This window comes from Magnetospirillum moscoviense (assembly GCF_001650635.1).
In the GTDB taxonomy this organism is placed as follows: Bacteria; Pseudomonadota; Alphaproteobacteria; order Rhodospirillales; family Magnetospirillaceae; genus Magnetospirillum; species Magnetospirillum moscoviense.
In genome coordinates, this window is the sequence record NZ_LWQU01000128.1 from 1 (window position 1) to 49492 (window position 49492).

A 49492-nucleotide genomic window follows, 5' to 3' on the forward strand; every position below is an offset into this window, starting at 1 on the left:
AGGGGGGCATGATGGATGAGTCATTCCATCTTGAATCACGCTCACGCCCGCCTGTCCAGGCTATGTTAACGCCTATGAGGCGCACCCGGCCGCCGCCCGCGGCTGAACCACCCTTCCACCTTGCGGCGCATCTGGGTGACCCGGCCGACATCGGCCAGCCGGCGGCGCAGGAAGGCCAAGGTGTCGGCCCCGTCGTCCGACGAATCGTCCAGCCAGTACAGCATGGTCGCCGTATAGACCGCCGTCAGGGTCGCCCGCTTGGTGTACCACGAGAAATCGTGCGAATTGTCGCCGGCCGCCCGCCAGATCGCATCGATGGTGCGGCAGGTGACGCGGGTGGCGGCCAGCGCGTTGCCCGGCAGCGCCAGCACGGCCAGGGCGCGGCGGATCGCCTCGCGGTGGGGCTGCCAGCGTTCCAGCCGCACGGCGACGGCCTTGAACACCCGCTCGGGCACCTTCAGCGCCGCCATGTCGGTGCTGGACAGATCCTCGACCATCAGCTGGTCGGCCAGGGCGACGAAATGCTCAACCGCCGCGACCGGGCCGGCCAGGAAGGCGCGCTCAGACACACTGGAATCCAGGCCCAGATCGGCGGCGGCGGCCTGCAAGGCGGTCATCGACCAGCCCTCGAACACCGCATGGGGCAGGACGGCCAACACCAGTTGGTCCCTGATCTTGTCGAACTCGGCATCACTCATCACGCCAACTCCTCTTGTGCCCGGCGGACCTCGTCGGCGAAGCCGAAGCTGGCCAGGCCGTCCATCCGCATCGGGTACAGCACCCCGTCCAGATGGTCGCATTCGTGCTGGACCACGCGGGCGTGGAAGCCCTGGGCCTCGCGCTCGAGCCACGCCCCCGACGGCTGATAGCCGCCATAGCGGATATGGGTAAAGCGCGGCACCTTACCCGTAAGGCCGGGCAGCGACAGACACCCTTCGTAGCCGAGATGGCGTTCCGCGTCGAGCGGTTCAACCATGGGGTTGATCAGCACCGTCAGCGGCACCGCCACCCCTTCGTTGCGATAGGCCGGGGCGTGGAACACCACTACCCGCAACGGCACATGGACCTGCGGCGCCGCCAGCCCGGCACCCCCGGCATCTTCCATGGTTTCGATCATGTCACCAATCAGGCGCAGGACCTCGGGATCAGTGGGATCGGCGACCGGATCGGCGATGCGCGACAAGACGGGGTGGCCCATGCGGGCGATCTTCAAAATGGCCATGGCTTTTTTTGAATCAATCCCTTCACAAGGCGGCAAGCCTGTGGTATCAACCCGCTTCCCGGACGGCATGTCGCCGTGCGTCGGGACGAAATTCAGCGTAGAGGAGCGGTGACGTAACGTGCAAGTTCTCGTTCGTGACAACAACGTCGATCAGGCCCTTAAGGCGCTCAAGAAAAAGATGCAGCGCGAGGGTGTCTTCCGCGAGATGAAGCTTCGCCGCAACTACGAGAAGCCCTCGGAGCGCCGCGCCCGTGAAAAGGCCGAGGCCGTGCGCCGCGCCCGCAAGCTGGAGCGTAAGCGCCTGGAGCGTGAGGGCTTTTAAACAGCCCTTCCTCCCGATATTTTTATCGGGCCAGGTTATCAGCTGACCAAAGTCAAATGCCTAAGAGCGCCGCGATGCAACACTCGCGGCGCTCTTGGTGTTTGCGGCACCGTTTGCCTCGGGCTTCTCCCCCCTGTCCCCGTCCCCCGACATCCGGTCCGCAGCACCAAGAGCACGCTTCGCGACTGCGTATTTTTTGATCAAATTGCTGCCGCCGTCGGTATGCCTAAAATGCATGCATGTGCGCATTCTGCGCATTGGCCTTCCCCCGCGTCCCTGCATACTCTGCCCCCTGGGGTCAAATCACAGGGAAGGCGCCGCGCATGTCGTCGATTGCACAGCTGTTGGAAATCACCGATTCGGTCGCGGCCGTCACCGATCAGAAGATCGACCGCATTCACGGCATCACCCGGCGCTCGCGCATGCTGGCCCTGAACGCCTCGATCGAGGCCCAGCGGGTCGGCCAGATGGGCCGTGGCTTCGCAGTCGTCGCCGACGAGGTCAAGGCGGTGTCTGGCGAGATCGCCCAGTTGACCGATTCCTCACGCGGCAAATTGAAGGGCCAGCTCGAGACCCTGTCCGAATTCGGCCGCCACCTGGCGGCAGAAGTCGATCGCGTCCGTGGCGAGCGCCTGGCCGACCTGGCCCACAATGCCGTCAAGATCGCCGACCGCAATCTCTATGAACGCTCGTGCGATGTCCGCTGGTGGGCCACCGACCCGGCACTGGTCGAGTGCGCCGCCGCCCCCGATCAACTGGACCTGGCCCGCCATGCCGCCAAGCGGCTAGGCATCATCCTGGATTCCTACACCGTCTATCTGGATCTGTGGATCGCCGATGCCAGCGGCCGGGTCATCGCCAACGGCCGCTCGGGGCGCTATGCCAAGGTGGTCGGCACCGACGTCTCGGGCCAACAATGGTTCAAGGACGCCATGGCCACCGCCAATGGCGGCGAATTCGCCGTCGCCGACATCAGCCGCATCCCCTGCCTGGGCGGGGCGATCGCCGCCACCTATGCCACCGCCATCCGCGCAGGCGGCGAGGCCGACGGCCAGCCGATCGGCGCCATGGGCATCTTCTTCGACTGGGAGGCCCGGGGCCAGGCCATCATCGATGGCGTCCGCTTAGGCGCCGAGGAAAAAAGCCGCTCACGTTGCCTGTTGCTGGACCGCGACCACCGTATCATCGCCGATTCCGACCGCCACGGCTTGCTGTCCGAGCACTTCCCGCTCGAGACCAAGGGCCAGACCCAGGGCTATTACCAGGATGGCGACAGCCTGGTCGGCTTCGCGCTGACGCCCGGCTACGAGACCTATGAAGGCCTGGGCTGTTACGGGGTGATCATCCAGGGGGCTTAACGAGCCCTGCTCGTCTGTGCCGCCATCAATCGCGGCAGGACCGGCTTTGGTAGAATCCGAGGCTCCTGTCGATTTGGCGTTGTGGTTAGGATTTGGCCATGTCCGGATGCGAGTTTTTCGCGTCCCCAGCCAAATCCAGCCACGGTGAAAGCGCATGGATGCGAGCGTCATTCTCGGTATCGTTGGAAGCCTTCGCAGGACATCCTACAACCATTATGCGCTTAAGGCCGCTTGCGAGCTGGCGCCGGATGGGGTGGAGCTGAAGCTGATCGAGCTTCATGACATCCCGGTCTACAACCAGGATGATGAATTGGCGCCACCGGCCGCCGTGGTCGAGTTCAAACGCCAAATTCGCGCCGCCGACGCCGTCTTGTTCTGCTCGCCGGAATACAATTATTCGGTTCCGGGCGGCCTCAAGAACGCCATCGACTGGGCGTCACGTCCCTATGGCGACAGCGCTTGGCGCGGCAAGGCAGCGGCGGTGATGGGGGCTTCCATCGGCGCCCTGGGCACGGCGCGGGCGCAATACCACCTTCGCCAAATTCTGGTCACCCTGGACATGCCCACCGTCACTCAGCCGGAGGTGATGATCGCCAATGCCGCGCAGCATTTTGACAAAGACGGCAGGCTGACCGACGAACCGACCAGACAGTTGATCCAGAAACTCCTGGAGGCGCTGGCGGCGCTTATCAGAATCAACAGAAACATGGAGGATTGAGCGATGAATGAAGAACTTCCGACCCGCAGGGTCGTGTTGCGCGGTGCCCTGGCGGTTGGGTGCGGCCTGTTCCTGCCACTGCTATCCCCGGGTCAGGCCCGGGCGCAGGCCGCAGCGACCGACGCTCCGAAGAAGATGAAGCAAGCGACCGTCCGCTATCAGGCTCAGCCCAAGGGCGAGCAAAAGTGCAGCGGCTGCACAAATTTCATCGCCGAATCAAAGACCTGCAAACTGGTCGAAGGCCAAATCTCTCCCGATGGCTGGTGCAACATGTGGGCCAAGAAGGTTTAGAAAATAGTCCCGACTTTGCCGCCGCATCGTTTTGAAGAACCCGTTTATACCAACCGGCCAACGAGTCACATCAAAGGTCGGCCGGTCTTACAAACACATACGGCGGAGCCCTCGCGGGCTCCGCCGTTTTGCTGTGCGGGTTCGCTTAGTTCAGCGCGCCGCAGATTTCTTCGGTCACCTTCTTCGCATCGCCGAACAACATCATGGTGTTGGGACGGAAGAACAGCTCGTTATCGACGCCGGCATAGCCCGACGCCATCGAGCGCTTGATGAACAGCACGGTCTTGGCCTTCTCGACATCCAGGATCGGCATGCCATAGATGGCCGAGGTCGGGTCGGTCTTGGCCGCCGGGTTGGTGACGTCGTTGGCGCCGATCACGAAGGCCACGTCGGCGGTGCCGAATTCGTGGTTGATCTCTTCCAGCTCGAACACCTCGTCGTACGGCACGTTGGCTTCGGCCAGCAGCACGTTCATGTGACCGGGCATGCGGCCGGCCACCGGATGGATGGCATAGCGCACATCGACCCCTTCGGCCTTCAGCATGTCGGCCATTTCACGCAGCGCGTGCTGGGCCTGGGCCACCGCCATGCCGTAGCCCGGCACGATGATCACCTTCGACGAGTTCTTCATGATGAAGGCGGCGTCGTCGGCCGAGCCGGCCTTGACCGCCTTGTCGCCGCCGGGGCCGCCGGTCGCCACAGCGCCCGAGGTCTCGCCGCCGAAGCCGCCCAGGATGACGTTGAAGATCGAGCGGTTCATGCCCTTGCACATGATGTAGGACAGGATCGCACCCGACGAGCCCACCAGGGCGCCGACGATGATCAGCAGCGGATTGCCCAGCGTGAAGCCGATGCCGGCCGCCGCCCAACCCGAATACGAGTTCAGCATCGACACCACCACCGGCATGTCGGCGCCGCCGATCGGCAGGATCAGCAGGAAGCCCAGGGCCAGGGCGATCAGGGTGATCAGCACGAACAAGGTGATCGAGCCGCCCGACAGGGCGAACATGACGATCAGCACCACCATGGCGATGCCCAGGCCGGCATTCAGCATGTGCTGGCCGGGGAACACCAGGGGCTTGCCCGACACCAGGCCCTGCAGCTTGGCGAACGCCACCAGCGAGCCGGTGAAGGTGATGGCACCGATGGCGACGCCCAGGCTCATCTCGATCAGCGAGGCGACCTTGATGCCGCCGTCGGCGGCGACGATGTTGTAGGCGGCGGGCGCGGCCAAGGCGGCACCGGCGACGAACACCGCGGCCAGACCGACCAGCGAGTGGAAGGCGGCGACCAATTGCGGCAGCGCCGTCATTTCGATCTTCTTGGCGACGACCCAGCCGATGCCGCCGCCGATGGCGATGCCCAGCGGGATCAACAGGAAGGCGGCGTTGGGGGTGAACATCGTGGTGGCGATGGCGATCGCCATGCCGACCATGCCCCAGGTATTGCCCGAGCGCGAGGTCTCGGGCGAGGACAGGCCCCGAAGCGCCATGATCATGCAGATCCCGGCGACCAGATAGGCGAATTGCGTGAGATTGGCAGACATCGTCCCGTCCCCCTTACTTCTGCTTCTTCTTGAACATGGACAGCATGCGCTGCGTCACCAGGAAGCCGCCGAAGATGTTGACGGATGCCAGGACCACGCCGAAAAAGCCCAGGACCTTCGAGGCCATGACATCGGTCGAGGTGGCGATCAGGGCACCGACGATGATGACCGACGACACCGCGTTGGTCACCGCCATCAGCGGCGAATGCAGGGCCGGCGTGACCCGCCACACCACGTAATAGCCCACGAAGCAGGCCAGGACGAAGATGGTGAACAAGCTCATGAAGCCGATACCGTCACCGGTGGCCACCGCCAGTTGGGTGGCCTGCTGGGCCAGCAGGGCGGCCTTTTGAGCCATCGCCTCGGCGTCGGTGGCAAGCTTTGCCGCGCCGTCGACAAGTTCCTTGGGATCCATTGCCTTTTCTCCTTAACCGGCCAGCGCGGGATGAACGATCTGGCCGTCGCGCGTGACGCAGCAGCCCTTCAGGATCTCATCGTCCCAGTTGAACGCCAGGTCCTTGGTTTCCTTGTTCACCAGCGGGCTGATGAAGTTCAGCAGGTTCTTGGCATAAAGCGACGAAGCATCGACCGCGAGGCGCGCCGGCACGTTGCCGTGGCCGACCAGGGTGACACCGTGCTTCTCGACAACCTTGTCGAACTCGGACAGCGGGCAGTTGCCGCCGGCCTCGACCGCCAGATCGACGATCACCGAGCCCGGACGCATGCCCTTGACCATATCCTCGGTGATCAGCACCGGGGCTGGACGGCCGGGGATCAGCGCCGTGCAGATGGCGATGTCGGTCTTGGCCAGGGTCTCGGCGATCTTGGCCGCCTGCTTCTGCTTGTATTCCTCGCTCATTTCCTTGGCGTAACCGCCCTTGGTCTCGGCGTCCTTGGTCGCTTCGGGATCGACCTCGACGAACTTGCCGCCCAGGGATTCCACCTGCTCCTTGACGGCGGGACGCACGTCGAAGGCATAGACCACGCCGCCCATGCGCTTGGCAGTGGCGATGGCCTGCAGGCCGGCGACACCGGCGCCCAGGATCAGGAAGCGGGCCGGCGCCACCGTACCGGCGGCGGTCATCATCATCGGCACCGCGCGCTTGAATTCGTGCACGGCGTCAAGAACCGCCTTGTAGCCGGCCAGGTTGGCCTGGGACGACAAGATGTCCATGCTTTGCGCACGGGTGATGCGCGGCACCAGTTCCATGGCGAAGGCGGTGACCTTGCGGGCGGCCAGCTTCTCGACCATCTCCTTGTTGGTCAGGGCGGCCAGCGCCGAAATCAGCACGGCGCCTTCCTTCATGGACGCGATCTCGTCGTCGGTCGGGCGCTGGACCTTCAGCACCACGTCGCCGGCCAGGGCGGTCTTGGCGTCGGGCGCGATGGTCGCGCCGGCATCGATATAGACCTGGTCGGCGATCGAAGCGCCGGCGCCGGCGCCGGTTTCAACCAGCACGTCGAAGCCCATCTGGACAAACTTCTTGACGGTGTCGGGGGAGGCCGCGACGCGAGCCTCGCCGGCGCGGCGCTCCTTCGGAATGGCGATCTGCATTATCTGTGTTCCCCTGCCTCGAGAAACGGGACGTTTATATTAGTGGTTCGTTATACGCGGTCTGCGCCGCGTTGCCAATCTGGTTAGAAAGAAACTTTACACAGCTGGCAAGCCCCCGTCCCGGGTAATTATTGCGTTGCTGGAGCGGTTTTCGAAACGAAATGGCCCTCCGCCCATATTGCAGTGCAACATGGGCACCCTGGGTACACCACAATTCCAGGGTTGGCGAGCGCTGTTTCACGGCCTATGCCGTCTGAGTAGTTGACGGGGATGGCGGGATACCGCCCATGCGGGTGGGGCGTCACGATTACGAGCGAATCAAAATAGAACAAACAACCTCACCTGAGGATGAGAGGCGGCCCTATGCTACCGGTACAGCTGGCGGTTTCCCGTTGCGAACCAAGGGAGCCAAGCCCATATTTCCATAGTGTTTCAGGAGGATGATCATGGCGGCCCGCAAACCCACACCAGCCCTGGTGGTCAGCGATGACGACGTGATGGGCGGGATGCCGGTGGTAGCCGGCACGCGCATTCCCGCCGAGACCGTATTGGCGGAAGTGCGAACCGGCAAAAGCCGCTTCGACATTTTCCGCTCGTATCCATCGCTGCCCGCCGACGGCATCGACGCCTGCCTTGCCTGGGAAAAGGCCGGGCGTCCGCCATGCGCGACCCGTTCCTGATCGACGAATGTCTGTCGCCCGATCTGGTCGCCCTGGCCCATGCCCGAGGGCATGACGCCAGCCATGTGGTGTTCAGGGGATTGACCGGCTCCGCCGATCGCGATCTTCTGCCGATCATCCGCCACGAAGGATTCGTCTTCGTCACCAACAACGCCAAGGATTTCCTGAGGCTTTACGCCAGAGAGAACATCCATGCGGGGTTGGTCATCATCGTTCCCGGCGGCATACCGGCCGAGGTCCAAGTCCGCCTGTTCGCCGCCGTTCTGGACGAGGTCGAGCCCATGGCCGATCTGGTCAACCGAATCGTCGAGGTCTATTCCGACGGATCAGTGGAAATTCGCGATTGGCCGGCGCAATAACCCCCTACTCGCTCGGCCCCACATCCTCGTGCTGCTTAAACACCACGTCCGTCTCGGCCGAGACCTCGATCAGGCGGACCTCGTAGCCCCATAGATTGGCCAATTGCCTGAGCGTGCGCACCGCCTCGGCCTCGTCCAGCAAGATGCCGTCGGCGACGCGGTGCTGGACCACCAGGCGGCGGTCGCCTTCCAGATCGACATCGACGATCTGGATGTCGGGGGCCATGCGGCCGATATCGTAGGATCGGGCCAGGGTCTGGCGCACGTCGCGATAGCCCCGTTCGTTGTGGATGGCCGCGACCTTGATCTCTTTCGCCTGCTCCTCGTCATGCAGGCGGAACAGCCGCATCTTTCGCATCACCGACGGCGACAGGTATTGCAGGATGAAGCTTTCGTCGCGGTAATCGGCCCAGGCGGCCCGCAACGCCCCCCACGGATCATTGCAGCCGGCGATGTCGGGGAACCAGTCGCGGTCTTCCGCCGTCGGGGTCAGGGCGATGCGCTTGATGTCCTCCATCATGGCGAAACCCAGCGCATAGGGGTTGAGGCCAGAATAACGCGGATCGTCGAAGGCCGGCTGGAACACGACATTGGTGTGGGAATGCAGGATCTCCAGCAAGGCACCGTCCGAGATCATGCCCTTTTGGTGCAGGCGGTGGCAGATGTGGTAGTGGCACATCGTGGCACAGCCCTCGTTCATCACCTTGGTCTGGCGCTGCGGATAGAAATACTGGGCGATGTGGCGGACGATGCGCAAGATCTCGCGCTGCCAGGGCGCCAGCTTGGGCGCGGTCTTTTCCAGGAAATACAGCAGATTCTCTTCCGGCAGGCCCAGCCGGGCCTTGCGGTCGGCCAATTCCCGCGATTCATGCACCCCTTCCGGTGATTTCGGCAGCGTGCGCCACAGATCGTTGTAGGTCTGCTCGAAATAGGCCTGGCGCTCGCGCTCGCGCTGCAGGTCGGCGGCCAGGTCCGGCACCTTTTTGCGGGGATATTTATGCACGCCGTTGTTCATCAAGGCGTGGGCGCCGTCCAGCACCCGTTCCACCGCGGCGTGGCCGTGGCGTTCCTCGGCCCGCATGATGTAGCCCTTGGCGAAATCCATGTAATCCAGGATGCCCTTGGCGTCGGTCCATTGGCGGAACAGGCCGTTATTCTTGAAGAAGTGATTGTGGCCGAAGGCGGCGTGGGCGATCACCAGGGTCTGCATCGCCATGGTGTTCTCTTCCATGATGTAGCTGATGCAGGGGCTGGAGTTGATGACGATTTCATAGGCCAGGCCGCGCATGCCCTTGCGATACATCGATTCGTCGGCGGCGAAATGCTTGCCGAACGACCAGTGCTTGTACATCAGCGGCATGCCGATCGAAGAATAGGCGTCCAGCATCTGCTCGGCGGTGATCACCTCGATCTGGTTGGGATAGGTGGACAGGCCCATCTCGGTGGTGGCGATCTCCTCGATGGAATCGTGGACGCGCCGCACCTTGTCGAAATCCCAGTCGGCGCCGTCGAACAGCAAGGATGGGGCGTCAGAGGATGGCATTGACACCCTCCCGCGAGAACAATTCCCTGAACACCGGGAAGATCTGGCTGCGCACCCGGACCTTGCGCATGGCCAGATTGCCGCCCGGCTTGGCCACCACCTTGTAGGTCCGCCACAGATCGGTCTCGCGGCCCAGCCAGTCCTTGTACTCGGCGCCGACCTCGATATAGGCGAAATACTGGGCGAGCGGCAGCAAATCGTGTTCCAGCAGCGCCGCCGAGGTCGCATTGTCCGAACTGGTGTTGTCGCCGTCCGAGGCCTGGGCGGCATAGATGTTCCAGTCGGTCGGGCTGTAGCGCGCCCTGATGATGCGCTTCATCTCGGTCAACGCGGTCGAGACCACCGTGCCCCCGGTCTCGGTGGAATAGAAGAAGGTGTCCTCGTCGACTTCCTTAGCCTCGTGGGTGTGGCGGATGAAGACGATATCGACGTGCTTGTAACGCCGGTTCAGGAACAGATAGAGCAGCATGAAGAAGCGCTTGGCCAAATCCTTCATGTGTTCGGTCATCGAGCCGGACACATCCATCAGGCAGAACATCACCGCCTGGGTCACCGGCTTGGGCAATTGTTCGAAGCGGTTGTAGCGCACATCGACCGGGTCGATATAGGGCACGCGCCGCGACTTGGTCAGCATCTGGTCGAACAGCAGGCGCAGCTCGCTCAAAAGTTCTGGATCGTCGCCCGATTCCTCGAGGCCACGGATCTTGGCTTCCAGTTCCTTCATCTCGTCGGACTTGGGCCGCTTCAAGGCGATGCGGCGCGACAACGAGTTGCGCATGGTCCGCACCAAGTTAAGGTTCGACGGCGAGCCGGTCACCGACCAGCCGGCCCGGGCCGGAATGAAGGATTGCGACTTGGCGATGTTGCGCTTGACCAGATCGGGCAGTTCCAGATCTTCCAGGAAGATGTCCAGGAACTCGTCGCGGGACAGGATGAAGTGGAAATCGTCCTCGCCGCCGCCATCGGGGCTGCCGTCGGGGCCGCCGTCACCGTCGTCGCCCCGCTCGGGCTTGGGGATGGTGTCGCCCTCGACATACTCGCGGTTGCCGGGCAGCACATGGTCGCGGGTGCCGCCCTTGGCGGAACGGTGGAAGCTGGGCTCACGCAGGCCATCCATCGGAATCGACACCCGCTCGCCGCCGGCGATGTCGGTGATCGAACGGCCGCCCGAGGCCTCGCGCACTGATTTCATGATCTGGGCGCGGGCGCGACGCAGGAAGCGCTGGCGGTTGGCCAGGCTTTTACCGGAAGGATTCAGGCGTCGGTCGATGATGTTCATTGTTGTCTGTCCATCAGGCGCCAAAAAAACAATTCACCACAGAGGCACAGAGGCACAGAGGCACAGAGGCACAGAGGTATCGCAACAAACGACAGGCACGCTCCATTCACGGTGACCATCGGGAGTTCTTAAACTTTCCGCATAATAATCCTCTCTGTGCCTCTGTGCCTCTGTGGTTAAACTTTATTACCCCGCCTGCTTGACCCGCATGTACCATTCCACCAGGCGGCGGACCTGGCGTTCGGTATAGCCGCGGCTGACCATGCGTTCGACGAATTCGTGGTGCTTCTTCTCGCTGTCGGAATCCTTCTTGGACCCGAACGAAATCACCGGCAGCAAATCCTCGACCTGGCTGAACATCCGCTTCTCGATCACCTCGCGGATCTTCTCGTAGCTGGTCCAGCTGGGGTTTCGCCCCTTGTTGGCCGCGCGCGAGCGCAACGAGAACTTGACCACCTCGTTGCGGAAATCCTTGGGGTTGGCGATGCCGGCCGGCTTTTCGATCTTCGACAGTTCCTGGTTCAGCAATTCGCGGTTCAGCAACTGGCCGGTGTCGGGGTCCTTGAAGTCCTGATCCTCGATCCAGGCGTCGGCATAATCGACATAGCGGTCGAACAGGTTCTGGCCGTAATCGTGATAGCTTTCCAGATAGGCCTTCTGCACCTCGTTGCCGATGAATTCGGCATAGCGCGGCGCCAGTTCGCCCTTGATGAATTCCAGATAGCGTTTCTCGGTGTCGTCGGGAAACTGCTCGCGGCGGATCGCCTGTTCCAGCACATACATCAGATGGACCGGATCGGCGGCGACCTCGGCCGTGTCGTAATTGAAGGTCGATGACAGCACCTTGAAGGCGAAGCGGGTCGAGATGCCGTCCATGCCCTCATCGACGCCGGCCGCGTCCTTGTATTCCTGCATCGGCTTGGCCTTGGGGTCGGTCTCCTTGATGGATTCGCCGTCATAGACCCGCATCTTCGAGAACAGGTTCGAGTTCTCGTGTTCCTTCAGGCGCGACAGCACGGTGAAGCGGGCCAGCATCTCAAGGGTCGAGGGCGCGCATGGGGCCTGGGACAGCTCGGACGAGCTGATCAGCTTGTAATAGATGCGCTGTTCCTCGGTGACCCGCAGGCAATAGGGGACCTTGATCACGCAGATGCGGTCGATGAAGGCCTCGTTGTTCTTGTTGTTCTTGAAGGTCTGCCACTCGGCCTCGTTGGAGTGGGCCAGGATGATGCCCTGGAACGGCAGGCCGCCGATATTTTCCGAGCCCGAGTAATTGCCTTCCTGGGTGGCGGTCAACAGCGGGTGCAGCATCTTGATGGGCGCCTTGAACATCTCGACGAATTCCATCAGCCCTTGCGTGCAGCGGTTCAGGCCGCCCGAGAAGGAATAGGCGTCGGGATCGTTCTGCGAGAACATCTCGAGCTTGCGGATATCGACCTTGCCGACCAAGGTCGAGATGTCCTGGTTGTTCTCGTCGCCCGGCTCGGTTTTGCATACCCCGATTTGCTTGAGGCGCGAGGGATAGATCTTGACCACCTTGAAGCGCGAGATGTCGCCCTGGAACTCCTCCAGGCGCTTGACCGCCCACGGGCTCATCAGCCCGGGCAGGCGGCGGCGCTGGATGCCGTACTTCTCTTCCAGCATCGGCCCCATGCTTTCGGGGTCGAACAGGCCCAGCGGGCTTTCGAACAAGGGGCTGACTTCCTTGCCGGCCTTCAGCACATAGATCGGCTGGTGCTCGATCAGCGCCTTCAGCCGCTCGGCCAGGCTGGACTTGCCGCCGCCGACCGGCCCCAGCAGGTACAAGATCTGCTTCCTTTCCTCGAGCCCCTGGGCGGCGTGGCGGAAATAGCCGACGATCCGCTCGATGGTCTCTTCCATGCCGAAGAACTCGGCGAAGGCGGGATAGACCTTGATGGTGCGGTTCATGAACACCCGGGACCGCCGGGCATCCTTGGCGGTATCGATGATTTCCGTCTCGCCGATGGCGGCGATCATCCGCTCGGCGACGCTGGCGGTGGTGATGGGGTCGGAACGGCACAGGTCGAGATAATCCGCCAGGCTCATCTCGACGTCCTTGCGGCCCTCGTACGAGCGCGCATAGTGGGTGAAGACATCATCGCCGTGCATCTCGGTCTCTCCCTTCGGGCCAACGACCGGGGACCTTTGGTCCCTTCGATACTGACATGGCACCCGGGCAAGGGAAATTCGAGGGGGCGTGCGAAGATTTCTGATCATCGTCAGTCGCCGGCTTGCACCAACCGGCCCGCCCAGGCGAACAGATGAAGTCGGGGGCACCGCTTGCCTGCATCGCCGGGCAATAAAGGACAAGTGTACAACAGACGTATTAAAAATTCGCTTTTGACCGAGCCTAACCAGTTTTGGCAAAAAGAGTCTGTTTTCAAAGCACACTCTGGGCGATAGGCTTGATCCCAGACCATCGTTGGGGAGGCAATCCTTTGAGCCTGAGCGCCCTGCTCGCCGCCCGCGCCGCCGACGGCAACCCGATCCGGGTCGGCCTGATCGGGGCGGGCCGCTTCGCCACCCAATTCCTGGCCCAGGCCCGCCACATTCCCGGCCTGCACGTCGCGGCCGTCGCCGACACCGAATCCGAACGCGCCCATACGGCGCTGGCCCTGACCCTGTGGCCGCCGACCAAGGTGGTGGCGCGCTCGCTTGCCGACGCCATCGCCAACGGCTCGACCTGGGTGACCCATCAGCCGCTGGCCCTGACCGATCAACCCGGGCTCGAGGTCATCGTCGAGGCCAGCGGATCGGCCGCCCTGGGCATCCGCCACGCCCAGGCGGCGATCGCCGCCGGCATCCACGTGGTGATGGCCAACGTCGATTGCGACGCCCTGGCAGGGCCGCTGCTGGCCCGCCAGGCCGCCGACCGGGGCGTGATCTACAGCCTGGCCTATGGCGACCAGCCGGCGCTGGTCTGCGAGTTGGTCGATTGGGCGCGGGCCTGCGGTTTCGAGATCGCCGCCGCCGGCAAGGGCACCAAATGGCTGCCGGGCTACCAGGCCACCACCCCCGACACGGTGTGGAGCCATGTCGGCATCACCGCCGAAAAGGCCCGCGCCGCCGGAATGGAGGCCAAGGTCTACACCGCCCATGTCGATGGCACCCGTTCGGCGCTGGAAATGGCGGCGGTGGCCAACGCCACCGGCCTGACGCCACCGGGCGGCGGCCTGACCTTCCCGCCCTGCGGCCACCACGACCTGGCCCGCGTCATGAAGCCCTCGTGGGACGGCGGCCGACTAGAGCGCCTGGGCCAGATCGAGGTGGTGTCGTCCGAGGAACGCGATGGCCGCCATGTCGTCGGCGATCTGCGCTGGGGGGTGTGGCTGACCTTTTGCACGTCGTCGGACTATGCCACCGGCTGCTTCGCCGATTACGGCCTAACCACCGACGATAGCGGCCGCTATTCGGCCCGTTGGCGCAGCCACCGACTGGTCGGCATGGAATTGGCGGTGTCGGTGATCAACGCGGTGGTCAGGTCCGAACATACCGGCTGCCCGCAAGGCTTCTCGGCCGACGTGGTAGCGGTGGCCAAGCGCGACCTGGCCGCCACCGAGATTCTGGACGGCGCCGGCGGCTTCACCGTCTGGGGCCGCTTGCTGCCGGCCATGGATGCCCTGGCCCAGCGGGCGGTGCCGATCGGCCTGACCGAAGGGGCGGTGATGCGCCGCCCGCTGGCGGCCGGCCAGGTGGTGACCTGGGAGGATGTGCTGGTCGCCGACAACGAGTTGCTGGATTTGCGCCGCCGGATGGAAGCCCAGTTCGCGGGCTAAAGCCGTTTCCGATCAAACGGAACCGGCCCCGGGCTTTGTCTGTACGGCCCCAGCCTAAGCCCGCTCAGCGCCGCGCGGGCTTGTCGCACTTTCCGATCTGACCGGGTCATATCGGAAATTGCTCTAGAAATTGCCCAGCGGCAGGATCACCGTGGCGGTGGTGCCCTCGCCGGTGCGGCTGGCGATCTCGACGCGACCGCCATGCAGGCGGGCCAACTGGTCGGCCAAGGGAACGGCCAGGCCGGTGCCCTCGCCCGGACGCGAGGCCTGCAGCGGTGCCCGTCCCAGCGGCGCCAGCGCCAGCTTCATCGCCGGCCCGGTCATGCCCGGGCCCTGATCGGCCACGCTGACCACGGCGAATCCTTCGGCGCCCGGCGCCAGGGACACCGTGACCGTGCCGCCCTTCGGCGACATACGGATCGCCTCGCTGACCAGGTTGAACAGCATCTGACGCAGGCGCAGATTGTCGCCATCGACCCTGAGCGGCTGCTCCAGGCCGAAACTGGCCAGGCCGACCTCGCGCCGGCGGGCCTGGTCGGCGGCCGCCCGCAAAGTCTCGCGGATCACGGTGACCAGATCCACCGGGGCGCGTTCGATCGCCAAAGTTCCGCCCTCGATGCGGGTCAGATCCAGCAGATCGTTGATCACCGCCTGCAAATGCCGCCCCGAGGCGGTGATGTAGCTGAGATATTCCTGGCAACGGGCATGACAGGACTGGTTGGGTTCGGAATGGGCCAGGGATTCGGCGAAGCCGATGATGGTGGTCAGCGGGGTCCGAAGCTCGTGGCTGGCATGGTTGACGAAGGCCGACTTGGTCTCGGCGGCGGCCTCGGCGGTGGCCTGCGCCGCCATCAACAGATCCTGCGTCCGTTCAAGCTTGCGCAGTTGGGTCTGCATCCGCGTCAGCAATAGGCCGATCAGCAACAGCAGCACCACCACCAACAGGCCGGGAACGATCATGTGATTGGCCCAGCCCAGCATCACCTGATCGGTATCCATCGATACGATGGTGATCAGCGGGAATTCGTTGCTGCGGGCGAAGCCGAAGATGCGTTCGTGATTGTCGAGCGGCGACATGGTGACGCCGCCGCCCCGGCGCTCGCCCACCGCGCGGCGAAAAGCCGGCATGTCGGCGATCGAGCGGCCGGTCACGCCGTCGGGGTCGGGGGTGCGAACCAGCACGGTGCCGACCGAATCCACCAGCAAGGCGGCCATGCGCGGGTCGTTCATGGCGCCGCGCAATTCCCGCGACAACTGGTCGAACGACAAGGTGGCGGCGATGACGCCCAGGAACTCGCCCTTGGGACCGGTCAAGGACCGGCTGACCACCATGATCCACGCCCCGTCATTGCGGCTTTTCAGCGGGCCGCTGACAAAGGTGCGCCCGGCGGATTCGAGATGGGCGCGGAAATAGTCGCGGTCGGACAGATCGACACGCGACATCGGCAGAGGCAGGTTGGTGGCATAGCGCGAGAAGCCGTCGGCGCCGATGATCAACAGGCCGCGCGCCTGGCCGATCAGCGGCATCTGCCGGCGCAGCAGGGCCAGCATGTCCTCGGTGCCGTCGCCCAGCAGCCGATACGAGGCATCGATGCCGGCCAGCACCTTGTCGATGCCGCCGAAGATGCCATCGACCGCCCCGGCCAGCAGCAGGCTGGAATTCATCACCTCGTTACGGGCGGCGTCGAAGGCGGCGGAACGCTCACGCTCGGCCCACAGGGCGAACGACGCCACCACCGCGATCCCTACCAACAGGGACAGCACCAACACCTGTCGGCGAAGTTTGACCGAAGAAACCATAGACCCGCTTCAGGACGATCCCCAAGGCCGCCATGGTAGAGCCCCCCCTGCCGCACCGCAAGGGGGGCACATGTCTATATATATTGGCCGGAATCGACCTTGATCACCTCGCCGGTGACGCAGCGGGCCAGGTCGGACAGCAAGAACAGCACGGCGTTGGCGATGTCGGTGGTGTCGGGAAGGATGGACAGCGCCGCCTCTTCCAGGGCCTTGTCGCGGAATTTCTGGTCAAGCGCCAAGGTCATCTCGGTCAGCACCATGCCCGGAGCCACCGCGTTGCAGGTCACGCCCTTGCGCCCCAGTTCCTTGGCCACCGTCTTGGTCAAGGTCACCAGCCCGCCCTTGGCGGCGGCATAATTGCCCTGACCGATCTTGCCGCGCAGGCCGTTGATCGACACCACATTGACGATGCGGCCATAGCCGCCGTCCACCATGCCCGGCGCCGCGGCGCGGATGACATGGAAGGCCCCGGTCAGGTTGACGTCGATCACCTGGCGCCACTCGTCGTCGCTCATGCGCATGATGGTGCGGTCGCGGGTGATGCCGGCATTGTTGACCACCAGGGTCACCGGCTTGCCGATGGCGGCGAAGGCAGCTCGCACGCTGTCGGCGTTGGCAATATCGACCTCGTGCGCCACCAAGGGTGCCGGCAGGCCGGCCGAGACATCGCGGTCGAACACATGCACCTCGGCGCCGCCGGCGGCCAGGATGTCGGCGATGGTGCGGCCGATCCCGCGCATTCCCCCGGTGACGACGGCGACGCGGTTGGTGAAATTCCACTGCATGGTTCGAGCCCTCTCTTGACCGGCGACGTTATTTCGGTATTATCGTACCGATTTATCGGTTTCACAAGCGTATCCCGCCCCGGCCACCTCGTCAAGGCGGGCCGCGCTTTCCGAAGGAAACGGCCCCACCGGGCCGGTCAATGCTTGAAAAGGCTCATCGCGGGACCGCGCCCCACGCGCGCGAACCCGCTCTAGGGAGGGTTAAGGATGTCCATGACCGTGCGTGCCGTCACCTCTGCCGACCTCGACCGCGTCGTCGAACTCGACCGCCGGCTGACCGGCCAGCCCCGCGCCGACTTCTACAAGCGCCGTCTGGCCGCGCAGGCGGCAGACCCGAAGTCGTTCATCAGCTTCGCCGCCGCCGACGGCGCCGTCTTAAGCGGATTCTTCTTCGCCCATGTGCTGGACGGCGAATTCGGCGGCCAGGCCCCGGTGGTGGTCCTTGACGCCCTGGGCGTCGACCCCGACATGCGCGGCCGCGGCGTCGGCCGCAAGCTGATGGTGCAGTTGGAAGAGGCCATGAAGGCGCTGGGCGCCAAGGAAATGGTCACCCAGGCCGACTGGACCGAACATGCGCTGATCCGTTTCTTCGGCGCCAACGGCTTCAGCCTGGCGCCGCGGCTGATGCTGGAACGTTCGACCGCCGAGGTCGAGATCGACGTGCCGGTGGAAACCCCCAGCCACGGCGCCGAGATCGATTTGTCCGACCCGTCGGGCGACCAGTCGGCGGCGTTGTCGCGCGACGTCGTGCCGGTGCGGTCGATGGCCGATTCCGACCAGGCGGCGATCGTCCATCTCGACAAGAAGATCACCGGCCGCGACCGGTCCGGCTATTACCGCCGCAAGATCGCCGAGGTGATGAAGGAATCCTCGGTCCGCGTGTCGCTGGTCGCCGAGATCGACGGCCAGTTCGCCGGTTTCGTGATGGCCCGCGTCGGCTATGGCGAGTTCGGCCGCGCCGAGCCCGTCGCCATTCTCGACACCATCGGCGTCGAGCCGGCCTTCGCCCGCCAGCATGTCGGCCGCGCCCTGCTTTCGCAGCTGTTCGCCAATCTGGGCTCGCTTCGGGTCGAGAAGGTGCAAACCGAAGTGGCCTGGAACGGTTTCGGCCTGTTGAAGTTCCTGGAACGTAGCGGCTTCTCGCCGGCCCAACGCCTGGTGTTTCGCCGCCGCGTCGGCTGATCCGGTCGCGCCGCGATCGTTCTTCGGCCCTCCACGAAGGAGACGGGCGCACCGCTTCGCGTCCGTCTCCTTTTTTTCATACATGTCTTCTTGCTTGACCTTGGCTAGTCCCTATACTCGTGCGCCGTCATTGTCCGGCCATCCGCCACGACAAGGGAGTCGCCAAGAATGCAGAAGCTCGTTTCGTTTGCCGGCCGTGTGGTCATTGTCGGTTTCGGCAGCATCGGCCAGGGCGTTCTGCCCCTGATCCTGCGCCATATCGACCTCAATCCCGATCGGATTACCATCGTGACCGCCGAGGAACGCGGCCACGACGTGGCGAACGAGTACGGCATCACCTTCGTCAACCACGCGCTGACCAAGTCCAATTACAAGGACGTGCTGGGTCCGCTGGTGGGCAAGGGCGACTTCATCCTCAATCTGTCGGTCGATGTGTCGTCGGTGGCGCTGATCAAGCTGGCCCGCTCGGTCGGCGCGCTTTATCTCGACACCTGCATCGAGCCGTGGGCCGGCGGCTATACCGACCCCTCGCTGTCGGCCGGCCAGCGCACCAATTACGCCCTGCGCGAACAGGCCCTGGCGCTGAAGAGCACCGAACCGCTTCCCACCGCCGTCGTCACCCACGGCGCCAATCCCGGCCTGGTCAGCCATCTGCTCAAGCAGGCGCTGCTGAACATTTCGGCCGATTGCGGCAAGCCGGTCGCCGCCCCCACCGACCGCGACGGCTGGGCCCGCCTGGCCGCCGACATCGGCGTCAAGGTGGTGCACATCGCCGAGCGCGACACCCAGACCGCCGCCCACCTGCCCAAGGCCATCGGCGAGTTCGTCAACACCTGGTCCATCGAGGGCTTCGTCGGCGAGGGCTGCCAGCCGGCCGAACTGGGCTGGGGCAGCCACGAAAAGCAAATGCCGCCCGATGGCCGCCACCACGATTTCGGCAACGGCGCCGCCATTTATCTGATGAAGCCCGGCGCCAGCACCCAGGTCCGCACCTGGACCCCGATCGAGGGTCCGTTCCACGGCTTCCTGATCACCCACAGCGAAGCCATCGCCATCTCGGATTTCTATACCGTCAAGGATGGCGACAAGGTGGCCTATCGGCCGACCGCCCACTACGCCTATCACCCGTGCGACGACGCTGTGTTGTCGGTGCACGAGCTGGCCGGCAAGAACTGGCACATGCAGCCCAACAAGCGCCTGCTGATGACCGAGATCACCGACGGCATCGACGAATTGGGCGTGCTGCTGGCCGGCCATGCCAAGGGCGCCTATTGGTTCGGCTCGCAATTGTCGATCGACGAGGCCCGCGGCCTGTGCCCGCATAACAACGCCACCAGCCTGCAGGTGACGGTGGCGGTGCTGGCCGGCATGGTGTGGGCGATCGAAAACCCCCATCGCGGCCTGATCGAGCCCGACGAGATGGATTTCAAGCGCTGCCTGGACATCTGCATGCCCTATCTGGGTCCGGTGATCGGCGCCTACACCGACTGGACCCCCCTGTTCGGGCGCGAGGAACTGTTCCCCGAGGATTTGGACCGCGACGATCCCTGGCAGTTCAAGAACGTCCGGGTCTTGTAATCAACCGACGGCGGGCTTGATCGCCGTCAGGATCGATATCCGCTTGATCTTGTCGCCGCGGCCGAACAGGTCGCGGCCGACATAGATCGGCTCGATCAGGCCGGCGGCGGCGGCCTCGTTGAAGCGGCTGACGAAATCGACGTTGAAGGCCAATCCGCCGCCCGGGTCCTGGTGGCCGATCTGCTGGTTGACCGGCTCGACGAACACCATCAAGACCTCGGGCGGCAGACGGGCGACGCGTTCGAAGAAGTCGACCGGGAAGCGTTCCTGGAACATCACCGCAAAATTGGTGAACAACAGGACCCGCCCGGTGGTCGCCAGCGGCGCCGGATCGAAGGATTCGAAGTCGCCGGGCAGGAAGGTCACGTTCATCGCCGGCAGACGGGCGGCCAGGCGGGCGGCCAGGGCGCGGGCGTTGTCGTTGGGCTCAAACCCGACGAAGCGGGTGTCGGGGGCGCCGCCGCCGGCCAGCCACAGATCGAACAACTGGCGGCCATAGCCGGTGCCGATCTCGGCCACCACCTCGGCGCCGGTGGCGAAATCGGCCAGCATGCGGGCGACGTTCAGATCGACATAGGGCAGGAACCGCGCTTGGTCGCCGCACGACACGCCGTCTTCCGGCATGGACAGGTTGGTCAGCGGGTCATGCTGGCCCGGACGGGGCACATAGCCGCACTGGCCGGTCTCGGGATCGGTCTGATAGCGGTTGGCCGTCTCGAAGCGATCGAAACGGCCGAAGATGCGGGCCAGGTCGGTTTCCTCGGCCAGGAGGGCGTCCAGAACCTTGCCCCGCGCCGCCCAGGCCAGACGGTAATACTCGATCCAGTCCATGCGCCCCCTCGCTGCTGGCTGCAACTATCGCCCGGCGCCGGGGACCTGGCAAAGAAAAACCCCGACCCTGTCGCCAGGGCCGGGGTCGTTCGACAAGGTGGCCGATCAGCCGTGCAGGGCGGCGTACTTGGCCTGCAGCTGGTCGCGGCTTTCCTGAACGCCGACGACGATGCAGTCGGCCGGGCAGACCAGCTGGCACTGCGGGCTGTCCTCGGCGCCGACGCACTCGGTGCAACGATCGGCGTCGATGACGTAGATCACGTCGCCGGCCGAGATGGCCGTGTTCGGGCAGGTCGACACGCAGGCGTCGCAGCTGGTGCAATCGTCGGTGATCTTGAGCGACATTTTCGGTTTCCTCTCTCTCTTTCAATCCCCCGGGGATCAGGCAGCCTGGCCGAGACGGGCAAGTTTTTCGTGCCGGAAGGCTCCCCACAAGGCGGCCCCGATAGCACCAGCGTATATCGAGTCCGGGTGGTTCTTGGCAACCAGATTAACCTTCTCCTGCTCGGCCGCCTCGTTCAAGGCCGCCAACAGGCCGGCATCCAGCGCCAGACCGCCGGTCATCAGCACCACGCCGTCATTGGCGCCGATCGACTTCAACAGCTTGGCCAGACGAACCGCCATCGAGACGTGGATGCCCTTCAGGATGTTCGACGCGGTGATGCCGCGGCTGACCATGTTGATGACGTCGGTTTCGGCCAGCACGGCGCAGATCGACGACACCTTTTCCGGGTTGTCGGCCTTGGTCGACAGCGTGCCGATCTCGTCCTGGGCGATGCCCAGATAGCGTGCGATGTTTTCCAGGAACTGGCCCGAGCCCGAGGCGCACTGGCTGGTCATCTTGTAGGACAGCACCTTGCCGCCCTCGTCGACCTTGATGGCGCGTCCGTTCAGCGCCCCGATATCCAGCACCGAGCGGGCTTCGGGGTCGAGGAAGATGGCGCCGCGACCATGGGTGGTCATGGAATAGAAGTGACCGGTCGAGAACTTCAGGTTCTCGGCATCGCCGGTGGACGCCACATAGGCGACGTCCGAGGCGGTGATGCCGGCTTCCTTCAGCATGTCGTCGAAGCCTTCCTGCGCCAGCTGGAAGGGATCGCGGTTACGGATGCGCGAGGTGAACTTGGCCAGCCATTCCTGCTTGTCGCCATCGACGCGGAACAGCACGCCCTTGACGCAGCCCGAGCCGATGTCGATGCCGGCGGTGATGATAGCGCTCATGGAAATATCCTCCGTTCCGGCTTCTTAGTTGACCACCGCGCGCACCGCGAAGGTGGCGCCGCCCAGGGCTCCGGTATAGATCGAGTCCGGGTTGATGTTGATCTGCACGTCGCCGTAATTTTCCTTGATCAGCTTGCGCAACTCGCGCACCGCCGCCTCGTTCTTGGCGACGCCACCGGTGAAGGTGAACTGGTCCTTGACGCCGCCGGCACGCGACAGGATCGACATGGCGCGCAGGATGATGGCGCGGTGCAGACCGGCCAGGATGTCCTCGCGCTTTTCGCCCAGCGCCAGGCGGTCACGCAACTCGGCGCCGGCGAACACCGTGCAGGTCGAGTTGATGCGCACCTGCTTGGTCGAGTTCATCGCCAGCGGACCCAGCTCGTGCAGGCCCATGTTCATCTCGTCGGCGATATAGCCCAGATAGCGGCCGCAGCCGGCGGCGCAGCGGTCATTCATCTGGAAGTTCTCGACGATGCCGACGGGATCGACCTGGATGCCCTTGGTGTCCTGGCCGCCGATGTCCAGCACCGTGCGGGTTTCCGGGTACATCATGTGGGCGCCCAGACCGTGGCACAGGATTTCCGAGCGGATATGCTCCTTCGGGAAGGGCAGACGGACACGGCCATAGCCGGTACCGACCACATAGGTCTCCTCCAGCGGGATGGCCAGGGCGTCCTGCACCGGCTTGGCGATCAGGTTGTTGGCCATCTGGCCCTTTTCCAGGGCGCGGATGAACTTGCCTTCCATGTCGCCCGACGGCGGCCGGTTTTCCACTTCGATGATCGACTTGTCATAGACATTGAGGATCATGTCGAAGCCCAGGCCGGCATCCTTGCACACCGCCTCGCCGACGGTCATGAAGTCCGACCCGGCCAAGTCGCGGAAGAAGTCCGACTTGCGCTTGCCGCCGACCGCGAACAGCTGGTCCGAGCCGGCGCGCAGACGCTTGAACACCTCGGCCAGGGTTTCCTGGACGCCCTTCTCCTTGCCGGCGAAGCGCGGACCCTTGATGTTCTTGACGCAGGTTTCTTCCAGGTCGCCCAGCTGCTCGAGAAACTGGACGTGGCGGAAGTTGCGCTCCAGGTCGGAGATGATCTCGTCGATCTTGCCGGCCACTTCCGGCACGCCGCCCAGGGCGCGACGGAACAGGGTCAGGCGGGTGTCGATCAGCGCTTCCTGCTTCGACACGGCGGCCGCCGTGTCGTAGTTGGACCGCGAATTGGTGATGCCGCGCCCGAGGACCTGGGTGTTCTCATCCATCACCACCGCCTTGGTGGTGGTCGATCCCAGGTCGATTCCGATGAAACAACGCATATTCGTTTCCTCCTTACGCGGCCACGGTCTTGGAACCACCGCCACGGCGCTTCTGCTCGATCATCTGGAAATAGCTTTCCAGACGGTTCTTGACGTTGGCGGCCGAGAAGTAGCGCGGATCGACCAGGTCGGTTTCGATGAAGGCGCCGGGCTTGCCGGTGCGCCGCTCGACTTCCTTCATGATCATCAGCTGACCGGCCGAGAAGCTGTTGCAGCTCTTGATCGAGTTGATCAGCAGACCGTCGGCCTCGTATTCCTCGACATACTTGGCCAGGATATCGACGCGGGTCGGCAGGTTGCGGTTGGTGTAGCAACCCAGGCAGTAATCGGCCAGGCTCTCCAGCGGATTGTCGGGATCGTGGCGGAAGCCCAGATCGTACATGCCGCCGACCTTGGTGTAGGACGAGGCGACAACCACCGCGCCCTCGTCATAAAACATCTTCCAGAACTCGCGGAAGTGGGTCCAGTTGGGCGGGCCTTCGACGACCAGACGGTACTTCTGGTCGTTGAAGCTGGTGCCTTCCGGCGTCAGCGGGCCTTCCTTGCGGTCGATGCGGCCCTGCACTTCGGCGCGCAGCATCTCGTAATACTTGACCGCGTCCTCGGTGCCGCGGAAGGCGGTGAAGATCGGGCCGATGTAATAGACGCCGCCGAAATAGGCGTCGATGGGCGACGGCTTGTGCTTGCCCTGCTCCAGGCACCACACCAGATCGTCCTCGGCCTTGGCCGAGTTCTTGAGGTAGCCGCGCAGACGGTCGATGTCGAACTTGACGCCCGAGACCTCTTCCAGACCGGGGATGACCACTTCCTTCAACTGCTTGACGATGTAGTCGCGCATGTTCTTGGTCGAGTGGCCGTCGCCTTCATAGGGGACGTGCAGCATCAGGGTCGGGCACTTGTACTGCTCGCGCAGCAGCTCGAACCACTTCATGAAGGTGTAGCAGCCGGTATAGGACAGCATCAGCACGTCCGGGTCAGGGTACGGCTTGCCGTTCGGCGCGATGTTGCCCTTGCTCATCTGGCCGATATCGGCCTTGACGTAGGTGCAGACGTCTTCCGAATGGCCCGACTTCTCGGCTTCCATGATGTAGCCGCCCGAGGCCTTGCGCATGCCGGCCTGGATGGCGTTGATCTCGGGCAGATTGTTGACGATGTCGAAGCACATCAACAATTCGTTGAGGTTACCCGGAACGAAGGTGGAGGACACCTTACGGCCGGTCTCATGCTTGGAAGTGATCGCCTCGTAGTTCCTGGCGATCATCTCCTTCTGCATGAGCATCGAGGGTTCCTTGGCGGCTTCAGTGCTCATGGCGTCAGCTCCACAGCTTGATGGAATCGGCAAAGGTTCCGGCCTGCTCGCGAATGGGCTGCATCTGGCCGGAATTTTCCGCGTACTTGAACGAGATGTAGGGGATCTTGGCCTCGGTCAGGGCCGAGCAGATCATCGGGCGGTCCAGCAGGGCCGGGTCGCAGAACGAAGGGGTGGCGTAGATCACGCCCTCGGCGCCGCATTGCTTGACCTGGGCGACGTGGTACTTGCCCTTCTCGCCCAGCTTGGGGACGTACTTGCACGACGTCTCGACCGAATGGGTGATGAAGCTCATCGCCAGGTTCCGGACCGGATCGCCATCGACCGGCACGTCCTCGGTGATGAAGCGGTTGACCAGCGAGTAATCGTCTTCGACCACGTAGCAGCCGGCCATCTCGATCGACTTGATCAGGTTCAAGGGCGGCTGTTCGCAGAAGCTGCCGTAGATGGCAATGCGGACGTTATCGCGCTTCGGGCGGTCCTCGGCGGCAGCCGCCGCCATGTAGTCCTTGAGCAGCTGGTTGTGCTCTTCCACGTCCATCATCAGGCCGGCGCGCATCAGCACGTAGACCTCGGAGGTCGGGGCCTTCCACGGTTCCTTGGCCCGGAAGGCATAGACCTCGCGCACCAGGCGACGATTCTCGTTGTACAGCGAGATCGAGCGGCGGATGTCGTCGTCGGTGATCTTGCGCCCGGTCAGCTGTTCCAGACCTTCGCGCAGTTCCTGCAGCTCGACGGCGTAATAGTCGCCGCCGATCGAGGGGTCGAAATTCTGCGGCGTGTCGAAGAACTTCGACCACACGTTCGGGAACATCATCTTCCAGATGCCCGACAGGTTGCGGATGACGTCGCAGACGAACGGGAAGATCATGCCGTCGACGAAATCGACCCGGCCGGTCACCCCCAGCTCGATGGTCGAGCGCGGAATGCGGCAGATATAGGACTGGTAATAGGCGTCACCATGGATGACTTCCATCTGGTCGCCACCGCCGAAGATTCCCAGCGGAAGGCAGCCGGCGGCGTGGATCATCTCCATCGGCGCGTAAACCGGCAAGAACCCCACCACCTTGCGGCCGGCCTTGGCGGCCTTCCACTCGCGGGCATAGGTGAAGTTCAGGTCCTCGTACATGTCCTGACAACGCTTAACGATATCGGCGACGGCCATTTTAGCGGTCCTCCCAGTGAGCCGGCCTCTTCTCGACGAACGCGGTCAGTCCTTCGACTGCATCCCGCGTCGCCATCAGGCCGTTGAGATAAAGGTCTTCGACAAGGGCGATCTTGGCGATCACGCGCTCGACCATGCCGGCGCGCGCCGCGCTTACGGCAAAACGCAAGCTTGAAGCCGAATGCTTGGCCAGGCTGGCATCGAACCAGGCCAGCGCCGCCGCTTCCGGTTCGGCGGAGAGGTCGTTGGCAAGGCCGGTGGCGACCGCGTCCTGGCCGGTAATCGAGCGTCCCGAGAACAACAGGTCCTCGGCGGCGGCTCGCGCCATGCGCTCGGGCAGCAGGCACGAGGCGGCCGGCGCGAACACCGCCAGCTGGATCTCGGGCTGGCCCAGGCGGGCATCTTCCGACACGAACATCAGATGGCCGGCGGCGGCGACTTCCAGCCCACCGCCCAAGCACTGGCCGCGCACCGCCACCATGATCGGCACCGGATAGGCGACCATCTCGCGCACCAGCTCATGCAGCGACTTCAGCATCGCGGCACATTGGTCGGGCATGTGTTCCGGCACCGAGGCGCCGAAGCTGAAATGCGGGCCTTCATGGTCCAGCAGCACGCCGCGCAGATGGATGTCGGCCTTGGCCTCGACCAGGGCGCTGGTCAGCGCCCCGATCATCTCGGCATCGACGATGTTGGCCTTGGGACGCGCCAGACGCAGCCTTAACAGCTTGCCGTCACGGTCGCGCCAGACTTTCAACGCGCTCATCGGTTCAGCCCTTCGCCTTGGGGATCAGGGATTCGATCAGTTCCGGAGTCCACGGCGCACCCTTGGCCAGGGCCTGGCGCAGGGCGACAAAGTCGATCTCGCGCTCGTCCTTCGGGCCTTCATTGAAGGCACGGAAGCCGGTGCGGGCCTCGGTCATCATGTTGAGACCCAGCCAGTCGCGGCTGTTTTCCTTGTTGGCGTTCCAGGCGTTCAGCTTGGGCTTGCGCAATTCCTGGATGGTCTTGGTGAAGCAGTCGGGGAAGGTCATCAGGATCTTGGCGCAGACCTCCTCGACCTTGGCGTCCAGCAAGGACAGGTCGATGGTGCCCTGCTTCAACAGGTCCTTGCCCTTCATCAGCTCGTCGCCGGTCTTGCTCTCGCCATGGATGATGCGGCCGTATTCGTCGAGATAGCGGTCGGTGACCACCAGCGGGTTGGCGACGAACTTGCCGTCAACCTTCAGGGCCGGGACCACATCCATGATGATGCCGACACGGGCCGCCTTGTGGGCCGACCACGGCTCGCACAACGAACCCGACACCATGGCCTGCTCGCAGCCGATCATCACCGGCAGGAAGTCGGTGGCGCCGCCGATGGGGGCCGAGCCGTGCTTGGGGCCGGCCTGGCCGAACTTGGCCAGATCCTGGGCGATCGAGAAGTCGGCGGCCATGCCGATTTCCTGACCGCCGCCGATGCGCATGCCGTTGACGCGGCAGATCACCGGCTTGTCGCAGCCCAGGATCGACGACACCATGTCGTTGAACAGGCGCATATAGGCCCGGTATTCCTGCGGGTTGCCGGCGTAATATTCGGCATATTCCTTGGTGTTGCCGCCGGTGCAGAAGGCCTTGTCGCCGGCACCGGTGAACACCACACTGACCACGTCGCGGGCGTTGGACGCCTCGCGGAAGCCCATGATCACGCCCTTCACCATCTCGGTGGTGTAGGAATTGTACTGCTTCTGGTTGTCCAGCGTGATCCACACGTTGAAAAGACCTTCGGCGACCGAGCCGTCCGGCCGCTTGGCCGGCTTCTTCTCGTAAAGGACGCCGGGGACGATCTGATGGGGCACCAGATCGTGGTCGTTCAGATGGGCGGGCGCCGTGCGATCGACGATGGTGGCGGTTTCGGGCTTCATGGTTTCGTCTCTCCCTCTTTTTTCGCTTTTTGTCAGACCGCGGGCACCAGCACGGCGCGGCGGATCAGCTTGTGGTCGTGGGCGGCGGTGAAAATCTCGTTGATGGCATCCAGCGGATGACGCTCGACGAAGTTCTTGACGTTGACCTTGCCCGACAGCACCAGTTCCAGCGCGCCCGGGTACAGTTCGGGAACGCAGCCCCAGTTGCCCAACGCACGGGCGTGGTAGGCCATCAGGTTGGACAGGCGGAATTCCGCCTTGTTGAAGGTGTAGCCGACGACGCACAGGGTGCAGCCGTGCACCATCAGGTCGAACGCCGTCTGCTGGCCGGGCACCGAGCCGGAACATTCCATGATGATCCACTCGGTGGCGCGCAGGCCCTGGGCCTTCGCGAAGGCCGAGATTTCCTTCTTGATCTCGCGGGTGCCGGGGAAGTTCTTGGGGTTCAAGGTCAGCGCCGCGCCATAGGCCGCGACCTGCTCCAGCTTCTTGTCGTCGATGTCCAGGGCCACCACCTTGGCGCCCAGGGCGTTGGCCACCTGGACCGAATAGCCGCCGACGCCGCCGGCGCCGATGACGATGACCAGATCACCCTGGCCGATGCCGGCCTGGATCGCCGATTGATAGGGCGTGGTCAGCGCGTCGGCGACCACCGCGACCTCGGCCAGTTCCATGCCGATGGCGGCCAGGCGGGCCTCATCGACCGGGCACAGACCCTTGGCCGGCACCTTGATATGGGTGGCGAAGCCCCCCATGAAATCGTTGCCGGGCATCTTCTGCGAGCGGCAGATGGTTCCCTTGCCGCGCTTGCACAAATCGCACTCGCCGCAGGGGATCACCGCGGGTATGATGACCGCCTTGCCGAGCCAGCCTTCGGCGCCTGCCCCAGCCTTCTCCACGCGACCGGAAATCTCGTGGCCGAGGGTCAGCGGCAGGGGGTGGTTGGTGCGGACGCCGTTGTAATAATAGTCGAGGTCGGTATGACACACACCGCATCCGGCAATGGCGACCAGGACGTCCCCAGGCTCCAGGGTTCCGACATCCATCGGCTCCTTGACCATGGGCGCGCCCAGAGCGGTCATCATCCAGCGATACGGTGAGTTGGCCATGCTGTCTCCTCTCTTGAAATTGCTTCGGTTTCCGAACCCGACCATTGACGTCAAATCAGCTGGCCGTCTATTATTGGGTAAATGCGTACCACAATGCCGAATTAAAGGTCAAGAGCGCATCGATCCAATCGGGTCCAACCATTCACAAGGCTGATCCGGCCGCCACCGGACCAATCGGGGAAAAAACGACAATGACTCAGAATAAGGGTGTTTCAGGGTCCGTCTCGCTTGCCATGTGCGGCAGCGGCGGTGCCGGCGTGATGACCGCCGCGAACATGTTGTTGGATGCCGCCGCCGAGGCCGGCTACTACGCGCTTTTCGGCCGGTCGTCCGGTCCGCAGATTCGCGGTGGCGAGGCGGCGGCGATCGTGCGCCTTAGCCCCGAGCCGGTGACGTCGGTCGACGACACCACGGAAATCTTGCTGGCCATCGACTGGCAGAACGTTCAGCGCTTCGCCGCCGAACTGCCGCTGGACAAGAACAGCGTCATCATCACCGACCCCACCCAGGGCGAAGTGCCGGAAGTGATGGCCAAGTCGGGTGCCCGCATCGTCGAGCTGCACATGAAGGACCTGGCCAAGGAAATTCCCGGCGGCCGCCCCAACATGATCGCGCTGGGCGCGGTCGCGCAGTTGATCGGCCTGTCGGTCGACGTCGTCTGCGAGGTGCTGGGCCAGTCCCTGAAGAAGAAGCGCGCCGACGCCTACGAGGCTTCGGTGGCCGCCGTCAAGAAGGGCGCCGAGGCGGCCCTTTCGATGGGCACCACCAAGCAGCTGGGCAAGCTGGCGGGTGAGCCGGCCAAGCGCTGGTCGATCACCGGCAACGAGGCCGCGGCCCTGGGTGCCGTGCGCGGTGGCGTGCGTTTCTGCGCCGCCTATCCGATCACGCCTGCCACCGAGATCCTGGAATATCTGAGCAGCGCCCTGCCGAAGGTCGGCGGCACGTTCGTCCAGGCGGAAGACGAACTGGCTTCGATCAACATGTGCATCGGCGGATCGTTCGGCGGCGCCGCCTCGATCACCGCCACCTCGGGCCCCGGCCTGTCGCTGATGATCGAAGCCTTGGGCATGGCGACCGCCTCGGAAACCCCGGTGGTGGTGGTCGATGTCCAGCGCGGCGGTCCCTCGACCGGCATTCCGACCAAGTCGGAACAGTCGGACCTGAACATCGCCCTGTACGGCCTGCATGGCGACGGCCCGCATCTGGTGGTCGCCCCCAATTCCATCGGTGACTGCCTGATGACCACCCAATGGGCGGTCCATCTGGCGGAAATGACCCAGACCCCGTGCATCGTGCTGTCGGACCAGTCGCTGGGCCAAAGCCGCACCATCATGCCGGTGCCGGCCGACGTCGCCTTCGTCGGCAAGCGTCTGACCGTCACCGAGGCCCTGCCCGAGGGCCAGGTCTACAAGCGTTACGCCAACACCGCCTCGGGCGTGTCGCCGATGGCCATTCCGGGCACCCTGGGCTGCCAGTACACCGCCGACGGTCTGGAACACACCGAAACCGGCCTGCCGTCGTCGCAGGCCAACGACCATTCGACCCAGCAGGACAAGCGTCTGCGCAAGCTGACCGGGTTCGAATATGGTGACCTGTGGGCGACCGTCGAAGGTGAAGGCGACATCGCGGTGATGTGCTGGGGCTCGTGCGTCGGCGCCGCCCGCGAGGCGATTGCCCGTGCCGCCGCCGATGGCGTCAAGGCCCGGCTGATCGCGCCGCGCCTGCTTTACCCCACCCGCCCCGACGTGATGGCCAAGGCTTTGGCGGGCGTCAAGAAGGTGCTGGTGGTCGAATTGTCCCATCTGGGCCAGTTCCACCGCTACCTGAAGGGCGAGTACGACCTGCCGGCGGAAATCCAGCAGATCAAGCGCGGCGGCCCGCTGCCGATCCGTCCGAACGAAATCCATTCCCGCTTGCTGTCGATGGGGAAGTAAGTCATGACCGAATCCAATTGCGCCATCACCTACTCCGCCAAGGACTACAAGTCCGAGACCAAGCCCGTCTGGTGCCCCGGCTGCGGCGATTATTCCGTCCTGTCGTCCATCACCAAGGCGTTCGCCGACCTGAACCTCGAGCCCCACAAGACCTCGGTGGTGTCGGGTATCGGCTGCTCGTCGCGTATCCCCGCCTACACCACCACCTATGGCTTCCACACGATCCACGGCCGCGCGCTGGTGGTCGGTGCCGGCCTGAAGCTGGCCCGCCCGGACATGACCGTCCTGGTGGCCGGCGGTGACGGCGACGGCTTCTCGATCGGCGGCAACCACTTCCTGCATGCCTGTCGCCGCAACGTCGACATGACCTATGTGGTCATGGACAACCGCGTCTACGGCATGACCAAGGGCCAGCCCAGCCCGACCACCGAGCCGGATTGGGACGCCTCGGCCATGGCTCCGCCCGGCGGCACCGGCATGACGCCGTTCAACCCGCTGGCCATCGCCCTGGCCGCCGGCGCCAACTTCGTCGCCCGCTGCTTCTCGGGCGATCCGAACGGCACCGCGGCGGTGATCGCCGAGGCCATCAAGCACCCGGGCTTCTCGTTCGTGGCGGTGATGAGCCCGTGCATCACCTTCCGCGAGGAACAGCGCGAGTGGAAGAACGTCGTTCGTCCGTCGCCGGTGGATTCCACCACCGACGCCGCCCAGGCGGCCAAGCGGCTGATGACCGACGACGGCTTCAACATGGGCATCCTGTATCGCGGCGCCCGCGTTCCCTATTCGCCGAAGGGGGCCGGTCAGGCCACCATCGGCGATCTGGAAGCGGAGTTCGCTCTGTGAGCCTGGCCACCAGCCAGATCACCTCGACGGCCCAGCTCCTCGCCATCGCCCGCGCGATCGAGGAGCAGGCCGCCGAGCAGTACGCCGAACTGGCGGAAGCGTTCGTGGAAGCGTGCAATGCCGATGCCGCGACCGCCTTCCGCGAGTTGGCCGAGGGCAGAAAGCCCCGGGTGGCGGCGCTGCCGCCGCTCGCCGGTCCTGTGCCCGGCCCGCTGCCCTGGGGTGACCGCGATCCCGAGATCTCGGACCCCGAGGCGGTGCATTACCTGATGTGGCCCTGGCATGTGTTCGACCTGGCATTGCGCCACGAACAACTGACCCAGGCCTTCTTTGCCGCCATCGCCCAAAGCTCGGCGGTGGCGGACGTCTCGCAGGCCGCCCGCGACCTGGCCGCCCAAGGCCAGGCCCAGGTGGCCCAGATGATGGCGCGCCGGGATCAAGCCCCCATCCCCCCGGATGATTGGGACGAAGACCCCGACCCGCCCAACTGGGAAGCGAGTGACTAAGCATGGTGCATGACGCGATCCTGCCCGAGGGGTGGAAGCAGCCGGTGGGTTACGCCAACGGCATGCTGGCACGCCCGGGCAGGACGCTTTACATGGCCGGCCAGGTCGGCTGGACGGCCCAACAAGAATTCATGAGCGCGGAGCTGGTGCCTCAGTTCAGACAGGCATTGGAAAACATCCTCGCCATACTCAGACAAGCAGGCGGACACCCCGAGCATATCTGCCGCATCACCGCGTTCTGCATCGACAGAAGCGCCTATCTTGCGGCCAGACGTGAACTCGGACTCATCTGGAAGGAACTGATGGGAAACCATTACCCGTGCATGAGCATGATCTTCGTGGCCGATCTTCTGGATCACCCCGCCAAGATCGAGCTGGAAGCCACGGCGGTGATCCCCGACTGATCCTTCCGACCAACAAGAACCGCCAAGACCCAGGAGGGTGAAGTGTCCAAGTCCAAGCAGACGTTCCAGTGGGAAGACCCGCTGCTGCTCGACGACATGCTGACCGAGGAAGAGCGCCTGATTCGCGATTCCGCCCGCAGCTACTGCCAAGAGCGGCTGATGCCGCGCATCATCGAAGCCAACCGCCACGAGATCTTCCATCGCGAGATCATGAACGAGATGGGCGAGCTGGGCTTCCTGGGGCCGACGACGCCCGAGGAATATGGCGGGGCCGGCGTCAATTACGTAGCCTACGGCCTGGTCGCCCGCGAGGTCGAGCGGGTCGATAGCGGCTATCGCTCGGCCATGAGCGTGCAGTCGTCGCTGGTGATGTATCCGATCTACGCCTATGGCACCGAGGAGCAGAAGAAGAAGTACCTGCCCCGCCTGGCCACCGGCGAACTGATCGGCTGCTTCGGCCTGACCGAGCCCGACGCCGGCTCGGACCCCGGTTCCATGCGGACCCGGGCCAAGAAGGTCGATGGCGGCTATCAGCTCACCGGCAACAAGATGTGGATCACCAATTCCCCCATCGCCGACGTCTTCGTGGTGTGGGGCAAGACCGAGGATGGCATCATCCGCGGCTTCATCCTCGAAAAGGGCATGAAAGGTCTTTCGGCACCCAAGATCGAGGGCAAGTTCAGCCTTCGCGCCTCGGCCACCGGCGAGATCGTCATGGACGAGGTGTTCGTGCCTGAGCAGAACCTGATGCCCGGCGTCGAGGGCCTGAAGGGGCCGTTCGGCTGCCTGAACCGCGCCCGCTACGGCATCGCCTGGGGCGCCATGGGCGCGGCCGAGTTCTGCTGGCAGCAGGCCCGGCAATACACCCTGGACAGGAAGCAGTTCGGCCGGCCTTTGGCCAACAACCAGCTGATCCAGCTAAAGCTGGCCAACATGCAGACCGAGATCACCCTGGGCCTGCATGCCTGCCTGCGTCTGGGCCGGCTGTTCGACGACGGCCGCATGGCACCCGAGATGATTTCCATGATGAAGCGCAACAATTGCGGCAAGGCGCTGGAAATCGCCCGCATCGCGCGGGACATGCATGGCGGCAACGGCATCAGTGACGAATTCCACGTCATCCGCCACGCCATGAACCTGGAAGCGGTCAACACCTATGAAGGCACCCACGACGTCCACGCCCTGATCCTGGGCCGGGCGATGACCGGGCTGAACGCCTTCAGCTGAGCGAGCCCGGCACGGGCCGTGCAGACAAACAAAAACCCGGTCCCTTCCTTGGGGCCGGGTTTTTTCATGAGCTATTCCGGCTTGTCGTCGCGGTCGATCTTGTGGGCATCGAGCAGGCGGTCGGACTTGGCCTTGGCGGCCTTTTCCGAATCCTTTTCCACCTTGGTCCGGCCGAAGGCGGCACGGTTATTGGCGGCGGCGGATTCCTTGTCCGACTTCGCCTTGGCCTTCTTCCAGTCCTTCAGCTTGACGATGTCGGCCAACAGATCAGCGCCTTTTCAGTTCCGAGCGGGAATAATTGGAGAAATGGCCTTCCCGCGCCGCCTGGGCGCGGGCCAGGCCCATGGCTGCCTTGGACTTGCCCTCGGCGGCGATGGTGCCCAGTTGGCGCTCCAGATCGGCCGATCCGCATTTGTCGCAGGCCGGCAGGTCCGAGCCCATCACCAGGGTCTCGAAGACGGTATCGCAGGATTTGCATCGATAGGTATAAAGCGGCATGCCTTCCCCTTAAGGCTGGATGAAGGTGGCGGCGCCCCAAGGATAGACATTGTGCGGCGCAATGCAAGGAAACAGAAGGCTTGGCCGGCCTTGGCAAAAAAACTGTCCCTCGACCGCGATTATCCTCTTGCGCCCTGGGATGGGGGCGGTTATAACGCGGCCCTCACAACGACGCGGGTGTAGCTCAGTTGGTTAGAGTGCCGGCCTGTCACGCCGGAGGTCGCGGGTTCGAGCCCCGTCACTCGCGCCATTCTCCCCCTCAGGGGTCGATGGCAGATCGTTCGTGAAATTTCGAAGAACCGCCCCTCGGGGCGGTTTTTTCGTTTGCGCCACCGCCCTCGATTGCCTATTATATGACCACAATTTAGTGATGCCTGTTTTTGCATCACAGTGGTCATGGGCAAAACCCTGAGCACATTGCCGCATGTTTGGGCAATGTGATCGGGTTTTTGCACGTTTGCGCGCCAGCGCTTGCCTGATGATTTCTTCATCAAGGCCTAGATTGTTGATTCCCCAGGAAAACCAATCCCCCCTCGATCTGGCATGAAACTTGATCAGGCTGTCGCGCCCGTATGACGCGGGCTTGATCAAGGAGAGAGGGTCAATGGAAGCGACACGTACGGGTGTGGACGTCTTGTTCGTCCTGTTGGGGGCGATCATGGTGCTGGCGATGCATGCCGGCTTTGCCTTCCTCGAGGTGGGCACGGTCCGCAAGAAGAATCAGGTCAACGCCCTGGTGAAGATCATCACCGACTTCGCGATGTCGACCCTGGCCTATTTCCTGATCGGCTACGCCATCGCCTACGGCCCGACCTTCCTGGTCTCGGCCGATCAGCTGGTGGGCAAGGCCGAAGGCGCGGCGTTTGCCGCCAATGGCTATGATCTGGTCAAGTTCTTCTTCCTGGCCACCTTCGCTGCGGCCATTCCGGCGATCATCTCGGGCGGCATCGCCGAGCGCGCCCGCTTCTGGCCGCAACTGATCGCCACCACCATCCTGGTCGCGCTGGTCTATCCGACCTTCGAGGGCATGGTGTGGGGCACCCGCCTGGGCTTCCAGGATTTCATGAAGGCCACCTTCGGCCAGCCCTTCCACGATTTCGCCGGTTCGGTGGTGGTCCATGCCGTCGGCGGCTGGATCGCGCTGGGCGCCGTCTTGATGCTGGGCGCGCGCATGGGCCGCTACAAGAAGGACGGCCGCGTCGTCGCCATCCCGCCGTCCAACATTCCGTTCCTGGCGCTGGGATCGTGGATCCTGTGCGTCGGCTGGTTCGGCTTCAACGTCATGAGCGCGCAATTGATCGATGCCATCTCCGGCCTGGTGGCGATGAACTCGCTGATGGCCATGGTCGGCGGCATCCTGGTCAGCCTGCTGGTCGGCAAGAACGATCCCGGCTTCGTCCATAACGGCGCGCTGGCCGGGCTGGTGGCGGTATGCGCCGGTTCCGACGTCATGCACCCGCTGGGCGCCCTGGCCACCGGCGGCATCGCCGGCGGCCTGTTCGTCGCCGCGTTCGAACTTTGCCAGAACAAGTGGCGCATCGACGACGTGCTGGGCGTGTGGGCCCTGCATGGCCTGTGCGGCTTCATGGGCGGCATCGCCTGCGGCGTGTTCGGCCAGGAAGCCCTGGGCGGCATGGGTGGCGTCAGCCTGACCGCCCAGATCGCCGGCACCGTGACCGGGGCCGCCTTCGCCCTGGTCGCCGGCCTGGCGGTCTATGGCGGCCTCAAAGCCTCGATCGGCATCCGCCTGTCCGAGGAGGACGAGTTCATGGGCGCCGACCTGGCCATCCACCATATTCCCGCCTATCCCGAGGAATTCGCCTCGGTGCACGATACCGGCCCGATGGCGGCCCGCGCCTCGGCGAAGGCGACCGCCTCGGCATCGCGCAGTACAGCCATCGGCTGAGGACTGGACGAGCCCCCCTCCCGATGTGATAATCCCTAGTGGTTAGCCGTCGGGAGGGGTAACTGGTGGTAGAGCAACAGCGAAAGGACAGAAGCGACCTGGTCGGCAGCCGGGCCGTGATCGCCTTGGGGGCCATCCTGGTGGCCGCCGTGCTGGTGATCACCTCATACGAAATCTGGCGCCAACGCACGGTGGTGCTTTCCTCCTCCGCCGCCGGCTTGGAATCCCTGGCCCTGACCCTGGCCGAGCAAACCGAGCGCAATATCGAAAACGTCGAAAAGGTGATTGACTCCGTCATCGACTCGCTCGCTGAAGGTGGCGGCATCGACCACGCCGGCTCGGCAGACATGCATCGCGAACTGAGGGAACGCGCCGTCGGCGTGCCCCAGATCAACGGCATCGCCCTGGCCGATTCCAGTGGCCGGGTGCTCAACACCCTGACCCAATGGCCGGCACCGCAATTCAACATCGGCGACCGCGGGTATTTCCAGTTCCACCGCGACCACACCGATAAGGCGATGCACATCGGCCCGCCGGTCATCGCGCGGAACTCGGACCGCGAAGTCATCACCCTGTCCAAGCGGATCAGCGGCCCCGACGGGTCGTTCAAGGGCATCGTCACGGTCATCGTCCTGCCCCGCTATTTCCAGGATGCCTATGCCCGGGTGCTGCCGGCCAACAACAGCGCCTTGGCCCTGTTCCGCACCGACGGAATCCTGCTGGCCCGCGCCCCCGAGGCCCCGGGGGCCAAACTGGGCAAGTCCTACGCCCACCTGCCCGATTTTCAGCCCGACGCCCCCTTGAGCGGCCTGGTCCGCGCCCCCAGCCCGATGGACGGGCAGATGAGGATGGTCGCCTTCCATACCCTGGCCCGCTATCCGCTGAAGCTGAACCTGTCGCTGGACGAGGGGCAATTGCTGGCCTCGTGGCGTGGCAACACCCTGCGCCTTGCCGCCTTCGGGGTGACGGCGACCATCTTGCTGACCAGCATGGTGTTCCTGCTGGTCCGCCACATGCGCGGCGAAGAAGAAAGCGTGCGCCAGTTGCGCGACAGCGAAAATCGCCTGCGCCTGGCCCAGTTCACCCTGGACCACGCCGCCGACATGGTGTTCTGGGCGACCATGGACGGCCGCGTGATCTATGCCAATCGGGCGGCGTGCGAACGAACCGGCGTGACCGTCGAGGAGGCGCTCACCTTGACGGTGGCCGAGCTGGACCCGGCCTTCAGCCCCGAAATGTGGCAAGGCCACCTGGCCACCCTCAGACAAGACGGCACCGTCCGCTACGAGGCGGTGCACCGGCCGCGCAAGGGGCGGCCGTTCCCGGTCGATGTGGTCATCACCACGGTCATGTGGGAGGGCCAGGAATCGCTGTGCGCCTTCGTGCGCGACATCACCGACCGCAAGCAGGCAGAGGCCGCCTTGGCCGAACAAGCCATCAGCCTCGAGGCCTCGAACGCCGAACTGGAACAGTTCGCCTATGTCGCCAGCCATGACCTGCGCGAGCCGCTGCGCATGGTCAACAGCTTCGTTACCATGCTGTCGAAGCGCTATGGCGACAAGCTGGACGACGAGGCGCGCGACTATATCGCCTTCGCCCAGGACGGCGCGGTGCGCATGGATCGGCTGATCCTGGACCTGTTGGAATATTCCCGTGTCGGCAGCCTGGACCGGCCCTTATCGCCGACGCCGCTGGGCCAATGCATCGATCTGGCCTGCCGCAACCTGCTGCTGGCCATCGACGAAAGCGGTGCGGCCATCGATCGCGGCACCGACTTCCCCATGGTCATGGCCAACGAGGAGGAACTGGTCCGCCTGCTGGTCAACCTGATCGCCAACGCGCTGAAGTACCGCGCTCCCGACCGGGCGCCACGGATCACCATCAGCTCCGAGCGGCGCGACGACGATATCCTGGTCACCATCGCCGACAACGGCATCGGCATCGCGCCGGAATATTTCGAGCGCATCTTCCGCATCTTCCAGCGCCTGCACGGCCGCGACCGTTACGAGGGCACCGGCATCGGCCTGGCCATCTGCAAGAAGATCGTCGAGCGCCATGGCGGGCGCATCTGGGTGGAATCGGTGCCCGACCAGGGATCAAGCTTCCACTTCACCCTGAAGCCGACCCCTACCCCTTCGCCAGGGCCCTGACCTCGCCGGAGACCGCCACCCGGCCGGTGCCGACATAGGCCTCGTGGTTGGCCTCGATCTCGTCGGGCTTGTAAAGATAGTTGACCATCAGCCCGAAGGATTGCCCCAGCCCCTTGCGGCTAAGGTCGGCCAACCAGTTCAGCCGCTCGACGCGGGCGCCGTTGGCCAGGTGGAACTGCGCCACCGGGTCCAGCGCCTTGCCCCGCTCGTTCTTCTCGGCACTCAGATAGCGGGCCGCCAGCCGGGTCAGCACCGGCTGCAGCGCTTCGGCGAACAGCGCGTCCCTATGCCAGGCCGGATCGGCCAGCAAGGCCTTCAGGCTGCCCTTGGCGCCCAGCCCGTGCGACACCTGCCCCAGCCGGTGGTGCTCGGCCGCGTTCAGCAGGCCCGGCTCGCCGGCGGCCAGGCGCTGGTTCAGCCAGGCGGCGAAGCCGGGAATCGGCGACAGCGTGGCGAAGGTCTTGAGGCGGGGGAATTCGCGGCTCAGTTCCTCGACCACCTTCTTGATCAGGAAATTGCCGAAGCTGATGCCGTTCAGGCCGCGCTGGGCGTTGTTGATGGAATAGAAGATGGCGGTGTCGGCCTGGGCCGGGTCGCCGACCGGGGCGGTGGGGTCCAGCAATTCCTGGACGTTGCCGGCCAGGCCCCTGACCAGGGCCACCTCGACGAAGATCAGCGGCTCGTCGGGCATGCGCGGATGGAAAAAGGCGTAAAGCCGGCGGTCGGAATCCAGCCGGTTCTTCAGATCGTCCCAGCCCTGGATGGCATGCACCGCCTCGTAGGCGATGAGCTTTTCCAGGATCAAGGCCGGCGAGCGCCAGGTGATGCGCGAAAGTTCCAGGAAGCCGACGTCGAACCAGGCGGTCAGCAAGGCCTTCAGATCGGCTTCCAGGGCGGCCAGGCCGGGATCGCCCGCCCCCATGCCGGCCAGCTCGGCCCGCAAATCGACCAGGAACTTGATGCCCTCGGGCAGGGCGTTGAACTGGGCCAGCAGACGGACGCGTGGCGGTTCCAGGGCGGCGCGCAGCGCCTGCTCGGCGGCCGGGCGGGCGGCATCGTCGGCGGCGGCCAGGGTGGCGATGGCGGCATCGACGCGGGCGCGGTCGGGACCGAAGCGGTCGGCCATCACCTGAAGGAAGCGGCGCCTGCCATCGCCCGACAGCGCCAGATATTCGCGGCCCAGAGCCGAAGCCCGCGCCCGGGCCGACACCTCGCCGCCCTTGGCGTCGAGGCAGGCTCGCATCTGGGCGGCCAGACGCTCGGGATCATCGCCGGAAAGGTCGGGGGCGAAATGCAGGGTCTCGCCGCCCTTGGCCGAGCCGGCGACATCCAGCCACACCTTGGCCAGGCCCTTGATGCGTTCCAGCAAACTGGTTCCGACCGCGTGGGTCATGGCGGCCTCCTCGCTCTTCCTGCTCTCCATCCCATTCCTTTCATACCGGCGAGCGGATAAATCGACTCGCCGTATCAGCCCTCGCCGGTATCACATAGGTACCATTCAGGCCTGATGCCAGGCGGCAAACTCGGTCAGTACGGCCGGAATGGCCCCGATCAGATCCTCGGCGATCAGGCCGGGACCGATGCTCGACGCCGCCCGTCCGTGCAGCCACACCGCGGCGGCCGCCGCCTCGAAACAATCCATGCCGGCCGCCATCAGGCCGCCGGCCAGGCCGGCCAGCACGTCGCCGGCTCCGGCGGTGGCCAGCCAGGGCGGCGCGTTGGCGTTGATCACCGCACGGCCGTCGGGATGGGCGACCACGGTGTCGGGGCCCTTCAGCAGCACCACCGCCCCGGCCCGTTCGGCCGCCTGGCGGGCGCGATGCAGCCGGCTGCCGGTCAGCTTTCCGAACAAACGCTGGAACTCGCCGTCATGGGGGGTCAGCAGCACCTGGGCCGACAGATGGCGGAACAAGGCGTCGGCCGAGCCGGCGAACACCGTCAGCGCGTCGGCATCCAGGATGCAGGTGCGCCCGGCGGCCAACACTTCGCGGACATGATGACGCATCTGGTCGTCGCGGCCGCCGCCCGGCCCCAGCACCCAGACATTGCGCCTGGTGTCGGCCAGCAGGGCGGTGAAATGGTCCAGCCCGGCGACGATGGTGCCGGGATCGCCGGCCCGATAGGTGGCGAGCGCAGGTGGTGGTGCTGCGATGGTCGCCAGCCCCGCCCCGCCGCGGCGCGCCGCCAGGGCGGCCAGCCGGGCCGCGCCGGTCATCTCGGCACCGCCCACCACCACCACATGGCCGCGCGCATATTTGTGGCCGGCTGCCTGGGGCCAGGGGAAGGAATCGGCCCACAATTCGGGGCCGTTCTCCCACGCCGCCGGCTCGACCTCGGCCAAGACCTGCTCGGGGATGCCGATGTCGGCCAGTACCACCTCGCCGCATTTCAGCCGGCCGGGCAGCAGCAGATGGCCGGGCTTCAGGCGGAAGAAGGTCACCGTCGCCACCGCCTGCGGCGCACAGCCCAGGATGGCGCCGGAATCCCCATCGACCCCCGACGGCACGTCGGCGGCGATCACCGGCACGCCCCGCTCATCGACCGTTTCCACCATCTTCGCGGCGATGCCGTCCAGCGGCCGGGCCAGGCCGGCGCCGAACAGACAATCCAGCACCAGATCGGCCCGTTCAATGATATCAATGGCTAAGGGCTCGATTCGATGGCGCCAGCGGGCCGCCATCAAGGCGGCGTCACCTTGCAGGTTGACAGCGTCGCCCAGCAGCCCGACCCGCACCGCATAGCCGGCACGGTCCAACAGCCGGGCGGCGACAAAGCCGTCGCCGCCATTGTTGCCCGGTCCGCACAGCACCGCCACCCGGCAAGCCGGGAACCGGCGCATCGCCTCGCGGGCCAGGGCCCAGCCGGCGGCTTCCATCAGACGCTCGCCGGGGATACCGCCGGCGATGGCCAGCGAATCGGCGCGATACATCTCGGCGACCGACAGAACTTCGTTTGCCATGGTGCGCCTCCACTACCGCTTGTCCTTCAAGGGTACGTCCGATCGCCCCACAGGGAAAGCGCCAGCCTTGCAGCGCTGCCTTGCCCTGGCCTGGGGTTTGGGCTACCACGGATACAGCAATCGCCTGGGAGGCATTCCCGTGAGGGTCCTGGTTCTCGGCGCCGGTGTCGTGGGCACCGCCGCCGCCTGGTATTTGGCCCGCGCCGGCCATCAGGTGACGGTCATCGACCGCCAGCCCGCCGCCGGCATGGAAACCAGCTTCGCCAATGGCGGGCAGATCTCGCCCTGCCATGCCGAGCCGTGGGCCAGCCCGGCGGTGATCGGCAAGATCGTGCGCTGGCTGGGCAAGGACGACGCGCCCTTGCTGTTCCGCTGGCGGCGCTGGGACCCCGATCTGTGGCTGTGGGCGGCGCGCTTCCTGACCAATTGCACCGGCCAGGCCCTCGAGATCAACCTGGAACGCACGCTGCGCATCGCCATCTATTCCCGCGCCAAGCTGGCCGAGCTTCGGGCCGAGCTGGGGCTGGAATACGACCAGCGCCGCCTGGGCATCCTGCATGTCTATCGCAGCGGGCGCGAATTCGACCATGCCTGCCACGCCGCCGACCTGATGCGCCAATACGGATTGTTCCGCCAGGTCAAGACCTCTAGCGAATGCGTGTCGCTGGAACCCGCGCTGGCGGCCGTCGGCACCCGTCTGGCCGGCGGCATCCACACCCCCGACGACGAAAGCGGCGACGCCCACAAATTCACCCAATTGCTGGCCGGCCATGCCGCCCGCATCGGCGTGACCTACCGCTATGGCGTCACCATCAACACCTTGTTGACACAAGGCGACCGGGTGACCGGCGCCGCTACCGACCAGGGCGAGTTGTTGGCCGACGCCACCATCCTGGCGCTAGGCAGTTGGAGCCCGCTGATGGCCCGCCCGGCCGGGCTGCGCCTGCCCATCGTGCCGGCCAAGGGCTATTCGATCACCGTTCCGGTCGATGGCCGCAAGGGGGCGCCGTTCGTGTCGATCACCGACGACGAATACAAGATGGTCTATTCCCGCCTGGGCGACCGCCTGCGGGTGGCCGGCACCGCCGAGATGGCTGGCCATGATCCGTCCTTGAACGAGCGGCGCTGGAACCTGATCCGCGAGCGGGCCAAGGGCCTGTTCCCCGATGGCGGCGATTACGCCCGGGCCGAGCCGTGGGCCGGCCTGCGCCCGGTCACCCCCGACAGCGTGCCGCTGATCGGCCCGACCCGGCTGAAGGGCCTGTGGCTGGATACCGGCCATGGCACCCTGGGCTGGACCATGGCCTGCGGCTCGGGCCGGCTGCTGGCCGACATGGTGTCGGGGCGTCAACCCGAAATTGACACCGAGGGGCTGGGGTTGGATCGCTTCAAGCTTTTCATTTAAATACAACGCCCTAAGAAGCGCGTCTGTAACTGGGGCAAAAGTCCGGGCGATCAGGCGGCGTAGCGCGCGGCGATCAGCGAGGGGAGTCCCGGCACGGCGTTTCCGACAGCGGCGCCGAGGCGGTCTCCCAGGAAATCCCAGAACGAGATGCCGAGCTTGCGGCAGGTCTTGGCGAGGCCGAGGAAGGCGTCGCGGCAGTCGCGGCCCTGGTCGCTGCGGGTGTACGGCACCGGCAGCAGCTCGGCCTGGCGGTCGGCCAGCCACTGGGCGCGCGCCGGCCCCTGGCACTTGGGGCAGTGCCGGTTGCGGCAGGAATTGTACCCGGCCGGATCCGGGCCGCGCTGGTCGCAGAATCAAAAAGCCAGCAAGTCGTTGGACTTGCAGGCTTATTTGTTGGTTGCGGGGGCTGGATGCCAATTTTGGACATCAAAGCCTCAGCCAAGAAAGCAGCAGAATCTCCACGGGGCAACACCCCGCTGCCTTCCATAAACATCACGCGCGGCCCAACGCCTTCCACGAGCCTGAAACCCGAACAAAGCCGGGGGCCACCGAGGCCCGGAGTGCGCCCGGCCATATCCGCCGGCCGGGCGCTACCTAATCTCCTAGGGCTTGACCTCACCACCCGGAGGCGGCGGCGGCATCTCGCCACCCGGAGGCGGCGGAGGCGGCATGTTCGGATCACCACCGGGCGGAGGCGGCGGCGGCATCTCGCCACCCGGAGGCGGAGGCGGCCGGCCTGCGCAAGCTGCCGCTGCCGCTGGTGGTGTTCTGGAACTTCAATCATTTCGTCGTGGTCGAGGGATATGGCGACGGCACGGTCTTCCTGAACGACCCCGCCACCGGACCGCGCGCCGTGGCCGACCTTGAATTCGACGAATGCTTCACCGGCGTCGCCCTGGCGTTCGAAACAGGCCCCGACTTCGTGACCGGCGGCCATCCCCCGGGCGCCTGGACCACCATCAAGGCCAAGCTGGACGGCGTGCGCACCCCGCTGCTGTTCCTGCTGTTCACCAGCATCGCCCTGGCCTTTCCGGTGCTGGTCCTGCCGTCCTTCCAACGGGTCTTCGTCGATTATTACCTGATCGGGCACCTGAACGACTGGCTGGCCCCGCTGCTGGCGGCCATGGCCGCCGCCGCCCTGTTGCGCATGGGGCTGACCTGGCTGCAGCAAGAGCATCTGCTGAAGCTGCAGACCCGGCTGTCGGTGACCTCGTCGTCGCGGTTCTTCTGGCACGTTCTGCGCCTTCCCATCGGCTTCTTCGCCCAACGCTATGGCGGCGAGATCGCCACCCGCGTCCAGTTGAACGAGCGCGTCGCCACCTTGATCGGCGGCGACCTGGCCTCGGCCGGGTTGAACGCGGTCACCATGGTGGCCTTCGCGCTTTTGATGCTGCAATACGACGTTTTGCTGACCCTGGTCGGCCTGGCCTTCGCCGGCGCCAATCTCGCCGCCCTGCGGCTGGTGTCGCGCCGCCTGTCGGACGCCAATCAGAAATTGCTGCAAGATCGCGGCAAGCTGTCGGGCATCGCCACCCAGAATATCGGCATCATCGACAGCTTCAAGGCCTCGGGGATGGAAGGCCTGTTCTTTGGCCGCATCGCCGCCTATCACGCCAAGGTGGTCAGCGCCGAACAGAATCTGGCGCGCCAGCGCCTGTTCCTGCAGGCCGCCCCCTTGCTGCTGGGGGGCATCGCCTCGGCGGCGATCCTGACCGTCGGCGGCTTCCGGGTCATGGAGGGAACGCTGAGCATCGGCATGCTGGTGGCGTTCCAGATGCTGATGGCCCAGTTCCAGGCCCCGGTCACCGGCCTGGTCGGGCTGGGCGGCCAACTGCAAGAGGCCGAAGGCTATGTCAACCGGCTTGACGACGTGCTGCGTCATCCGCGCGCCCCCGAGTTCGCGGCACCGCCGGCTCCGGCGCGCAAGCTGACCGGCCGGCTGGAGGTCCGCGATCTGGTGTTCGGTTTTTCCCCGCTCGACCCGCCGCTGATCGAGGGTTTCTCGCTTACTCTGGCGCCGGGCGCCCGCGTGGCGTTGGTGGGCGGCTCGGGCTCGGGCAAATCAACCATCGGCAAGCTGCTGGCCGGCTTCTACCGCCCGTGGTCGGGCGAGATTGTGTTCGATGAAGTCCCGATGGACCGACTCGGGCGCGAAACCCTGCGGACCTCGCTGGGGATCGTCGATCAGGACATCGCCCTGTTCGAAGGCACCATCCGCGAGAATTTGTCCCTGTGGGACGACACCTTGCCCGATGAACGCATGGTCCGCGCCGCCAAGGACGCGGCCATCCACGACGTCATCGCCGGCCGGGCCCAGGGCTATGATTCCCCGGTGTCCGAGGGTGGGCGGAACTTCTCGGGCGGGCAGCGTCAGCGCATCGAGATCGCCCGCGCCTTGGCCGCCGAGCCCTCGATCCTGATCCTGGACGAAGCGACCAGCGCGCTGGACGCGGCGACCGAGGTGGCGGTGGTCGAGAATTTGCGCCGCCGCGGCTGCACCTGCATCATCATCGCCCACCGCCTGTCGACCATCCGCGATTGCGACGAGATCGTCGTGCTCGAGCGCGGCCGCATCATCCAGCGCGGCACCCACGACGCGATGATGGCGGCCGACGGCCCCTATCGCCGCCTGATCGAGCATTGAGGGCGCCATGACCAGCCAAGCCCCGGTTCCCACCGCCCTTCCCCCCAGCCTGCTTGCCGGCGGCAAGACGCAGGATCTGGCGGCCAATCAGGTTCTGGCCTTGACCGGTGAAAGCGGGCTGTGGCTGGTCGAGACCGGCGAATTGGATGTCTTTGCCGTCGATCGTGACGCCGACGGCCGGCCGGGGGTGCGACGCCACCTTGCCACCGTGACCACGGCCGGGCTTCTGGCCGGGCTCGACTGGCCGGCCGACACCGCTATCAACATCGATATCGTCGCCATCAGCCGGGGCGCCCGGTTGTCCCACATCACCGCCGAGACCCTGCCCTCGGTCTCGGACCCGGCCGCCCTGTCGAGCCTGGGCCAAGCCCTGGATCGCTGGATCATCGGCCTGACCGCCGGGCTGACCCGCTTCTTCGCCCTGCGGTCCGCCGCCATCCTGCCGCTGGCCCCCGGTGCTTCCGTCACCGCCGCCGAAGGCACGCTGATCGGCTGCCCGCGGGGACTGATCTGGGCGCTGGTCTCGGCCGGTTCGGCCCGTTATCTCGGGGTCGAATCGCTGGCGGCGGCCGACCAGCCTCTGGTCCCGCTGACCCATGACAGCTGGTTGACCGCCGACCAAGGCGGCGCGACGCTGGTGGGCTATCCCACCGCCTCGCTGATGCAGACGCCGCACTGGCTGGCGCGCGCGCGCATCTTCCACCGGGTGTGGCTGCAAACTCTGGCCCGTAGCGTCGCCCACGAGGCCCTGGCCGAGGAACGGCGGCTAGACCGGCGCAACGGCGAGACCCAGGACGCCGTCGACGGCACCCTGACCCGCCTGGTCGGCCTGGTCGGCGAGGTGGTCAAACCCAGCCCGGTTCACGACCCCGACAATGCCTTGGCCATCGCCTGCGCCGCCGCCTGCAAGCCGCTGGGGATCACCATCGAGGCGTCTCCTCTGATGGTGCGACGGCGAACCGGCGACCGCCAACTGACGGTCGAGGACGTGGCGCGCATCGCCCGGGTGCGAGTGCGCCAGGTCGCCCTTCGCGGCCAGTGGTGGCTGCAAGATCTTGGGCCGCTGGTGGCCTTCGTCGATGATGACGGCCAGCCCGTCGCCCTGATCCCCGGCGGCGACGGCAAGTACCGGCGGCAATCCATCGACGGCACCGCGCCGCGCGTCATCGACGCCACCATGGCCGAGGATCTGGCCCCCATGGCGTGGAGCTTCTATGCCCCGCTTCCCGAAGGCCGGGTCACCGTGGCCGAATTGCTGCGGATGGGGTTGCGCAACCAGACAGCCGATCTGTTGACCGCCGGGGCGGCGGGGATTGCCGGCGGATTGCTGGGGCTGGCCTTGCCGCTCCTCACCGCCTGGGTCTTTCGCGACATCATTCCCGGTCATCTGGATGGTCAGCTGCTCCAGGTCGGCTTGGCCCTGATCATGGCGGCGACGGCGACCACCATCTTCAAGATCGTCGGCGACGTCGCCCTGCTGCGCATCGAGGGGCGCATCGCCGGGCGTCTGCAGGCCGGCATCATCGACCGATTGCTGCGCCTGCCCTCCAGCTTCTTCAACACCTATTCGACCGGCGACCTGGCGCTGCGCACCTTGACGGTCGAGACGGTCCGCAAGGCGCTGACCGGGCTGGTACTGTCGTCGGTCCTGGCGGCGGTGTTCTCGCTGTTTTCCTTCGCGCTGCTGTTCTGGTACCAGCCGGCCGCGGCGGCGCTGGCCGGGCTTTTGTTCCTGCTGGTGCTGGGGGTGTCGGCCTGGGCCGGCGCGCGGCAATTGAAGGCCATCTTCGAGGGCGAGGCCATCTCGGGCAACATCAACAGCCTGGTGCTGCAGTTGGTCAACGGCGTCCCCAAGCTGCGCATGGCCGGCGCCGAGGACCGCGCCTTCGTCCGCTGGGGCAAGGTCTTCGCGGAATTGCGGGCCCGCATGGTGCGCATGCGCCGGATCGCCAACGCCTATACCATCTTCCTGGCCGGGTTCGACATCGTCGCGTTGGGCCTGATCTTCCTGGTCATGGCCGGCGCGGCCGGAACCGACATGGATACCGGCTCGTTCCTGGCCTTCGTCACCGCCTTCGCCATGTTCATGGGGGCGACCACCCAGATGGGCCGCGCGGTGATCCAATGCTACAACGTCGCCCCGATGATCCAGCGCGCCCGCCCGTTGCTCGACACCGCGCCCGAGGTCGATTCCAGCAAGACCGACCCTGGCCAACTGAGCGGCGGCATCGAGGTGACCGGAGCGGTTTTTCGCTATGATGCCGGCGGCCCCAAGGTGCTGAACGGATTGTCCGTGGCGGCCCGGCCCGGCCAGTTCATCGCCTTGGTCGGCCCGTCGGGTTGCGGCAAATCGACCTTGATGAAGCTGATCCTGGGGTTCGAGCGACTGGAAGCCGGCGGAATCTTCTTCGACGGACACGATTTGCGCACGCTGGATATCCAGGCGGTTCGCCGCCAGATCGGCGTGGTGCTGCAATCGGGCCGGCTGATGCCGGGCACCATCTACGAGAACATCAAGGGCGCGTCGGACGCCAGCGTCGATGATGCCTGGGAGGCCGCTGCCATGGCCGGGCTCGACGGCGACATCAAGGCGATGCCGATGGGCATGCACACCGTGCTGACCGAAGGGTCGGCGGCGCTGTCGGGTGGCCAGGTCCAGCGGCTGCTGATCGCCCGCGCCGTGGTGGCGCGGCCGCGCATCCTGCTGTTCGACGAAGCGACCAGCGCCTTGGACAACCTGACCCAGGCGGTGGTCACCGAAAGCCTGTCGCGGCTGTCGGTCACCCGCATCGCCATCGCCCATCGTCTCAGCACGGTGAAGGATGCCGACCGCATCTTCGTGATGAAGGACGGCAGGGTCGAGGAACAAGGCACCTACGACGAATTGATGGCCCGCAACGGGCTTTTCTCTGAACTGGCCCGCCGGCAACTGACCTGATTGGGAGAACGGCAATGCGCAAGGTATTGGTGATATTGGGGCAATTGTCGGACAGCGACGTCGAGTGGCTGGCCCAGGCGGGAACGCGCGAAAAAGTCGCCGCCGGCCGGGTGCTGATCGAGGAGGGCCGCCCGATCTCGTCGCTCTATATCCTGCTCGACGGCCACATGGCGGTGTCGCTGAAGGGCATCGGGACGGTGGCGACCTTGAGTTCCGGCGAGATCATGGGCGAGATGTCGATGATCGATTCCCGGCCGCCCTCGGCCTCGATCACCGCGCAGGACGATTGCCTGGTCCTGGCCCTGTCGCGCGAGGCCCTGCAGCAAAAGCTCGATACCGACGTGGCCTTCGCCGCCCGCTTCTACCGGGCCATCGCCACCTTCCTGTCCGACCGGTTGCGCGGCACGGTGCAACGGCTGGGCTATGGCGACAGCGGCGCATCGCTGGACGAGGATGTCGAGCTGGAAGGCGAGCTTGATCTCAACGTGCTGGACAACGTCCACCTGGCCGGCGCCCGGTTCGAACGCATGCTGAAGACCTTGGGCGGATCGAGGTGATTTCGGACCTTGCGGCGGGATGATGCCAGAAACGCGAAAAGCCAGCGACCCGTTGGGGTTGCTGGCCTCAGATTGCTGACAAAGCCCTCGCCTTTGGCGGGGGCTTTTGATTCAATGGGGCATGCTCAAAAAACCGACGCCCCAACAGACGGAACTTGAGATGGTGACGATCGCGTCGCTGGTTCCGTCGGACCATCTGCTGCGTAAGATCGACGCGGCGATCGACTTCTCGTTCATCCACGACCGGGTGGCGCATCTGTATTGCCCCGATAACGGGCGTCCGGCGCTGGACCCGGTGGTGTTGTTCAAGATGCTGTTCGGGATGCGCTCCGAGCGGCAGTTGATGCGGGAGATCCAGGTCAACGTGGCGTATCGCTGGTTCCTTGGCCTGCGGCTGACCGACAAGGTGGCGGACGCCTCGACGCTGAGCCAGAACCGGCGGCGGCGGTTTGCCGACAGCACGATTTACCAGGACATTCTGAATTGATACGCCATTGACGATTTAACCACATCCAGCAGCGGTAGTTTTATGGAGTGCTCTGGTTTTCCCCCCTCCTGCTCCAGGTACTCCCTCATAGGCGTTAACATAGCGCACACACTTGGCGTTTTCGCTTTCTTGGGGTGTCGGCGAGGCGTACAGCGAGGCTGGT

General features: G+C 65.1%; 43 protein-coding genes, 1 tRNA gene and 3 pseudogenes. 22 read left to right on the forward strand and 25 right to left on the reverse strand.

Annotated features, from left to right (window positions below):
* Positions 1–65: 65 nt before the first annotated feature.
* Together A6A05_RS07730 and def are read right to left on the reverse strand one after the other, a co-directional pair.
* Positions 66–698 carry a COQ9 family protein gene (locus A6A05_RS07730; RefSeq protein WP_068499113.1) on the reverse strand — a complete coding sequence of 211 codons (633 nt, stop codon included), beginning with the start codon at positions 696–698 and terminating at the stop codon, positions 66–68.
* Positions 698–1222, reverse strand: a complete 525-nt coding sequence (gene def, locus A6A05_RS07735) for a peptide deformylase (protein ID WP_068499115.1) — start codon at positions 1220–1222, stop codon at positions 698–700. The genes A6A05_RS07730 and def overlap by 1 nt, the downstream gene beginning before the upstream one ends.
* Before the next feature lie 118 nt (positions 1223–1340).
* On the opposite strand from def, the gene rpsU reads away from it, so the two are divergent.
* The 4 genes from rpsU to A6A05_RS07755 all read left to right on the forward strand — a co-directional run bounded on the left by rpsU (position 1341) and on the right by A6A05_RS07755 (position 3911).
* Positions 1341–1544 (forward strand): 30S ribosomal protein S21, encoded by a 204-nt coding sequence (rpsU, locus tag A6A05_RS07740; RefSeq protein WP_002726599.1) that lies wholly within the window; start codon positions 1341–1343, stop codon positions 1542–1544.
* A 323-nt stretch (positions 1545–1867) separates the two neighbouring features.
* A complete protein-coding gene (locus tag A6A05_RS07745; protein WP_068499117.1) occupies positions 1868–2902 on the forward strand; it encodes a methyl-accepting chemotaxis protein in 1035 nt (344 codons plus the stop codon).
* A 154-nt stretch (positions 2903–3056) separates the two neighbouring features.
* Positions 3057–3620, forward strand: coding sequence for an NADPH-dependent FMN reductase (locus A6A05_RS07750; RefSeq protein ID WP_068499119.1), 564 nt, complete (start codon positions 3057–3059; stop codon positions 3618–3620).
* A gap of 3 nt (positions 3621–3623) precedes the next feature.
* Positions 3624–3911, forward strand: a complete 288-nt coding sequence (locus A6A05_RS07755) for a high-potential iron-sulfur protein (RefSeq protein ID WP_068499121.1) — start codon at positions 3624–3626, stop codon at positions 3909–3911.
* Between the two features lie 145 nt (positions 3912–4056).
* Here the strand turns inward: A6A05_RS07755 and A6A05_RS07760 are convergent, their stop codons facing one another.
* The 3 genes from A6A05_RS07760 to A6A05_RS07770 are packed head-to-tail and all read right to left on the reverse strand — an operon-like array spanning position 4057 to position 7012.
* The gene (locus tag A6A05_RS07760; protein ID WP_068499123.1) at positions 4057–5457 is read right to left on the reverse strand and encodes an NAD(P)(+) transhydrogenase (Re/Si-specific) subunit beta; all 1401 of its coding nucleotides are present in this window, start codon (positions 5455–5457) and stop codon (positions 4057–4059) included.
* A 13-nt stretch (positions 5458–5470) separates the two neighbouring features.
* Entirely contained in the window at positions 5471–5872 is a 402-nt protein-coding gene (locus A6A05_RS07765) for a proton-translocating transhydrogenase family protein (RefSeq protein WP_068499124.1), read from the reverse strand.
* Between the two features lie 12 nt (positions 5873–5884).
* Complete coding sequence (locus tag A6A05_RS07770; RefSeq protein ID WP_068499126.1) at positions 5885–7012, reverse strand: Re/Si-specific NAD(P)(+) transhydrogenase subunit alpha; 1128 nt, start codon at positions 7010–7012, stop codon at positions 5885–5887.
* Between the two features lie 446 nt (positions 7013–7458).
* Here A6A05_RS07770 and A6A05_RS07775 point away from each other — a divergent pair, with 446 nt between their 5' ends.
* Complete coding sequence (locus A6A05_RS07775) at positions 7459–7692, forward strand: DUF433 domain-containing protein (RefSeq protein WP_068499188.1); 234 nt, start codon at positions 7459–7461, stop codon at positions 7690–7692.
* The gene (locus A6A05_RS07780) at positions 7674–8051 is read left to right on the forward strand and encodes a DUF5615 family PIN-like protein (protein ID WP_068499128.1); all 378 of its coding nucleotides are present in this window, start codon (positions 7674–7676) and stop codon (positions 8049–8051) included. Before A6A05_RS07775 ends, A6A05_RS07780 begins: the two co-directional genes overlap by 19 nt.
* A 4-nt stretch (positions 8052–8055) precedes the next feature.
* Here the strand turns inward: A6A05_RS07780 and A6A05_RS07785 are convergent, their stop codons facing one another.
* The 3 genes from A6A05_RS07785 to A6A05_RS07795 form a co-directional block, all read right to left on the reverse strand.
* Entirely contained in the window at positions 8056–9594 is a 1539-nt protein-coding gene (locus A6A05_RS07785; RefSeq protein ID WP_156520952.1) for a SpoVR family protein, read from the reverse strand.
* Positions 9581–10873, reverse strand: coding sequence for a YeaH/YhbH family protein (locus A6A05_RS07790; RefSeq protein ID WP_068499132.1), 1293 nt, complete (start codon positions 10871–10873; stop codon positions 9581–9583). The genes A6A05_RS07785 and A6A05_RS07790 overlap by 14 nt, the downstream gene beginning before the upstream one ends.
* Positions 10874–11059: 186 nt before the next feature.
* Positions 11060–13003 carry a PrkA family serine protein kinase gene (locus tag A6A05_RS07795; protein WP_068499134.1) on the reverse strand — a complete coding sequence of 648 codons (1944 nt, stop codon included), beginning with the start codon at positions 13001–13003 and terminating at the stop codon, positions 11060–11062.
* Between the two features lie 329 nt (positions 13004–13332).
* Between A6A05_RS07795 and A6A05_RS07800 the strand changes: the two genes are divergently transcribed.
* Positions 13333–14670, forward strand: coding sequence for an NAD(P)H-dependent oxidoreductase (locus A6A05_RS07800; RefSeq protein WP_068499136.1), 1338 nt, complete (start codon positions 13333–13335; stop codon positions 14668–14670).
* A 123-nt stretch (positions 14671–14793) separates the two neighbouring features.
* On the opposite strand, the gene A6A05_RS07805 is transcribed toward A6A05_RS07800, so the two are convergent.
* Together A6A05_RS07805 and A6A05_RS07810 are read right to left on the reverse strand one after the other, a co-directional pair.
* A complete protein-coding gene (locus tag A6A05_RS07805) occupies positions 14794–16470 on the reverse strand; it encodes a sensor histidine kinase (protein ID WP_068499138.1) in 1677 nt (558 codons plus the stop codon).
* 74 nt (positions 16471–16544) lie between these two features.
* Entirely contained in the window at positions 16545–17255 is a 711-nt protein-coding gene (locus A6A05_RS07810; protein WP_068499142.1) for an SDR family oxidoreductase, read from the reverse strand.
* Between the two features lie 213 nt (positions 17256–17468).
* Here A6A05_RS07810 and A6A05_RS20070 point away from each other — a divergent pair, with 213 nt between their 5' ends.
* Together A6A05_RS20070 and A6A05_RS07820 are read left to right on the forward strand one after the other, a co-directional pair.
* Positions 17469–18437 (forward strand): GNAT family N-acetyltransferase, encoded by a 969-nt coding sequence (locus A6A05_RS20070; protein ID WP_245644225.1) that lies wholly within the window; start codon positions 17469–17471, stop codon positions 18435–18437.
* A 168-nt stretch (positions 18438–18605) separates the two neighbouring features.
* Positions 18606–20015: a homospermidine synthase gene (locus A6A05_RS07820; RefSeq protein WP_068499144.1), complete on the forward strand. Its 1410-nt coding sequence runs from the start codon at positions 18606–18608 to the stop codon at positions 20013–20015.
* Here the strand turns inward: A6A05_RS07820 and A6A05_RS07825 are convergent, their stop codons facing one another.
* The 9 genes from A6A05_RS07825 to had all read right to left on the reverse strand — a co-directional run bounded on the left by A6A05_RS07825 (position 20016) and on the right by had (position 28871).
* On the reverse strand, positions 20016–20846 hold the full coding sequence (locus A6A05_RS07825; protein WP_068499146.1) for a class I SAM-dependent methyltransferase: 831 nt from the start codon (positions 20844–20846) through the stop codon (positions 20016–20018).
* Between the two features lie 105 nt (positions 20847–20951).
* Positions 20952–21191 carry a YfhL family 4Fe-4S dicluster ferredoxin gene (locus A6A05_RS07830; RefSeq protein ID WP_068499148.1) on the reverse strand — a complete coding sequence of 80 codons (240 nt, stop codon included), beginning with the start codon at positions 21189–21191 and terminating at the stop codon, positions 20952–20954.
* 36 nt (positions 21192–21227) lie between these two features.
* A complete protein-coding gene (bcrD, locus tag A6A05_RS07835; RefSeq protein WP_068499150.1) occupies positions 21228–22067 on the reverse strand; it encodes a benzoyl-CoA reductase subunit D in 840 nt (279 codons plus the stop codon).
* A gap of 24 nt (positions 22068–22091) precedes the next feature.
* Positions 22092–23384, reverse strand: coding sequence for a benzoyl-CoA reductase subunit A (gene bcrA / locus A6A05_RS07840; protein WP_068499153.1), 1293 nt, complete (start codon positions 23382–23384; stop codon positions 22092–22094).
* Between the two features lie 13 nt (positions 23385–23397).
* Positions 23398–24693 carry a benzoyl-CoA reductase subunit B gene (bcrB, locus tag A6A05_RS07845; protein WP_068499156.1) on the reverse strand — a complete coding sequence of 432 codons (1296 nt, stop codon included), beginning with the start codon at positions 24691–24693 and terminating at the stop codon, positions 23398–23400.
* A 4-nt stretch (positions 24694–24697) separates the two neighbouring features.
* Entirely contained in the window at positions 24698–25858 is a 1161-nt protein-coding gene (bcrC, locus tag A6A05_RS07850; RefSeq protein WP_068499158.1) for a benzoyl-CoA reductase subunit C, read from the reverse strand.
* A gap of 1 nt (position 25859) precedes the next feature.
* Positions 25860–26624 carry a cyclohexa-1,5-dienecarbonyl-CoA hydratase gene (locus tag A6A05_RS07855; protein WP_068499159.1) on the reverse strand — a complete coding sequence of 255 codons (765 nt, stop codon included), beginning with the start codon at positions 26622–26624 and terminating at the stop codon, positions 25860–25862.
* A gap of 4 nt (positions 26625–26628) precedes the next feature.
* On the reverse strand, positions 26629–27762 hold the full coding sequence (gene oah / locus A6A05_RS07860) for a 6-oxocyclohex-1-ene-1-carbonyl-CoA hydratase (protein WP_068499161.1): 1134 nt from the start codon (positions 27760–27762) through the stop codon (positions 26629–26631).
* Between the two features lie 32 nt (positions 27763–27794).
* Positions 27795–28871: a 6-hydroxycyclohex-1-ene-1-carbonyl-CoA dehydrogenase gene (gene had / locus A6A05_RS07865; protein WP_068499163.1), complete on the reverse strand. Its 1077-nt coding sequence runs from the start codon at positions 28869–28871 to the stop codon at positions 27795–27797.
* Between the two features lie 260 nt (positions 28872–29131).
* Between had and A6A05_RS07870 the strand changes: the two genes are divergently transcribed.
* The 5 genes from A6A05_RS07870 (at position 29132) to A6A05_RS07890 (ending at position 33785) form a co-directional block, all read left to right on the forward strand.
* A complete protein-coding gene (locus tag A6A05_RS07870; RefSeq protein WP_245644226.1) occupies positions 29132–30805 on the forward strand; it encodes a 2-oxoacid:acceptor oxidoreductase subunit alpha in 1674 nt (557 codons plus the stop codon).
* A gap of 3 nt (positions 30806–30808) precedes the next feature.
* Entirely contained in the window at positions 30809–31648 is an 840-nt protein-coding gene (locus A6A05_RS07875) for a 2-oxoacid:ferredoxin oxidoreductase subunit beta (RefSeq protein ID WP_068499168.1), read from the forward strand.
* Positions 31645–32154, forward strand: a complete 510-nt coding sequence (locus tag A6A05_RS07880) for a ferritin family protein (protein WP_245644227.1) — start codon at positions 31645–31647, stop codon at positions 32152–32154. Before A6A05_RS07875 ends, A6A05_RS07880 begins: the two co-directional genes overlap by 4 nt.
* Positions 32155–32156: 2 nt before the next feature.
* Positions 32157–32558 carry a RidA family protein gene (locus A6A05_RS07885; protein ID WP_068499169.1) on the forward strand — a complete coding sequence of 134 codons (402 nt, stop codon included), beginning with the start codon at positions 32157–32159 and terminating at the stop codon, positions 32556–32558.
* Positions 32559–32654: 96 nt separating this feature from the next.
* Positions 32655–33785 carry an acyl-CoA dehydrogenase gene (locus A6A05_RS07890; RefSeq protein WP_068499193.1) on the forward strand — a complete coding sequence of 377 codons (1131 nt, stop codon included), beginning with the start codon at positions 32655–32657 and terminating at the stop codon, positions 33783–33785.
* Between the two features lie 71 nt (positions 33786–33856).
* Here A6A05_RS07890 and A6A05_RS07895 read toward each other — a convergent pair whose 3' ends face one another.
* Entirely contained in the window at positions 33857–34048 is a 192-nt protein-coding gene (locus A6A05_RS07895) for a DUF4169 family protein (protein WP_068499171.1), read from the reverse strand.
* 4 nt (positions 34049–34052) lie between these two features.
* Positions 34053–34283, reverse strand: a complete 231-nt coding sequence (locus A6A05_RS07900) for an FmdB family zinc ribbon protein (protein WP_068499173.1) — start codon at positions 34281–34283, stop codon at positions 34053–34055.
* 173 nt (positions 34284–34456) lie between these two features.
* Here A6A05_RS07900 and A6A05_RS07905 point away from each other — a divergent pair.
* The 3 genes from A6A05_RS07905 to A6A05_RS07915 all read left to right on the forward strand — a co-directional run bounded on the left by A6A05_RS07905 (position 34457) and on the right by A6A05_RS07915 (position 38339).
* Positions 34457–34533: transfer RNA gene (locus tag A6A05_RS07905), tRNA-Asp, on the forward strand.
* Positions 34534–34887: 354 nt separating this feature from the next.
* The gene (locus tag A6A05_RS07910) at positions 34888–36189 is read left to right on the forward strand and encodes an ammonium transporter (RefSeq protein ID WP_068499175.1); all 1302 of its coding nucleotides are present in this window, start codon (positions 34888–34890) and stop codon (positions 36187–36189) included.
* 116 nt (positions 36190–36305) lie between these two features.
* The gene (locus tag A6A05_RS07915) at positions 36306–38339 is read left to right on the forward strand and encodes a sensor histidine kinase (RefSeq protein ID WP_156520953.1); all 2034 of its coding nucleotides are present in this window, start codon (positions 36306–36308) and stop codon (positions 38337–38339) included.
* On the opposite strand, the gene A6A05_RS07920 is transcribed toward A6A05_RS07915, so the two are convergent.
* Positions 38317–39732, reverse strand: a complete 1416-nt coding sequence (locus tag A6A05_RS07920; protein WP_068499196.1) for a malonyl-CoA decarboxylase — start codon at positions 39730–39732, stop codon at positions 38317–38319. The two genes, A6A05_RS07915 and A6A05_RS07920, sit on opposite strands and share 23 nt — an antisense overlap.
* Before the next feature lie 105 nt (positions 39733–39837).
* On the reverse strand, positions 39838–41298 hold the full coding sequence (locus A6A05_RS07925; protein ID WP_068499178.1) for a bifunctional ADP-dependent NAD(P)H-hydrate dehydratase/NAD(P)H-hydrate epimerase: 1461 nt from the start codon (positions 41296–41298) through the stop codon (positions 39838–39840).
* Here A6A05_RS07925 and A6A05_RS07930 point away from each other — a divergent pair.
* Positions 41297–42703: a D-amino acid dehydrogenase gene (locus tag A6A05_RS07930; RefSeq protein ID WP_281193247.1), complete on the forward strand. Its 1407-nt coding sequence runs from the start codon at positions 41297–41299 to the stop codon at positions 42701–42703. The two genes, A6A05_RS07925 and A6A05_RS07930, sit on opposite strands and share 2 nt — an antisense overlap.
* 50 nt (positions 42704–42753) lie before the next feature.
* On the opposite strand, the gene A6A05_RS20745 is transcribed toward A6A05_RS07930, so the two are convergent.
* Positions 42754–42933, reverse strand: a complete 180-nt coding sequence (locus tag A6A05_RS20745; RefSeq protein WP_068499180.1) for a hypothetical protein — start codon at positions 42931–42933, stop codon at positions 42754–42756.
* A pseudogene (locus tag A6A05_RS20075) lies at positions 42925–43053 on the reverse strand (transposase zinc-binding domain-containing protein); the annotation flags it as partial. The pseudogene A6A05_RS20075 and the gene A6A05_RS20745, both read right to left, overlap by 9 nt.
* 380 nt (positions 43054–43433) lie before the next feature.
* On the opposite strand from A6A05_RS20075, the pseudogene A6A05_RS07940 reads away from it, so the two are divergent.
* The 4 genes and pseudogenes from A6A05_RS07940 to A6A05_RS07955 all read left to right on the forward strand — a co-directional run.
* A pseudogene (locus tag A6A05_RS07940) lies at positions 43434–45347 on the forward strand (NHLP family bacteriocin export ABC transporter peptidase/permease/ATPase subunit); the annotation flags it as partial.
* A 7-nt stretch (positions 45348–45354) separates the two neighbouring features.
* On the forward strand, positions 45355–48285 hold the full coding sequence (locus A6A05_RS07945) for an NHLP bacteriocin export ABC transporter permease/ATPase subunit (RefSeq protein ID WP_068499182.1): 2931 nt from the start codon (positions 45355–45357) through the stop codon (positions 48283–48285).
* Between the two features lie 14 nt (positions 48286–48299).
* Positions 48300–48842: a cyclic nucleotide-binding domain-containing protein gene (locus tag A6A05_RS07950; RefSeq protein WP_068499184.1), complete on the forward strand. Its 543-nt coding sequence runs from the start codon at positions 48300–48302 to the stop codon at positions 48840–48842.
* Positions 48843–48963: 121 nt separating this feature from the next.
* A pseudogene (locus A6A05_RS07955) lies at positions 48964–49326 on the forward strand (transposase); the annotation flags it as partial.
* Between the last annotated feature and the right edge of the window lie 166 nt (positions 49327–49492).

Bases quoted from the DNA above. Each gene is read 5' to 3' on its own strand.
- bcrD (WP_068499150.1), bottom strand. From the start codon at position 22,067: ATGAGCGCTATCATCACCGCCGGCATCGACATCGGCTCGGGCTGCGTC.
- A6A05_RS07925 (WP_068499178.1), bottom strand. From the start codon at position 41,298: ATGGCAAACGAAGTTCTGTCGGTCGCCGAGATGTATCGCGCCGATTCG.
- def (WP_068499115.1), bottom strand. From the start codon at position 1,222: ATGGCCATTTTGAAGATCGCCCGCATGGGCCACCCCGTCTTGTCGCGC.
- A6A05_RS07765 (WP_068499124.1), bottom strand. From the start codon at position 5,872: ATGGATCCCAAGGAACTTGTCGACGGCGCGGCAAAGCTTGCCACCGAC.
- A6A05_RS07760 (WP_068499123.1), bottom strand. From the start codon at position 5,457: ATGTCTGCCAATCTCACGCAATTCGCCTATCTGGTCGCCGGGATCTGC.
- A6A05_RS07785 (WP_156520952.1), bottom strand. From the start codon at position 9,594: ATGCCATCCTCTGACGCCCCATCCTTGCTGTTCGACGGCGCCGACTGG.
- A6A05_RS07945 (WP_068499182.1), top strand. From the start codon at position 45,355: ATGACCAGCCAAGCCCCGGTTCCCACCGCCCTTCCCCCCAGCCTGCTT.
- A6A05_RS07755 (WP_068499121.1), top strand. From the start codon at position 3,624: ATGAATGAAGAACTTCCGACCCGCAGGGTCGTGTTGCGCGGTGCCCTG.
- A6A05_RS20070 (WP_245644225.1), top strand. From the start codon at position 17,469: ATGACCGTGCGTGCCGTCACCTCTGCCGACCTCGACCGCGTCGTCGAA.
- bcrB (WP_068499156.1), bottom strand. From the start codon at position 24,693: ATGAGCACTGAAGCCGCCAAGGAACCCTCGATGCTCATGCAGAAGGAG.
- A6A05_RS07830 (WP_068499148.1), bottom strand. From the start codon at position 21,191: ATGTCGCTCAAGATCACCGACGATTGCACCAGCTGCGACGCCTGCGTG.
- A6A05_RS07825 (WP_068499146.1), bottom strand. From the start codon at position 20,846: ATGGACTGGATCGAGTATTACCGTCTGGCCTGGGCGGCGCGGGGCAAG.
- A6A05_RS07920 (WP_068499196.1), bottom strand. From the start codon at position 39,732: ATGACCCACGCGGTCGGAACCAGTTTGCTGGAACGCATCAAGGGCCTG.
- A6A05_RS07820 (WP_068499144.1), top strand. From the start codon at position 18,606: ATGCAGAAGCTCGTTTCGTTTGCCGGCCGTGTGGTCATTGTCGGTTTC.
- A6A05_RS07790 (WP_068499132.1), bottom strand. From the start codon at position 10,873: ATGAACATCATCGACCGACGCCTGAATCCTTCCGGTAAAAGCCTGGCC.
- A6A05_RS07805 (WP_068499138.1), bottom strand. From the start codon at position 16,470: ATGGTTTCTTCGGTCAAACTTCGCCGACAGGTGTTGGTGCTGTCCCTG.
- A6A05_RS07750 (WP_068499119.1), top strand. From the start codon at position 3,057: ATGGATGCGAGCGTCATTCTCGGTATCGTTGGAAGCCTTCGCAGGACA.
- A6A05_RS07745 (WP_068499117.1), top strand. From the start codon at position 1,868: ATGTCGTCGATTGCACAGCTGTTGGAAATCACCGATTCGGTCGCGGCC.
- A6A05_RS07855 (WP_068499159.1), bottom strand. From the start codon at position 26,624: ATGAGCGCGTTGAAAGTCTGGCGCGACCGTGACGGCAAGCTGTTAAGG.
- oah (WP_068499161.1), bottom strand. From the start codon at position 27,762: ATGAAGCCCGAAACCGCCACCATCGTCGATCGCACGGCGCCCGCCCAT.
- A6A05_RS07890 (WP_068499193.1), top strand. From the start codon at position 32,655: ATGCTGACCGAGGAAGAGCGCCTGATTCGCGATTCCGCCCGCAGCTAC.
- A6A05_RS07775 (WP_068499188.1), top strand. From the start codon at position 7,459: ATGGCGGCCCGCAAACCCACACCAGCCCTGGTGGTCAGCGATGACGAC.
- A6A05_RS07870 (WP_245644226.1), top strand. From the start codon at position 29,132: ATGACCGCCGCGAACATGTTGTTGGATGCCGCCGCCGAGGCCGGCTAC.
- A6A05_RS07950 (WP_068499184.1), top strand. From the start codon at position 48,300: ATGCGCAAGGTATTGGTGATATTGGGGCAATTGTCGGACAGCGACGTC.
- bcrC (WP_068499158.1), bottom strand. From the start codon at position 25,858: ATGGCCGTCGCCGATATCGTTAAGCGTTGTCAGGACATGTACGAGGAC.
- A6A05_RS07770 (WP_068499126.1), bottom strand. From the start codon at position 7,012: ATGCAGATCGCCATTCCGAAGGAGCGCCGCGCCGGCGAGGCTCGCGTC.
- A6A05_RS07930 (WP_281193247.1), top strand. From the start codon at position 41,297: ATGGTGCGCCTCCACTACCGCTTGTCCTTCAAGGGTACGTCCGATCGC.
- bcrA (WP_068499153.1), bottom strand. From the start codon at position 23,384: ATGCGTTGTTTCATCGGAATCGACCTGGGATCGACCACCACCAAGGCG.
- A6A05_RS07795 (WP_068499134.1), bottom strand. From the start codon at position 13,003: ATGCACGGCGATGATGTCTTCACCCACTATGCGCGCTCGTACGAGGGC.
- A6A05_RS07910 (WP_068499175.1), top strand. From the start codon at position 34,888: ATGGAAGCGACACGTACGGGTGTGGACGTCTTGTTCGTCCTGTTGGGG.
- A6A05_RS07810 (WP_068499142.1), bottom strand. From the start codon at position 17,255: ATGCAGTGGAATTTCACCAACCGCGTCGCCGTCGTCACCGGGGGAATG.
- A6A05_RS07885 (WP_068499169.1), top strand. From the start codon at position 32,157: ATGGTGCATGACGCGATCCTGCCCGAGGGGTGGAAGCAGCCGGTGGGT.
- A6A05_RS07730 (WP_068499113.1), bottom strand. From the start codon at position 698: ATGAGTGATGCCGAGTTCGACAAGATCAGGGACCAACTGGTGTTGGCC.
- had (WP_068499163.1), bottom strand. From the start codon at position 28,871: ATGGCCAACTCACCGTATCGCTGGATGATGACCGCTCTGGGCGCGCCC.
- A6A05_RS07875 (WP_068499168.1), top strand. From the start codon at position 30,809: ATGACCGAATCCAATTGCGCCATCACCTACTCCGCCAAGGACTACAAG.
- A6A05_RS07900 (WP_068499173.1), bottom strand. From the start codon at position 34,283: ATGCCGCTTTATACCTATCGATGCAAATCCTGCGATACCGTCTTCGAG.
- A6A05_RS07780 (WP_068499128.1), top strand. From the start codon at position 7,674: ATGCGCGACCCGTTCCTGATCGACGAATGTCTGTCGCCCGATCTGGTC.